This window comes from Mesorhizobium sp. M0140, assembly GCF_040322475.1.
Classification (GTDB): domain Bacteria; phylum Pseudomonadota; class Alphaproteobacteria; order Rhizobiales; family Rhizobiaceae; genus Mesorhizobium.
This window is the reverse complement of the sequence record NZ_JAMYTM010000032.1, coordinates 1-55,757: the sequence shown is the minus strand read 5'-3', so window position 1 is coordinate 55,757 and position 55,757 is coordinate 1. Positions and strand designations below refer to the sequence as shown.

Here is a 55,757-nt window from a genome sequence, read left to right as displayed (position 1 = left end):
TCGGTGCCGAAGATGACGCGGACCTGCTTTTGCGAGGCCGGTGAAATCGCGCGCGCGCCGCTGAGATGCGCCACAAGTGCCGCAAGGTCCTTTTCCGCGAGCGGACGCACCACCTGGTCGAGCCCGCCCGGTCCGCCGGGGCCGGCCGGACGGCCGGAGCGGACCACCAGTAGATTGCTGCCGAGCTTGGAGATGTCGGCCTTGACCTTTGCTGTGGTACCCGAGCCGATGGTAAGCATGGCAATGACGGCGGCAACACCGATGACGATGCCGAGCAAGGTCAGGAACGAGCGCAGCACGTTGCGGCGGATCGAGCGCAGCGAGAGGCGGACGGTTTCCCAGATCATGGTTATGCCGTCTCCAGCTTCATTGTGTCGGAGGCGACATGACCGTCGAGGAAGCGGATGGTTCGTTCGGCATAATCGGCGACGTCGGCCTCATGCGTAACCATGGCGACGGTCAGGCCAAGCCCGGTGTTGAGCCGGGTCAGCAGCTCCATGATCTCGTGCGTGCGGGCGGTGTCGAGATTGCCGGTCGGCTCGTCGGCGACGAGCAGTGTCGGGCGCGTGACGATGGCGCGCGCGATCGCCACGCGCTGCTGCTGGCCGCCGGACAGTTCGGCCGGCGTGTGGTGCTCGCGGCCGACAAGGCCGACCTGCGCCAAGGCCTGCATGGCCAGGTCGCGGCGCTCGCGGGCGGCGACGCCGCGATAGATCAGCGGCAGTTCGACATTTTCGGCCGCCGTGGTGCGGGCCAGCAGGTTGTAGCCCTGGAAGACGAAGCCGACATAGAGGTTGCGCAGCATGGCGCGGCGGTTACGGTCGAGGCGGCCGGCGTCGATGCCCATGAAGGAATAGGTTCCGGCCGTCGGCGTGTCGAGGCAGCCGATGATGTTCATCGCCGTCGACTTGCCGGAGCCGGACGGACCCATGATGGCGACGAATTCGCCACGCCGGATGGCAAGATCGACGCCGGCCAGCGCATGCACCTTGGCCTCGCCCTGGCCGTAGCTCTTCCAGACCTTGTCGAAGGTGATGAGGGTCGCGCCCGCAGCCACGGCATCAGCTCCGCTGCTGCGACGCGGTGATGATTTGAGCGCCTTCGTCCAGGCCCGAAATGATCTCGGTCAGTTCGCCGTCGGTCGAGCCGATCTTGACGTTGACCGGGTGCGGACGGCCGTTCTCCAGCACGTAGAGCGTGCGCGAGCCGTCGGTGGGCGCCGCTGCGGCCTGGCGCTGGCGGTTGCCGCCGGGGCGGCCCATGCGGCCGGTGAACAGGTCGCTCAGGCTCCAGCCGCGGGCGGCCTGCTGCGCGGGGCGATAGCGGAAGGCGGTGGCCGGCACGGTGAGCACGCCCTTGGCCTGCTTGGTGACGACCGAGACGGTGGCGGTCATGCCGGGCCGCAGCAACAGTTCGTTGTTGTCGACCTCGAGCCGCGCATTGTAGGTGACGACGCCGTCGGTGGTGACCGAGGCGTAGGAGATGTCGCGGATCTCGGCATCGAACGGCCGCTCGGGGAAGGCATCCACGGTGAAGTGGGCGTGCTGGCCTGACTTGACCGCGCCGATATCGGCCTCGTCGACCGCCGCCACCAGTTCCATGTTCCTGAGATCGGCGGCGATGATGAACAGCACAGGCGCCTGCAGAGAGGAGGCGACCGTCTGGCCGGGATCGACCGAGCGCGTCAGCACGATGCCGTCGATCGGCGCATAGATGGTGCTCTTGGCAAGGTCGGTCTGCTGCGCCTTGAGGTCGGCCTGGGCGATGGCGAGGTTGGCCTGCGCACTGTCGAGCGCTGCCTTGGAACGGTCGCGCGTGGCAGTTGCTGCTTCAAGCGACTGGTCGGTCGCCATGCCACGCCTGGTCAGTTCGGCGGCGCGCGCCAGCGCCTTCTCGTTTTCGGCCAGCGTAACCGTAGCGTCCTCGACATTGGCGGCGGCGGCCTTGGCCGAAGCTTCGGCGCGCTCGATCTGGACTTCGAGTTTCACCGTGTCGAGTGTCGCCAGCACGTCACCCTTCTTGACCTGCTGGTTCTCCTCGGCCGAGACCGAGCGGATGATGCCGGACAGTTCGCTTGAAATGTCGACCTGGGTCAGCGGCTGCAGCGTGCCGGTCGCCGACACCGCGACGGTGAGATCAGCCTTGGCGGCAGGCACTGTGGTGTAGTCAATCCTGGCCGGCGAGCCGGCATACCATTGATAAGCGCCAAACCCGGCGACGAGCACGATCAGCGCCAGCAGCGCATAGAGCCAGCCGCGACGGCGCGACTTGCGCAGACCTTGTCTGTCGAGCCCAAGCGCCGTCTCGATGGCGGAATCCGATTCCGTCTTTGGCAGATTGACAATCTGGTCCACGCTGGACCCCTATAATGCGCAATGTCCCTATCTGTGCACAGATCAGGGTTACTGGTTCAAATATCAAATTAAATTTCGCCCATGTTGGGATTGAGGCAGGAATGAAAACCCGGAATTACTTGCTTTACGATGTGTTTACGACCGAGCGACTGGCCGGCAATCCTTTGGCCGTCGTGCTGGACAGCAAGGGATTGGACACGGCCGCGATGCAGGCCATCGCGCGCGAGTTCAACCTGTCGGAATCGGTGTTCGTGCTGCCGCCGGACAATCCCAAGCACAGAAACCGCATTCGCATCTTCACGCCCGACTATGAAATGCCGTTCGCCGGCCATCCGACGGTCGGCGCCGCGATCGCGCTGGCCGAACTGGCGCAAGAGGGCGGCGCCGGCATCTTCGTGCTGGAGGAAAACATCGGCCCGGTGCGTTGCGCCGTCAGCAAGCACGACGGCAACACCTTCGCCGAGTTCGATCTCGCCAAGCTGCCGGAGCCGCTGAAGCTCGAGGCCGATCCGGAGGCGATCGGTGTGGCGCTTGGGTTGACGCCGCACGAGATCGGCTTCGAGAATCACCGCGTCGCGTTCTGGTCTGCGGGCGTGCCCTACGTCACCATCCCGGTTGCCAATCTCGAGGCGGCGGGCCGAATCCGGCTGGACAACCAGGCCTGGTCGGAACTGGCGCCGCGCAAGAGCGAGTGGGCCTTCGCCAGCCCCTATGTCTACTGCCGCGAGACGGTGAACCACGAAAGCGCGTTTCATGTGCGCATGATCGTGCCCGGCACGCCTTCCTATGAGGATCCGGCGACCGGCTCGGCGGCAGCGGCCTTTGCCGGCGCCATCATGCATTTCGACGCGCCGACCGACGGCATTTCGCAGCTGTGGATCGAGCAGGGGCTGGAGATGGGCCGGCCTTCGCGCATCCGCCTCGAATTGACCGTGCTAGGCGGAAAACTGGCCTCGGCGCGCATTGGCGGCAACGCGATCAAGGTGGCGGAGGGCAAGCTGTTCATCTGATTGAACGCATGCTCGGTCGATTTGTCGGGAAATGATTCCGGCAGGGCTGGACAGGACCGATGGTGGCGGCTATATGCCCGCCAACGCCGGTTTTTGCCGGCCGAGTGGGTGCGTAGCTCAGTTGGTAGAGCAGCTGACTCTTAATCAGCGGGTCCACAGTTCAATCCTGTGCGCACCCACCAAATTTCTAGAAGAGTTGGTGGAAAGACCCTGAAAACGAGACGCGTTTGACGCGTCTCGAGCAAGCGTCTGGCCGTGATTCTTCAACCGCTATCCGGATCTCGTGGCGATTCAGCCGCGTTGAAAAATGCGGCTCAGAAACCGGCCGAATCGAAAAGCAATGCTCTTTTCCCCGGTTGAGAATCGCCGATGCCGGAAGATGCTTCCTTTGTCGTAACAACGGCTTCTTTGTCGGTCGATACGGGGGTTGGATACCTACTTCTCCGAAACACCCGCTTCTGCAAAACTTGCCATGCGGGCATGGCATTCCAGCGCCGAGCGGACGATGTTGACGGCGAGGCACGCGCCGGAGCCTTCGCCGAGCCGCATGCCGAGATCGAGCAGCGGCGGCAGGCCGAGGGCTTCGAGCAGGCCACGGTGGCCGGATTCTGCCGAAACGTGCGCGGCAATTGTGTGGGCGAGCCCGGTCGGATGCAGCCTGGCCAGCGGAGCTACGGCGGCGGTGCAGACGAAGCCGTCGAGCAGCACGGGTATGCCGAGATGCCGGGCGGCCAGCGTCGCGCCGAAGATGGCGGCGAGTTCGCGGCCACCGAGCGCGGCAGCGATCCCTAGCGGATCGGCGAAGGCGGCAGCGTGGCGCTTCAGGCCGGCTTCGATGGCGACGACCTTGCGTTTCAGACCGGCGTCGTCGACACCGGTGCCGCGCCCGGTCCATTTTTCCGCGCCACCGCCGAACAGGGCGGCTGAAATGGCGGCCGCCGGCGTGGTGTTGCCGATGCCCATCTCGCCGAAGCAGATCAGATCGAGGTCTTTCGTCACTGCGTCGTAGCCGGCCGAAACTGCCGTCAGAAAGGCCTCCTCATCCATCGCTGGCCCTTGCGTGAAGTCGCCGGTCGGATGGTCGAGATCGAGCGGGATGACGTCGAGTTCGGCGCCGGCCATGCGGGCAAGCTGGTTAATGGCGGCACCGCCGCCGGCGAAGTTCGCCACCATCTGCACGGTGACTTCCGAGGGATAGGCCGACACGCCTTGCGCGGTGACGCCGTGGTTGCCGGCGAAGACGAAGACTTTTACGCGGTCGAGTTTCGGCATGTCGCGGCCCTGCCAGCGCGCCAGCCAGGCGGCGATCGTCTCCAGCCGGCCAAGGCTGCCTTGCGGCTTGGTCAGCGTGTCCTGGCGGCGGGCGACCGCATTGGCCGCGGCATCGCTGCCGGCCGGCAGGTCGAGGCAGGCGGCGCGCAATTCACTAAGCGATTTGAAGGGCATGGGGGCAAAGTCTCCGAAAAGGAATCAGGCCAAGAGAATCAGGCCAAGGGATCAGGAAAGCGCTACGGAAGCGACGAGCAGCACCGCGATCTCGCTCGCTTGCTGCAAGGCCCCGATCGTGTCGCCGGTCTGGCCATCGATCTGGTTGAGGCAAAGGGCGCGGAACGCGGCAAACAGCAGGCCAAGCAGGATGAGCGCGAAAATAGCGCCGCCCAGCCCGAGCAAGAGGAGCGGGATCGCGCCGAGCACGGCGCCGGCTATGGCGGTTTCCTGCGAAACCGTGCCGGCGTCGGCCGAGAGCCCGTCGATCCGCGCCGGGGGCAAGAGATGCATGAAGGCGCCAAGCAGGCCGCGCGAGGCCGCGTGCGCGGCCAGGAGGGCGAACAGGGCCTGTGTAGGGTCGACGAGTTCCGACAGCGCGCTCCAGCGGATCAGCAGCGACAGGCCCAGCGCCGCCGCACCATAGGCGCCGATGCGGCTGTCGCGCATGATCTCGAGTTTGCGGCCGCGTGATTTGCCGCCGCCAAAGCCGTCGGCGACGTCGGATAGCCCGTCCTCATGCAGGCAGCCGGTGGTGAGCACGGTTGCCACAAGCGCAAGTGCGGCCGCCGGCCCCATGGCCAGCCCAAACCGTTCCGCCGTGGCGAAGACGATGGCGCCGATCAGGCCGACGACAAGTCCGGCAATGGGGGCTGCCCAGATCGCGGCGGCAAGACTGCGGCCGCGAAAATCGAAGACGGGCAGCGGCAGACGGGTGAAGAAGACCAGGCAAAGCGCGATGTCGTCGACGACCTGCCGTGGTGAAAGAGCCAGATTCTTGAACTTCATGCTCTAGCCCCTCGCAATCGCATGGAAGAAGGTGCCGCTGACATGGCCGCGCCGATAGCCCGAGGCGCCGATCGGATTGCCCTGGCCGTCGGCAAGGTCGGCCAGCGGCTCGTCATTGCCTGTCGCCGTCATCTGAGCATAGTGGAATTCGTGGCCGCGGATCAGCGCACCTTGTGAGCCCAGCGGGCAGTCGACGCGCAACCGCGCCTCGCGGTAGCCGAGATTCATCTTGCGTTTGGCGAAGCTGGTGGAATGGCCGAGCAGGCCGAGCATCGCATGCGTTTCGCCCGACGCATCCTCCAGCGCTTCGCCCAACACCATGAAGCCACCGCACTCGCCATGGATGGGCTTTGTTGCTGCAAAACACGCCATCCCGGCGCGGAAATTCGCGGCGGCGGCGAGCTTGCCGGCGTGTAGCTCGGGATAGCCGCCGGGCAGCCAGCAGACATCGCAATCCTCGTCGGGTGCCTCGTCGGCGAGCGGCGAGAACGGGACGATTTCGGCACCCGCCTTGCGCCAGTACGCCGCGACATGCGGGTAGAGGAAGGTGAAGGCGGCATCCTCGGCCAGCGCAATGCGTTGACCGGGCGGTGCCAGCGCGTCATCGAAGCCGCCAGGCGCCGGGGCGAGGGGGGTCGCCAGGGCCATGATGGCATCAAGGTCGAGCGATTTTTCCGCCATGTCGGCCAGCCGGTCGAGATGCGCCATCAGGTCGTCATATTCGCCGGCCTGGACGAGGCCGAGATGGCGCTCGGGCAGGTTGAGCGTGGGATCGCGCAGGATGGCGCCGACGACGGGCAGGCCGATCGCCTCGATCGCATCGCCCGACAGCCGGCGATGACGCTCGCTGCCGAGCCGGTTGAGCACGATTCCGGCCATGCGCACATCCGGATCGTAGGTGGCAAAACCCTTGGCGACGGCCGCCGCCGTGGTCGACTGGCCGGACACGTCGAGCACCAGCAGCACCGGCAGGCCGTAAAGGCGGGCGAGATCAGCGGCCGAACCGGTACGGCCCGGCGAGGCCGGAATGCCGTCGAACAGGCCCATGGCGCTTTCGAGGATGACGAAATCGGTGTCGTCGGCGGCTTGCGCCGCGAGCGCGTTGAGCAGCGCCGGCGGCATCGCCCAGCTATCGAGATTGACACCGGAAAGGCCCGTGGCGGCGGTGTGGAAGCCGGGGTCGATATAGTCGGGGCCGGATTTGGCGCCGCGCACTTTCAGCCCGCGCCGGGTCAGCGCGCGCAGGATGCCGATGGTGACGCTGGTCTTGCCGGAGCCGGAGCGCGGCGCGCCAACGATGATGGCGCGAGCCGTCATGCCTTGCCTGCCAGTGCCGCGCGCATGGCGACGATGCCGCCGACGACGATCAGCGCCGGCGAGGTCAGTCCGGCTGCGGCCGCTTGCTCGGCAATGGTGGCCAGCGTGGCGACGACGGTTCGTTCCTGCGGCGTCGTCGCGGCAACGATCACAGCCGCCGGCGTCGACGGCGCCAGCCCGCCGTCGAGCAGCGCTGCTGATATCAGGGGCAAATTGGCCATGCCCATATAGACGACGACAGGCTGGCCGGTTCGGGCGATCGCCGCCCAGTCGAGATCGTCATCGGTGCCGGCGGCGTGGCCGGTCGCCAGGATCACCGCCTTGTTGATGCCGCGCATGGTGGCCGGGATGCCGGTGGCGGCCAGCGCGCTGAGCCCCGATGTCAGGCCGGGCAGGACGCGGAACGGAATGTTTTCGCGCACGAGCGCCAAGGCCTCTTCGCCGCCACGGCCGAAAATATAGGGATCGCCGCCCTTCAGCCTGACGACGCGGCGGCCTTCGCGTGCCAGCCGGACCAGCAAAGCGGTGATGTCGTCCTGTTTCATCGACGGTTTTCCGCCGCGCTTGCCGGCAAAGAACAGCTCGGCGCTTTCGGCAACGGCGACGACATTGGGGGAGACCAGCGCGTCGTAGACCAAGGCGTCCGCCTCGGCCAACGCAGCCAGCACTTCCAGGGTCAGGCAGCCGGGATCGCCGGGACCGGCGCCGGCCAGCCAGACATGGCCCGGTTCGAGCGGGCGCGACTTGAAATTCAGCCGGGACAAGGCTTTTTCGAGCGTGGCGTTTTCGCCGGTTTTTTTGGTGCTGCCGCTCACAATCCGTCCCGTCCGCGAAAACGCCGCTGGTAGTGGGCGTCGTACAATGAACTCTCCCCGAAATCCTGTGCCGCCAGCGAGCGGCCGACGAAGATGATCGCCGTGCGCTCCATCGGATCGGCGGCCAGTTGGGCCTCGATTGTGGCCAGCGTGCCTGTCACTACGCGCTCGTCCGGCCAGGAGGCGCGGAAGACGATCGCCACCGGGCAGTCGCCGCCATAATGCGGCGTCAGTTCGGCGACGACGCGATCGATGGCGTGGATGGCCAGATGAATCGCCAGCGTGGCGCCGGTGCGGCCGAAACCGGCCAGCGTTTCGCCCGGCGGCATTTTTGAGGCGCGGCCGGAAACGCGGGTCAGCACCAGGCTTTGCGCGACTTCGGGAATGGTCAGCTCGCGGCGCAATGCGGCGGCAGCAGCGGCGAAGGAGGGGACGCCCGGCGTCAGCGTGTAGGGAATGCCATGCTTTTCCAACCGGCGGATCTGCTCGGCCACGGCGCTCCACACCGACAGGTCGCCGGAATGCAGGCGGGCGACGTCATGGCCTGATTTGTGGGCGTCGAGATAGGCGGCCTCGATCTCGTCGAGCGACATCGGCGCGGTATCAATCAGTTTTGTCCCCGGCGCGCAGTGCTGCAAAAGCTCGGGCGCGACGATCGATCCGGCATGCAGGCAAACCGGGCAGCTCGCCAAGAGCCTCGCGCCGCGCAGCGTGATGAGGTCGGCGGCACCGGGACCGGCGCCGATGAAATGGACGGTCATGGCGCATCTCCGCTGATGGCGATGGCGCAGGTGACCGGACCGAGCACGGTGCGGGGGCCGAGCAGTCTGGCGCCTTTGCCGGCGACGGCAAGGGCGGATGCCTCGGAAACCGATGGCGTGCCGGCCAGATCCTGCGAGAGGTTGCGCGAGGCAGCCCCCTCATCCGGCCCTTCGGGCCACCTTCTCCCCGCTGGGGAGAAGAGACTGGCGCCGGCGCCGGTAGTCTCCTCTCCGCTCGGGGGTCCGAAGGACGGGCGAGACACGTGGCTCGCCCCGGAATGGTCAGCCGAGCGAAGCGGAGGCTGGGTGAGGGGGAGCGACGGTTCGGATCCAGCGACATCCACCACTATCACCGGGATGTTGAGTTCACGGCCGGCAGCGAAAATAGCCCCTTCGTTGCGTTTGAACTCGGTCGTCGCCAATGCCGAAAGCGCCGTCATCGCCAGTCCATGCGCTTCGAGTGCGGTTTCAATCGCGGCAAGCACGTCCTCGATGCTCACGCCTTTTCGGCTGCCGATGCCCGCGACCATCATGGCTTGACCCAGCTCCATTGGGTGACAGGCATGGCCGGTCGCCATGCCTGCATCGAGCCGACGGGCGAAGCGCGGGATATGGCGATCCGGGTAAGGTCGCCGCCGAGCTTTGTATGCTGGGCAAGAAGCAGGGCTTCCATCTCCAGCGTCACCGCATTGGCAATGAGGCGGCCGCCGGCGCGCAGGGCCTTGATGGCGGCGTTCAACACGCCGGCATCGCTGCCGCCGCCGCCGATGAAGATCGCGTCAGGCGCGTCCAGCCTGGCAAGTGCCTTGGGCGCGCTGCCTTCCACCACGACAAGACCGGGAACGCCACAGGCGGTGGCGTTGCGGCCGATGCGGGCGGCGCGAATCGGATCGGCTTCGATGGCGATGGCGCGCATCGAGGGGTGGGCCAGCATCCATTCGATGCCGATGGACCCGGAGCCGGCGCCGATGTCCCACAGCAACTCGCCGCGCTTGGGCGCCAGCGCCGACAGGGTGATGGCGCGGATTTCGCGCTTGGTGATCTGGCCGTCATGGTCGAACAGATGATCGGCAAGGCCTGATGTGAGCGGCAGGACGCGCGCATCCGGACCGGATTCAACTTCGATCGCCAGCACGTTGAGCGGATTGATGTTTTCGAGATCGAAGGCATCGGCGCGGGCGGTGCGCCGGTTTTCGCTTGGCCCGCCCAGCGCCTCCAGGATCGTCAGCCGCGAGGCGCCGAAGTCGAGTTCGGTGAGCAGGCGCGCTATTGCCGCCGGCGCATCGCTATCCGACGTCAGTGCCAAAATGCGCGCGCCTGGCTGCAGCAGCGGCCGGATCAGATCGAGCGGCCGGCCGTGCAGCGAGACGGTCTCGATGTCCTGCAGCGCCCAACCAAGGCGCGCGGCCGCCAGCGAAACGGCCGACGGTGCGGGGATGACATGCATCTCCTGTGGCTTGACCTTGCGCGCGAGGGTGGCGCCGACGCCGTGGAAGAACGGATCGCCGGAAGCGAGCACGCAGACGCGCCTGCCGGCCAGCGTCAGCACATCAGTCATCTCGGCATCGAAAGGAACCGGCCAGGGGCGGGCCTCGCCCTTGGCGAAGGACGCGACCAGCGCCAGGTGCCGCTTGCCGCCGAAGATGATCTCCGCCTGGGCAATCCGCTGCTTGGCCTCGTCGCCGAGACCCGCTAAACCGTCCTCGCCGATGCCGACGATTGTGAGCCATTTTGGGGTGAGCTTGGCACCGCGCGGACCTTCAGCAGGCATGATGACCCACCGTATTCTGATCCTCGGCGGCACCACCGAAGCCCGGCAACTGGCCGGAAAACTGGCGGCGCGCGCCTCGGTCACGCTGTCGCTGGCCGGCCGCACCGAAAGCCCTGTCGAACAGGGCGTGCCGGTGCGAAGCGGAGGTTATGGTGGCGCCGACGGGCTTGCTACCTATCTCCGAGAGACGGGCACCGACTTGCTGATTGACGCCACGCATCCCTATGCAGCGCGGATCTCCGCCAATGCGGCGCAAGCCGCCCGCGTGGCCGGTGTGCCGATCCTTGCGCTGCGACGCCCCGGCTGGGAGCCTGTCGAAGGCGACCGCTGGACTGAGGTCAATACATCCGGCGATGCCGCGCGAGCACTTGGACTGGCGCCGCGCCGTGTTTTCCTGGCGCTGGGCCGGCAAGAGGTCGCCGCTTTCGAAGCTGCGCCCCAGCATCATTATCTCGTCCGCAGCGTCGACGCGATCGAGCCCAAGCTTGCCGTGCCGGATGCGAGCTATCTTCTGGCCCGTGGCCCGTTTCGTGAGGCGGAGGAACGCGCGCTGCTCGAAAAGCAACGCATCGATGTCGTCGTGTCCAAGAACAGCGGCGGCGAAGCGACCTATGGCAAGATCGCCGCGGCGCGGGCGCTTGGCCTCCAGGTGGTCATGATCCAACGGCCAACCTTGCCGGATGTTCCCGCGGCTGAAAGCGTTGAAGCGCTGACCGTGATGGTCGATCATTTTGTCCGCCCCGTGGACGAGCGCGGCGTGTAAACCAGCGCCGACTTCTCAGCGCGCTTGATGATGCGGGTTTCCGGCGAGCCGATGATGATGCAGGTCGCCATATCGGCTTTTTCAGCCTCGACATCGGCGAGCAGGTAGACCTCGATGCGCTCGTCCGGGCGGCCGGCGGCGCGGCCGAAAATCACCGGCGTGGTGCCTGGCAGGATCGCGGTGAGGCATTCGAAGGCGCGACCGAGCTGCCAGGGGCGTGCCTTGCTGATCGGGTTGTAGAGCGCGATGACGAAGCCGGCGCCGGCTGCCGCCAGCAGGCGCAGTTCGATCAGCTCCCATGGCTTCAGATTGTCGGACAGCGAGATGGCGCAGAAATCATGGCCGAGGGGCGCGCCGATGCGGGCGGCAACCGCCAGCATGGCGGTGATGCCGGGCACGACGGCGATATCGACCGTGCGCCATTCGGCCGGGCCGGCCTCGATCGCCTCGCAGACGGCCGCCGCCATGGCGAACACGCCGGGATCCCCACCGGAAACCACCGCGACGTCGTGGCCCTCGGCGGCTTTGACCAGTGCGTCCTTGGAGCGGGCGAGTTCCTCGCGGTTGTCGGAAGCGACGCGGGTCTGATCCGGGCGCAATTCCAGCCGGTCGAGATACGGTTTGTAGCCGTAAAAGAATTTCGCCTCGGCGACGGCGCGGCTGGCTTCCGGAGTGACTTGATCGGCATTGCCGGGGCCAAGGCCGATGACAGTGAGGCGGCCGCTCATACTTGCGCTCCCACGGCGCCGGGGCGGCCGGACCAGCCGGCGACCAGCACGATGGCGAAATAGGGCGCCTTGTCGTCCCGCTTGTCGGCCAGCTTCATCGACACGCTGCCGGCCATGGTGCCGCGCTCGACATAGACGGCGCGCGACAGCTTGGCCGTAGCCTCCAGGGCCCGCCGGATCTTGGGCAGGTTGCGGCCGACCTTCATGATGACGGCGGCGTCGGTGTCGGCCAGCCGGCGGGTCAGCTCGAATTCGCTCATCGTGCCGGGCAGCACCGTCAGCACGTCGTCGCCCTGAACGATCGGCACACCGGTCTGCGACCAGCAGCCGGACATGGCGGTGACGCCGGGAATGACCTCGGTCGGGAAGCGATGGGCGAGCCGGACATGCAGATGCATGTAGGAGCCGTAGAAAAGCGGGTCGCCTTCCGACAGCACGGCAACCATTCGGCCTGCCTGAAGGTGTTCGGCGACCTTTTCGGCCGACTCTTCGTAGAAAGCCGTGATCTGCGAGCGGTAGTCGTCGTGATCCCTAGCGATTTCGGTGGTGACGGGATAGAGCAGCGGCAATTCCGTCATTTCGGGCCGGAACTGCGCTTCGACGATGGCACGCGCGTTGCTGTTGTTGCCGCGCTTGGCGAAATAGGCCACGACATCGGCTTCCGCCAAGGCGCGCGCGGCTTTCAGGGTCAGCAGTTCGGGGTCGCCGGGACCGGTGCCGACGCCGACGAGACGGCCTTTGAGAAGGGCGCTCACAGGCCGGGCCTCGCCAGTGAATTGAGCGCTGCGGCGGTCATGGCGCTGCCGCCGAGCCGTCCGCGCACGATGGCGTAGGGAACGCCATAGGAATTCTCGGCCAGCGCGTCCTTCGATTCGGCAGCGCCGACGAAGCCGACCGGCATGCCGATGATGGCCGCAGGCTTCGGCGCGCCGTCGCGCAGTTTTTCCAATAGATAGAACAGCGCGGTCGGCGCATTGCCGATGGCGACCACCGACCCCGCCAAGCGTTCGCCCCAAAGGTCGATCGCGGCGGCCGAACGGGTGTTGCCGATTTGCCCAGCGATGTCGTGCGTGCGCGGATCGCGCAAGGTGCAGATCACCTCGTTGCCGGCCGGCAGCCTGGCGCGAGTGACGCCATGCGAGACCATTTCCGCGTCGCAGAAAATCGGCGCGCCCGCCGCCAAAGCGGTGCGGGCAGCGGCAACCAAATCCGTGGAGAACACAAAATGACTTGAAGCTTCGACCTGGCCGCAGGCATGGATCATGCGGATGGCGACATCGGCCTCGGCCTCGGAGAAGCGCGACAGATCGGCCTCGGCGCGGATAATGGCGAAGGAGCGCTCGTAGATCGCCGTGCCGTCATGGATATAGTCGTAGGCGGCCATGCTCATTTCCGTTTTTCAGTTTGGGCCTGTCGGTAAGCCTCGGCGACACCGGCCGGTCCGAGCCTTGCCAGGCAAGCGGCGGCGGTTTCGCCTTGATATCGTGTGCTGCGGATCATTGCCGCGACGTGGCTGATGCCGCGCGCGGCGTCATAGCCCGGCCTGTAGCCCGCAGGAAGGGCCTTTGCCGTCGCGTTCACGACAAGTCCGGCTCCGTTTTCGCCGCCGACTATCGTCAGGGCCGCCGGGCCGGGGTGGGCGCAGCCCTTGGCGCATCCGGAAATGTGCAGGGTGAGGTCTGGGATGTCGGCAGTTTCAGCGGCAATCGTCTCGGCAATGTCGCGCGTGGCGATGCGGCCGGAGGCGCAGGCTGGTGTGCCGGGGCAAGCGGCGATGCGCGTGCGCGGGTCGGTGGGGGCGGTGACGAAGCCGAGGGTGGCGGCGGTGTGTTGGAGCGATGAGTTGGCGGCCGGTGGCTGACCTAGGAAAAGCAAGACGCGGCCTGGGGCTAGGCGGATTTCTGACGTGCCGAGGGTGAGGGCGTGTTGAGCGAGGGCGATGAGTTTGTCGGCCGGCATGCTGCCGTAGGGGAGGGCAATGCCGAGGGCGGTGGCATTGCCGCCCAAAGGGAAAAGACCGATGGGTCGGTGATCCTGCACACCCCCCTCTGTCCTGCCGGACATCTCCCCCGCAAGGGGGGAGATCGGCAGTTCCGGCGCCGGCTCTCGTCCTGCCACCTCGGCGGTGGGCGTGACGTCGGCAATTGGCGAAAGCGCCGATGACGGCTCAATCTCCCCCCTTGCGGGGGAGATGTCCGGCAGGACAGAGGGGGGTGTGACGGAGTGCCAACCTGCGAGAGAGGCCAATTGGCGGTCCGTCAAATCCCTCGCATGCGCCTCCCGACTCTTCTCGGCAATCATCCTGAGCACCGCAACGGCAATATCGCGCGCTACATCGTCATCGACCGTCGCAAGCGGCCTCGCGCTTTGGCCGTCACCTGAAACAGACACAGCCCACAGCACGCCAGCGCTGGCCCGCACCGCCTTCAGCCGCACATCGGCCGTCACCGCATCCATGGTCAACTGCCCACCGCCATCGACAATCACGGAAACCTTCGGCCCGAGCCGTTGCGTCAGCCCAGCCTCGCCAATCGCCGCCCTGATCCGCTCGGCCAGTGGCCGGGGATCGGCAATCTCTTGCGGATCGATGCCGGCCAGCGGCCCGGTCTCGACCGGCACGCCGGTGCGCACCGCGATATCAAGCGCATCGACCTCCGCCGCCAGCAACGCCGCGCTGTCCGCCGTCAGCCCGCGTATCTGCAGGCTGCCGCGCGCGGTCACTTCCATGATGCCGTTGCCATGCCGCAAAGCCGATTCGGCTAACCCGATCAAAAGCTTCGGCGACAATCCTCCAGAAGATGGGCCTCCAGCGACCGGGTTGAGCCGCACCAAAAGCCCGTCGCCGGTTTGCATTGGCGCCGACAAAGCCGGGCAGGCGCCGCGGCGCGAGAAGGCGTTCATGCAGCCACCCCAAGCGCCTCGGCCTCGGCAATCATGGCCGTCAAGTCGTCGTCGATGGAATTGCGCAGGGGATGCCAGAGGCCACGCCGTCGCGCCGACAGGAAGCGCTCGGCGATGACTTTGGCAGCGGCGGGGTTTTCGCGCAGGATGAAGGCGCGAACCTCGGGATCGCCGAGATAGGCATCATGCACCGCCTCGATCAGCGCTCCCGAAATGGCGTGTGTGGTTTCGGCAAAGCCGACCAGCCGGTCGACGGTTTCGGCAAATTCGGAGGCGCCGCGTGGGCCGTGGCGCATCTGGCCTGCAATGAAGCGTGGATTGACGGCGCGGGCGCGCACCACCCGCGATACCGCTTCGCCTACCGAGCGGAGCTTCGGCCTTTGCGGATCGGTGGTGTCGAGCACGATGACGTCGGCATGCCTGCCCAGGGTTGCCAAGGCAGCCGAAAACCCGCCAATGAAGGCGACGTCGGCGGAGCCCTCGAGGATATCGCGGCCGGGGTCGTCGCCGGTGTGGACGAGAAGATCGGCTTCGGCGATGCGGCCTTCGAAGGCGCCGGGCACCGAGATGCCTTCTCCTTCTGCGCCGCCATAGGCGTGCGAGGTGGCGTCGAGATAGGCGCGGCCGATTTCTTCGCGCGCGGCCCAGTTGCCGGAGGACAAGATATCCTCGACGCCGGCGCCATAGGTGCCGGGCGAGGTGCCGAAGATGCGCGGGCTGAGCTTGCCGTCGGCACGGGTTTTGGCCGCGAGCGGGTTTTCCGTATCGTCCTCGTCGCGGGCGGCTACCGCGTTGGCGGCGGCATCGATCAGTGCGATCTGGGTCGGGAACATATCGCGGAACAGGCCTGATATGCGCCAGGTGACATCGACGCGCGGGCGGCCGAGCGCGGCCGGCGGTAGCACCTCGATGCCGGTGATGCGGCCGGTCGCCGAATCCCATTGCGGTCGGCAGCCCATCAGCGCCAGGCCTTGCGCGATCTCCTCGCCGCCGGTGCGCAGTGAGGCCGAGCCCCAGAGATCGATGACCAGCGAGCGCGGCCAGTCGCCATGCGATTGCATGTAGCCGCGCACCACTTCCTCCGCCGCTGCCTTGCCCAGATCATAGGCGGTCGGCGTCGGCATGGTGCGCGGGTCCGAGGTGAACAAATTGCGGCCGGTGGGCAGAACGTCCGAGCGACCCCGCGCGGGCGCGCCGGCCGGGCCGGCCTTGACGTGGCGGCCATCGAGTGCGGCGAGCAGCGCCGCCTTCTCGGCTGCCGCACTCTGGCGCCGCATGGCGTCGGGCTCGTCCTCAGGGGCGCGGCCATAGATATGCAGCCCGTCCTTGATGGCAAAATCCTTGAGGTCGCAGAGCCAGGCGTCGATGCGGCGCAACGCTTCGTCGGGCGCGTCGGTCGTGGCGACGCCGGCTTCGGAAGCGAGGCCGGTCTTCTGCGCGGTGTCGACGATCAGCTTGGCCAGCCGGTCGCGGCGGCGGCGGTCGAGCCCGTCGGCCTGGGCATATTCGTCGACCAACCGTTCGAGCTTGTGCTGGTTCTCGTCGAGCCCGGCGCCGGTCAGCGGCGGTGGCAGATGGCCAAGGGTGACGGCGGCGATGCGGCGCTTGGCTTGCGCCGCTTCGCCTGGGTTGGAGACGATGAAGGGATAGATGACGGGCAAGGCGCCGGTGACGATCTCGGGAAAGCAGTTCTCCGAAAGCGCAACGGTCTTGCCCGGCAGCCACTCCAGCGTGCCATGCGCGCCGACATGGACGAGCGCATGGACGCCGAGCGATTTGCGCAGCCACAGGCCGAAGGCGATCAGCGCATGGCGCGGCGGGAGCGTCGGGTCGTGGTAGTCGGCGCGGCGGTCGACGGAGCGGCCGCGGTCTGGGGCGAGGGCGACCGTGATGTTGCCGAAAGTGGCTGCGCGGAAGGGGAAGTGGGCGGCGGTTGGCGCTTGAGCACCCCCCTCTGTCCTGCCGGACATCTCCCCCGCAAGGGGGGAGATTGAGCTCTCATTGCCGCTTTCGCCAGCTACGAACGTCGCAGAATGAGCGCCGATGGCGGAACTGCCGATCTCCCTCCTTGCGGGGGAGATGTCCGGCAGGACAGAGGGGGGTGCCTCGCACAAACCTATCTCATATTCAGCCTTCCAAGCTGCATCTACGGCAGCAATTGCTGCAGACGGCAGTGCCTTCGAGAACTCCACATAATCCCTCAAGGCCAAGCCATGCCCGCCCTGGCCCAGCCGCGCCAGCAACTCACGCGGCGTTTGCGGAATCCCCTCAACGACATAGCCCTGTTCGCTGAGGTCCTGCAGCATGGCCAGCACGCTGGACGGGACATCCAAACCCACGGCGTAGCCCGTGCGGCCGGGGGCACTGGGATAATCCGGCATCAGGATGGCCAGCTTGCGTTCGGCGCGGGCTGTCTCCTGCAGGCGGATAAAGGCCGCGACGCGGTCAGCCACTTGCGCCACACGATCCGGTTCCGGCCGGTTGGCAAAGGCGCGGTGGCCAAGTGCTGGATCGATCTCGCTCTCGCCCTTAAAGGAAATGGCGCCGGCCAGGATGCGGCCGTCGAGTTCGGGCAGCACGACATGCATGGCGAGGTCGGCGGGCGCCAGGCCGCGCTGGTTGGTCTCCCAGACGTCGCGGCGGGTGGTGGCGACGATGACCTGGAAGACCGGTACGCCGGCGCGGTCGAACAGGGTCTCATTTCCGGGCTCGGCGCCGGACGCGAAAGCGGTCGCGGTGATGATGGCGGCGGGTTTGAGCGTGGCGAGTGCTGTTTCCACGGAGGCCAGGGATGCGGGGTCCTTGAGGCTGGAGACGAAGATGGGGACCGGATTGATGCCGCGCTGGCGGAGCGCGTGGAAAAGCGCATCGATGGGCGCGACATCGGCGGCCAATAGCATCGAGCGATAGAACAGGATGGGGATGATAGGAGCGTTGACGTTGTCAGCGTCGAGTTCCTTCACACCCCCCTCTGTCCTGCCGGACATCTCCCCCGCAAGGGGGGAGATTGCGCTGTCATTGGAGATTTCGCCAATTGTCGAGGTTGCGGACGCGTCAGCTTCTAATGAAACGGGAAAAGAGCCGGCTTTGATGAAGTCCGATCTCCCCCCTTGCGGGGGAGATGTCCGGCAGGACAGAGGGGGGTGTGAAGGATCACCAACGACCCCAAGTCCTGGCTCATAAAACCCGGCTTTCGGCACTGGAACCGGCTCTGCTACGTCCGCATCCGATCCAGCCAGCCCCGCCAATCTCCGCACCAGCGCGCTCATATTCGCCGGGCCGCCCTCGCGGAAATAGTCGAGCAGGCCATCGAGCTCCTCGCGCGGCAGCGTCGAGGCTTCGATCAGGCGCAGATCCTCGTCGCGGCATTCGCCGGGCAGCAGCGCCAGTTTGATCCCGCGTTCGCGGGCGGTCGAGGCAAGCTGGTCGCAGCCGTAGCGCCACCAGTCGTAGCCGCCGAGGATGCGCACGAGGATGACCTTGGCGTGGCGGGCGACGCTGTCGACCCAGAGGTCGACGGACATGGGATGGCGCAGGTCACGCAGGGCAGCCAGCCGCATCGAGGGCAGGCGGCCGGCATCGGCCTTCCAGGCTGCCGCCAGTCCGGCGAGGTCGCTGTCGGTGAAGGACAGGGCCACGATATCCGCCGGCGTCTGCCGCAGATCGACCGGCTCGGCGAGGTCGTCGAGCGAGGCGGATGTCGTGGTGAGGATGTGCATCGCAACCCGTGTCCGAGATCAGCCGGCGAGTATACGCTCGATCGCCGGGCGGTTCAGCCCCTTCAGGCCGATGACGACGAGACGCGAGCGGCGGTCGTCCTGCGCGGTCCAGGCGCGGTCATAGTAATGATTGACGCGCGGCCCGACGGCCTGCAGCAAGAGCCGCATGGGCTTGCCGCCGACCTCGACGAAGCCTTTTACGCGCAGCACGTTCTCTTCTTCGGCGACGGTGGCGACGCGCTTTGCCAACTCGTCCGGATTGGCGATCGAGGCAATGTCGACGATGAAGGTGTCGAAGTCGTCATGCTCATGGTCGAATGCGCCGTCATGGTGGGACTTGCGGTTTTCGATGTCGTCCTCGACGGCGAGACCGAGACCGAGCAGCACGGAGGGATCGACCTTGCCATGCGACGTCGGCACGATCTTCACCGCGCGGGCGGAATGTTCGTTGATGATGGCGTTGGCGCGGGCGGTGCCGGCGGCGTCCATCAGGTCGCTCTTCGACAGGATGATCAGGTCGGCGCAGGCGATCTGATCCTCGAACACTTCTTCCACAGGATCGTCATGGTCGAGCGTCTCGTCCCCGGCGCGCTGCGCCTGCAAGGCGTCCATGTCGTTGGCGACGCGGCCTTCGGCCAGCGCCGGGCCGTCGACCACGGCGATGACGCCATCGACTGTGACGCGGCTCTTCACGCTCGGCCACTGGAAGGCCTGGACCAGCGGCTTGGGCAGCGCCAGGCCCGAGGTTTCGATCAGGATATGGTCGACCCTCGGCGTCAGCGACAGGATCTTGTCAAGCGCCGGCACGAAATCGTCGGCGACGGTGCAGCAGATGCAGCCATTGGCCAGTTCGACGATGTTTTCCTCCGGGCAGGTGTCGATGCCGCAGCCCTTCAAAATCTCTCCGTCGATGCCGATGTCGCCGAATTCGTTGACGATGATGGCAATGCGTTTGCCGCCGGCGTTTTCCAGGAGATGGCGGACCAGCGTCGTCTTGCCGGCGCCGAGGAAGCCGGTGACGACGGTGCAGGGAACGCGCGAGACGGAAGCAGTCATGATCAGTCCTTCAACAGGTCGAGGGGAGGGATGCGGGCAACGAGGCCACGCTTCAGGCTATCGGGGCGGCCGCGCCATGGAATCAGGCCGTCCTTCGAGGTGGCGAAGAGCTTGGCACCCGTGATGAGGTCGGCGCCGCTGGTCGTGGTCAGGTCGCCGAAGACATAGCTCCAGCAGCCGTCGCGCAGGATGGCGGCGCTGAGGCGCCGCTTGCAATTGCCGAGGCATTCGACGCTGCGGATGCGAATATCGTCGCCAGATGCGGCGCGGCGCGTGTCGTCCGCCAGCAATTCGCCGGCGCGGGGATGGGCGTCGGAGCCGGTCTCATTGCGGCAGGAGGCGCAGACGATGATGGTGACGCCGGCCAAGGCATCATTATGGCCGGACGAAATATCCGCTGTGCCAGCCGAAAAACTGCTGTCGTGGTCCAAAGATCGGGCTCCTTGCCCGGAAACCCGCCGGGCGATCGGATTCTAAAGTCGCAGACGGCAGGTCTCCTGGCTCGCGGGTCATCGCCTTGGGTAGCCGCCTTCCCGGGAACTCCCCAGTGGCTTTCGGCCTTGGCTCTTCGCTTACAGTTGCGGGGACAGCCGCGGATTTGGGATTTTGCCCCGCACCGCATTCCCTCTTAGCCCTTGCCGTTGCGGGCAAGGGACCATCTGGAACCGGATTTAGGCTTTTGCGGGCGGCGGTGTCAACGCAACGCAGGGGCAATCTGAAATCAGGGGCGGGGACGCTTCACTACCACTGACCGCTCTTCGCGAATGCCATCTTCGTTGTTGGGATCAGGAAAAGCTGTAACGAAAGCCGTCAGAAGGATATCTCCATCTTGCCGGTCCAGCCATCCGGCGCTGTCACCCACATCGAAGTAAATGCCATCAACTTTGAAGCCAAATGTGTCTCCAGCAGGTCTAGGGTAGCGTTTTCGGATTGCCTGCGCATGTACGTCCCATGAAAAGGACGAAATCCTATCGAGGCACTCCTGCACCTCTTGGGTCAGCCTGGCTTTGATATCCATTGTTTATCCGCTAGCCTGTGTACGTTGGCTCAATTGTTATCTCCCGGCAACGCAAGGATGACCTGACGCAGCGCCTGGTACCCGTCGCCGTGGTGCCAGTCCTGATCAACGAGGAGCTCTTGACCTTCCGGCCAAGTTTCGTTGTCCAGGAGAATTTCGTTGCCGACCAGTGCTCCGCCATAGCTCGCCAGGAATATCCGGATGAAATGACTGCCAGGGCGAACCTTAGCCGTGAACAGTTTTTCCAAGCGGGCATAAAACGCTGGATATGTCCGGTTGAGAGTGCATTCCACTGCAGCCTGTGTGATCACAGGTCCACCGTAGATCTTCCAGCCAGCATCATTCCGTTGCCAGAATGCAATCTCGGCTTGCATGTTCTCGCAAACATGCTCCGCAAGGCCCTCGATCAGCACATGAAATACACCGATCAGGAATTTTCCGAATGCTTGGAAAATCGCCTGTTCACGCGTGTCGCCCAGTCCAACAAAAGATTCGATGACCGGCTGAGTGCCTAGCAACGGTGAGAAGACGTAGATTTCGAGAACAAGCCTGCGACCCGAGCCTGACGGCTCCTTGTCGAAAACTTGGGCTTCAAAGCGCAGGTCTTCCAGTCCAATCCAGACATCGTTCTGTCCACGGATGGCGCTGATCCCATGCGCAATCAACGCTTCGTGGATCAGGTCGAGAACCTCTTGCGATGCCATCATTGAACCTAGGCCGACAAAACTCCCTCAAACGGCTGCAGCCGACGGCTGATGTCAAGAGCGCCCGTCGCTGATCACGCTCAGCAGCGCCGGACCCAAATCCCCGGCAGGCGTCACTTCGATGCGTTCGAGTCCGAGCCAGCCCTGCATCTGCTTCAATTCCTCGAACAGCTCTGCAGCGGTTTCAGGCGGTGCACCGGGCTCCGCATAGGCCGCATGGACGCGCAGTATGCTGGCCGGACGGTCGGCCTTGAGGTCGACGCGTGCCACGATCCTGTCGCCGAGCAGGAACGGCAGGACATAATAGCCATATTGCCGCTTGTCGGCCGGCGTGTAGATCTCGATGCGGTAGTGGAAATCGAACAGCCGCTCGGTGCGCGACCGCTCGAAGACGACCGGATCGAACGGCGCCAGCAGGGCGCGGGCCTCGACTTTGCGCGGCAGGCGGGCGTCTTTATGAAGATAGGCCGGCTTGTCCCAACCTTCGACACGCACCGGCAGCAGCTCGCCCGTTTCAACCAGTTCCTCCAGCCGGCCCTTCATGTCGGCCGGCGACAGGCGGAAATAGTCGCGCAGGTCGCCTGAAGTCGCCACGCCGTGGGCGCGGGCAGAAATGCGCAGCAATTCGCGGTGCGCGTCCTCGGCTGCCGGTACCGGCAGATCGAGGATCGCCTGCGGCAGCACGCGTTCGGGCAGGTCATAGAAGCGCTCGAAACCGCGGCGGTGCGCCGTGGTGATGCGCCCGGCCCAGAACAGCCATTCGAAGGCGTGCTTGGCATGGCTCCAGCCCCACCAGCCGCCCGAGCCTTTCTGGCCTTCGAGCGCGGAAGCGGCGATCGGGCCGCGCTCGGCGACCTGGCGGTAGATCTCTTCGATGTAGGCGGCGTGCTCGCGGCCCCATTTGGCGAGGCCCAGATACATTTCGTCGCCGCGCTCGGCGCGCTGCATGCGCCAGCGCATCAGCGGGTATGTCTCGACCGGCAGGAAGGAGGCCTCGTGCCCCCAGTATTCGAAAACCGTGCGCTTGCGCGTCACGGCCGCGTTGTCGAGCAGCGAGAACGGGTAGGGGCCAAGGCGCGAATAGAGCGGCATATAATGAGCGCGCACCACCGCGCTGACGGAATCGATCTGCAGCAGGCCGGTGCGGGAGAGGGTGCGGGCAAAATGTCGGCGGTCAGGCGTGCCGGTCGGGCGGGGATCGAGAAACCCCTGGGCGGCAAGCGCGATGCGACGGGCCGTGGGGAGCGAGATCTTTTCCTTCATGCAGGCATCACTTTGAAGTGTTTTGACCGAGGGTCGAATGGCTGATTCCAACCCATGCTAGCAGGGTTTTGGCGGCATCCATGTCAGGAGAGAAAAGTGGAGTAAAAAGCGAAGGAAATCAAACAGGAGCGGATCGGACCAGTTTGCCGCGATATGCCGTCCAGTCGGTGTTTTGAACAAGGTTTGACTTGCTTCGCTGGAAGTGCTGCGCTAACCCTCGCCGCGTTGCAGCATAAGCCCTTAAAACGGTTCAGCGGTTAAACTGTCACGCTTCCGCATTAGGGTCCGGTGCTGTAATCAAAGTGGATTGGCGCCAACGGAAAGCCGAGCATGAACGCACTCTTGAGCTCATACCTGCCCATCGTCCTGTTCATAGGCGTGGCGCTGGTTGTCGGCCTGGCGTTGCTGGCCGCACCCTTCCTGGTGGCCTATCGCAATCCCGATCCCGAAAAGCTTTCCGCCTACGAGTGCGGTTTCAACTCGTTCGACGACGCGCGCATGAAGTTCGACATCCGTTTCTACCTGGTGTCGATCCTGTTCATCATCTTCGACCTGGAAGTGGCCTTCCTGTTTCCGTGGGCGGTGTCGTTTTCGAAGATCGGCATGCTCGGTTTCTGGTCGATGATGGTGTTTTTGGCGGTGCTGACCATCGGCTTTGCCTATGAATGGAAAAAAGGAGCGCTGGAATGGGATTGAACGACAGTTCAGGCACCCTCGTCGCGCCGAAGCCCAAGGGTATTATCGATCCCAACACCGGCAGGCCGGTGGGGGAGGACGATCCCTTCTTCCTCGAGATCAACAATGAGTTGGCCGACAAGGGCTTTTTGGTCACTTCGACCGAGGCGCTCATCACCTGGGCGCGCAGCGGGTCGCTGATGTTCATGACGTTCGGCCTCGCTTGCTGCGCGGTCGAGATGATCCACACCTCGATGCCACGCTATGATTCGGAGCGGTTCGGCGTCGCGCCGCGTGCGTCCCCGCGCCAGTCCGACATCATGATCGTCGCCGGCACGCTGACCAACAAGATGGCGCCGGCGCTGCGCAAGGTCTACGACCAGATGCCGGAACCGCGCTACGTCATCTCGATGGGCTCCTGCGCCAATGGCGGCGGCTACTACCATTATTCCTATTCGGTGGTGCGCGGCTGCGACCGCATCGTGCCGGTCGACATCTATGTGCCCGGCTGTCCGCCGAGCGCCGAAGCGTTGCTGTACGGCATTCTTCTGCTGCAGAAGAAAATCCGCCGCACCGGCACGATCGAACGGTAAATCCATGACCGCATCCCTGAGCGAACTGTCGACCTATCTCGGCGAGAAGCTGCCTGGCCGCTTCAGTGACGGGGTGCTTGCCTATGGCGAGCTTACCGTTCACGTCGAGCCGCGCGATCTGGTCGAGGTGATGACCTTCCTGCGCGACGATGCGCGCTGCCAGTTCATCTCGATCATCGACGTCTGCGGCGCCGACTATCCGTCGCGGGCCAAGCGCTTCGACGTCGTCTATCATCTGTTGTCGCCGAAGCAGAATGTGCGCATCCGCGTCAAGGTGCAGGCCGACGAGGAAACCATGGTGCCGTCGATCACCGGCGTGTTCCCCGGCGCCGACTGGTTCGAGCGCGAGACCTACGATCTCTACGGCGTGCTGTTTTCGGGCCATCCCGATCTGCGTCGCCTGCTGACCGACTACGGTTTCGAAGGCCATCCGCTACGCAAGGATTTCCCGCTGACCGGATTCGTCGAGGTGCGGTACGACGACGAGGCCAAGCGCGTCATCTATGAGCCGGTCGAGCTCAAGCAGGAATTCCGCAATTTCGATTTTTTGTCCCCGTGGGAAGGTACGGATTACGTGCTGCCGGGTGACGAGAAGGCAAAGCAGTAAATGGCTGAAACCTCGGTCCGCAACTTCAACATCAATTTCGGCCCGCAACACCCTGCGGCGCACGGCGTTTTGCGCCTTGTGCTGGAGCTGGACGGCGAAGTCGTCGATCGCGTCGATCCGCATATCGGGCTCTTGCATCGCGGTACCGAAAAGCTGATCGAAGCCAAAACCTATTTGCAGGCGATCCCTTATCTCGATCGGCTCGACTATTGCGCGCCGATGAACCAAGAGCACGCCTTCGCGCTCGCCGCCGAGCGCCTGCTCGGCATCGAAGTGCCGAAGCGCGGGCAGCTGATCCGCGTGCTCTATTGCGAAATCGGCCGCATCATGTCGCACATCCTCAATGTGACGACGCAGGCTATGGACGTCGGCGCGCTGACGCCGCCGCTGTGGGGCTTCGTCGAGCGCGAAAAGCTGATGGTGTTCTATGAGCGCGCCTCCGGTTCGCGCATGCATGCCGCCTATTTCCGTCCCGGCGGCGTCCATCAGGACCTGCCGCAGAAGCTGGTCGAGGACATCGGCAAGTGGATCGACCCGTTCCTGAAGTCGATCGACGACCTCGATCAGTTGCTGACCGGCAACCGCATCTTCAAGCAGCGCAATGTCGATATCGGCATCGTCTCGCTGGCGGATGCCTGGGCCTGGGGTTTTTCGGGCGTGATGGTGCGTGGCTCGGGTGCAGCCTGGGACCTGCGCAAGTCGCAGCCCTATGAATGCTATTCGGAAATGGATTTCGACATTCCGATCGGCAAGAACGGCGACTGTTTCGACCGCTACCTCGTGCGCATGGAAGAAATGCGCCAGTCGGCGAAGATCATGCGCCAGTGCGTCGATCTCCTGCTCGGCAAGGAAAGCGCCGGCCCGGTGTCGAACCTCGACGGCAAGGTGGTGCCGCCCAAGCGCCAGGCGATGAAGCGCTCGATGGAAGCGCTGATCCATCACTTCAAGCTCTACACCGAGGGTTATCGCGTGCCAGCCGGCGAGGTTTACGCCGCGGTCGAGGCGCCGAAGGGCGAATTCGGCGTCTATCTCGTCTCCGACGGCTCCAACAAGCCCTACCGCTGCAAGCTGCGCGCGCCGGGTTTCGCGCATCTGCAGGCGATGGATTTCCTCTGCCGCGGCCACATGCTGGCCGACGTCACCGCCGTTCTCGGCTCCCTCGACATCGTGTTTGGTGAGGTCGATCGCTAAATGTCAGTCCGCCGTCTCGCAGAAGCCAGCGTCCAGCCAGCCTCCTTCGCCTTCAACCGGGCGAATGCCGCGGCTGCGAAGCAATGGATCAAGAAATATCCGAAGGGTCGCGAACAGTCGGCCATCATTCCCTTGCTGATGATAGCGCAGGAGCAGGAAGGCTGGGTGACGAAGGCGGCGATCGAGACGATCTCCGACATGCTCGGCATGCCGCGTATCCGCGGGCTCGAGGTCGCGACCTTCTACACGCAGTACCAGTTGAATCCGGTTGGCACGCGTGCGCACATCCAGGTCTGCGGCACCACGCCCTGCATGCTGCGCGGTTCGGAAGCGCTGATGGATGTCTGCCGCTCCAGGATCCATCACGACCAGTTCCACGCCAACGACAAAGGCACCTTGTCCTGGGAAGAGGTCGAATGCCTTGGCGCCTGCGTCAACGCGCCGATGGTCATGATCTTCAAGGACACGTTCGAGGATCTGACGCCGGAACGCCTGGCTGAAATCATCGATCTCTATGACGCCGGCAAGGGTGCTTCGGTGGAACCGGGGCCGCAGAACGGCCGTACCGGCTCGGAGCCGGCCTCCGGCCTCACCACGCTGAAGAGCGAAAAGGCGATCCTCAAGTCGACCCGTGAAAGGGAAGCCAGGGAAGCGGCCAGGGCCGCCAGGGCGGCGCCCGACGCGATCATCGCAGGGCCCGTGCCGGCACCGGCTGCGGCCCCTGTCGCGCCGTCCAACACCAGCAAGCCGAAGACCGACGCCCCTGAAACCAGCCCGGCATTGAAGACGCCTTCAAAAACCAAGGTCGCGCCGACGGTTGAAAAGGCGGCGAGCGTTGCCGCCCCACTGCATTCGGCCGCCAATGCCAACAAGGCAGACTCCAAGGTCGAGCAGGTTTCCAAGCAGCGCAACGGTCCAATAACCAAGGCCGAGCCGGCATCCGCCTTCAAGGCGCCGGAGGTCAAGGTACCGGCAGCCAAGCCGGCCAAACCGTCGCTCGAGGACAAGAACCGTCCGGCCGGCATCGATAAACCGGTACAGGTCGATGACCTAAAGCTGATCTCCGGCGTCGGCCCCAAGATCGAGGGCATCCTGCATACGCTGGGCATTTTTACCTTCGCGCAGGTCGCGTCGTGGAAGAAGGCCGAACGCGAGTGGGTGGATGGCTATCTCTCTTTCCAGGGCCGCATCGATCGCGACGACTGGGTCAAGCAGGCCAAGGCGCTCGCCAAGGGTGGCGTGGCCGAATACATCCGCGTCTTCGGCAAGAAGCCGGTCTGAGGGACGAAAAATGCTCGGGGATAAAGACCGCATCTTCACCAATATCTACGGCCTGTTCGACAAGTCGCTGGCCGGCGCGATGGCACGCGGCGCCTGGGACAACACGCCCGGCATCGTTGCCAAGGGGCGCGAGTGGATCGTCAACGAGATGAAGGCGTCGGGCCTGCGCGGTCGCGGCGGCGCAGGCTTCCCGACCGGGCTCAAATGGTCGTTCATGCCCAAGCAGAGCGACGGCCGGCCGAGCTATCTCGTCATCAACGCCGACGAATCCGAGCCCGGCACCTGCAAGGACCGCGACATCCTGCGCAACGACCCGCACACGCTGGTCGAGGGCGCGCTGCTTGCCGGTTTCGCCATGGGCGCGATTGCCGCCTACATCTATGTGCGCGGTGAGTTCATCCGCGAGCGCGAGGCGCTGCAGCGCGCGATCGAGGAGGCCTACGAGGCCAAGCTGATCGGCAAGAACAACACGTCCGGCTACGATTTCGACATCTACATGCACCACGGCGCCGGCGCCTATATCTGTGGCGAGGAGACAGCGCTCCTCGAAAGCCTCGAAGGCAAGAAGGGCCAGCCCCGGCTGAAGCCGCCATTCCCTGCCAATGTCGGCCTCTATGGCTGCCCGACCACGGTCAACAATGTCGAATCGATCGCGGTTGCGCCGACCATCCTGCGCCGCGGTGCGGCCTGGTTCTCGTCCTTCGGCCGGCCCAACAATGTCGGCACCAAGCTGTTTTGCATCTCCGGCCACGTCAACAATCCGTGCACGGTCGAGGAGGCGATGTCGATCCCGTTCCGCGAGCTCATCGAGACGCATTGCGGCGGCATTCGCGGCGGCTGGGACAATCTTTTGGCGGTCATACCGGGTGGCGCCTCGGTGCCGCTGGTGCCGGCCGAGCAGATCATCGACGCGCCGATGGATTTCGACGCCTTGCGCGACCTCAAATCCGGCCTTGGAACCGCGGCTGTCATCGTCATGGACAAGTCGACCGATGTCGTGAAAGCGATTGCGCGGCTTTCCTACTTCTACAAGCACGAGAGCTGCGGCCAGTGCACGCCATGCCGCGAAGGCACCGGCTGGATGTGGCGGGTGATGGAACGGCTGGTGCGCGGCGAGGCGCAGAAGCGCGAGATCGATATGCTGCTCGACGTCACCAAGCAGATCGAGGGCCACACGATCTGCGCGCTGGGCGACGCGGCGGCATGGCCGATCCAGGGCCTGATGCGGCATTTCCGCGGCGAAGTGGAGCGGCGCATCGACGAGTTTTCGCGCAATGCGCACCGGGCCGAGCCTGTGATGGTGGCGGCGGAATAGAAGAATGTTTACGCGGACGAAAGTCCGCAGCGAAGGGCGGGGCGAACGAAGAAACGACCAGGAGAACTCTATGGCGCCGTATTCGAACCCGCTGATGCCCAATTTGGACCAGATCGAGAAGATGAACCAAGACTTGACCAGGATGATGCCGAAGGAGATGGCCAGCGCCGTCAACCTTTTCGTGCATCCTGTGGCGGGTGCGGCGGCGATGTCGGCGCTTGGCCTCGGGCTCGCCAACCACGCTTTCGGCGTCTGGCTGGGCGCGCTTTCAGGTGCCGCAGAAGCCTCGCAGCGGCTGCTGCAGCCGATCGTCGATGATTTCGAGGCGCGCGTCGCGCAGTTCGAAGATCCAAGTCCTTCCTCCACCAAAGCACGGGCGACGGCGAAAACCATGATTGCCGAGGCGCAGTCCTTCGCCCGGGAGGTCACCGATATTGCCGCCAAGGAAGCCGCCACTGCTGTGCCGGCCGCAAATGCGGCTCCGGCTACGGGCGGCGCCGGCGATGCGCTGATGCCCGAGGATTTCAGGCAGCCCAACGCCATGGAGAAGCCGGCCATTCCGGCAGATCTCAAGGCCATCTCGGGCATCGGGCCGAAGCTGGAAAAGGTTCTCAACGGCCTCGGCATCTGGACGTATGCCCAGATCGCGGCATGGACGCCGCAAGAGGTTGCCTGGGTCGAGGACTATCTGTCGCTCGGCGGCCGCATCGGCCGCGACGATTGGACAGCCCAAGCGGCGGCGCTCGCCGTCAAGAAGTGAATGAAGTGCCCGACGTGGTCTCGACCGCGTCCGGAAAAAGAGATTGCGGGAACTCCGCAGGGGTTTGAGGCGAATGGCAAAGCTCAAGGTCGACGGGAAAGAGATCACTGTACCCGACCACTACACGCTGCTGCAGGCGGCTGAAGACGCTGGCGCGGAAGTGCCGCGCTTCTGCTTCCATGAGCGGCTGTCGATCGCCGGCAATTGCCGCATGTGCCTGATCGAGGTGAAGGGCGGGCCGCCCAAGCCGCAGGCCTCCTGCGCCATGAATGTGCGCGACCTGCGTCCCGGCCCGAATGGCGAGGCGCCGGAAATCTTCACCAACACGCCGATGGTCAAGAAGGCCCGGGAAGGCGTGATGGAGTTCCTGCTGATCAACCATCCGCTGGATTGCCCGATCTGCGACCAGGGCGGCGAATGCGACCTGCAGGACCAGGCGATGGCCTTCGGCGTCGATTCCTCGCGCTATCACGAGAACAAGCGCGCGGTCGAAGACAAATACATCGGACCGCTGGTCAAGACGGTGATGAATCGCTGCATCCACTGCACGCGCTGCGTCCGCTTCACCACCGAAGTCGCCGGCATTTCCGAACTGGGCCTGATCGGCCGTGGCGAGGATGCAGAGATCACCACCTATCTCGAACAGGCGATGACCTCGGAGCTGCAGGGCAATGTCATCGACCTTTGCCCGGTCGGCGCGCTGACCTCGAAGCCATTCGCCTTCCAGGCGCGACCGTGGGAGCTGACCAAGACCGAATCCATCGACGTGATGGATGCGGTCGGCTCGGCGATCCGCGTCGATAGCCGGGGCCGCGAAGTGATGCGCATCCTGCCGCGCGTCAATGAGGCGGTGAACGAGGAGTGGATCTCCGACAAGACCCGCTTCATCTGGGACGGCCTGCGCACGCAGCGTCTCGACCGCCCCTATGTGCGCAAGGACGGCAGGCTGGTTGCCGCCAGCTGGGCCGAGGCCTTCGCCGCGATCAAGGACACGGTGTCGAAGACGGCGCCCGAAAAGATCGGCGCTATCGCGGGCGATCTCGCCGCCGTCGAGGAAACCTATGCGCTCAAGCTGTTGATGGCTTCGCTCGGCTCCAAGAATACGGATTGCCGCCAGGATGGCGCCGCACTCGATCCGGCGCTCGGCCGTGCGAGCTACATCTTCAACCCGACCATCGAAGGCATCGAGCAGGCCGATGCGGTGCTGATCATCGGCGCCAATCCGCGCTATGAAGCTTCGGTGCTCAACGCCCGCATCCGCAAGCGCTGGCGGACCGGCAATCTGCCGGTTGGCGTCATCGGCGATGTCGGCGACACACGCTACGACTACGAACAGCTGGGCGCCGGACCGGATTCGCTGAAGGATTTGGCTGACGGCAATGGCAAGTTCTTCCAGGTGCTGAAGAAGGCGACGCATCCGCTGATCATCGTCGGCCAGGGCGCGCTGGCGCGCGCCGATGGCGCGGCCGTGCTCGGTCAGGCGGCCAAGCTCGCCGCCGCCGTCAACGCTGCCCGCGCGGATTGGAACGGCTTTGCCGTGCTGCACAATGCGGCCGGGCGCGTCGGCGGTCTCGATCTCGGCTTCGTGCCGGGCGAGGGCGGCAGAAACGTTGCCGGCATGCTGGGCGAAATGGAGCTCCTGTTCCTGCTCGGCGCCGACGAGATCGACATGGCCAAGACCGGCGGCGCCTTCGTCGTCTATATCGGCACGCATGGCGATCAGGGCGCGCACCGCGCCAATGTCATCCTGCCGGCGGCCGCCTACACGGAAAAGTCGGCCACCTATGTCAACACCGAAGGGCGTGTGCAGCAGACCAACCGCGCCGGCTTCGCGCCGGGCGAGGCGCGCGAGGACTGGGCGATCCTGCGGGCACTGTCGGATGTGCTGGGCAAGAAACTGCCGTTCGATTCGCTGCCGCAACTGCGCGCCAAGCTCTATGGCGAATACCCGCATCTGGCCCGTATCGACCAGGTCGCGGCCGGCAATGCCGAGGACATCGCTGGGGTGGCGAAGCTCGGCGGGCGGCTGAACAAGGGCACCTTTACGTCGCCGGTGACGGATTTCTACCTGACCAACCCGATCGCGCGGGCATCGGCCGTGATGGCGGAATGCTCGGCACTGGCCAAGAGCGGCTTCAAGCAGGCGGCGGAATAAGCATGGACACTTTCTTCTCCTTCTACGTGCTGCCGGCGCTGATCATTCTGCTGAAATCGGTCGTGCTGATCGTTATCCTGCTGATTTTCGTCGCCTATATCCTCTATGCCGACCGCAAGATCTGGGCGGCGGTGCAACTGCGCCGTGGCCCGAACGTCGTCGGCCCCTGGGGCACGCTGCAAGCCTTCGCCGATCTGCTGAAATTCGTCTTCAAGGAGCCGGTCATCCCGTCCGGCGCCAACAAGGGCGTGTTCCTGCTGGCGCCGCTGGTCTCGGCCGTGCTGGCGATCTCGGCCTGGGCGGTCATCCCGGTCAATCAGGGCTGGGCGATCGCCAACGTCAATGTCGGCATCCTCTATGTCTTCGCCATCTCCTCGCTCGAGGTCTACGGCGTGATCATGGGCGGCTGGGCCTCCAACTCGAAATATCCGTTCCTCGGCGCGCTGCGTTCGGCGGCTCAGATGGTGTCCTACGAAGTCTCGATAGGTTTCGTCATCGTCACCGTACTGCTCACCGCCGGCTCGCTGAACCTCACCGACATCGTGCTGTCGCAGCATGATGGAATTGGTACGCGGCTTGGCCTGCCCAACACCTTCCTCGACTGGAACTGGCTGGCGCTGTTCCCGATGTTCATCATCTTCTTCATCTCGGCGCTGGCCGAGACGAACCGGCCGCCTTTCGATCTGGTGGAAGCCGAATCGGAACTGGTCGCCGGCCACATGGTCGAATATTCGTCGACGCCGTTCCTGCTGTTCTTCCTCGGCGAGTATGTAGCCATCGTGCTGATGTGCGCGCTGGCCACCATCCTGTTCCTCGGCGGCTGGCTGCCTCCGTTCGACTTCGCGCCGTTCACCTGGGTGCCGGGCGTCATCTGGTTCGTGCTGAAAGTCTGCTTCGTGTTCTTCGGCATCTCCATGGTGAAAGCCTTCGTGCCGCGCTACCGCTACGACCAATTGATGCGGCTTGGCTGGAAAGTGTTCCTGCCGATCTCGCTGTTCATGGTGGTCGCCACCGCGGCCTTCCTCAAGATCACGGGGTTTGCGTGATGTCCGCTCTTTCCCAAGCCGCCAAATCGCTGCTGCTGCAGGATTTCGTCAGCGCTTTCTTCCTGTCGATGCGCCAGTTCTTCGCGCCGAAAGAGACGATCAATTATCCGCACGAGAAGGGGCCGACCAGTCCGCGCTTCCGCGGCGAGCATGCGCTGCGCCGCTATCCCAATGGCGAGGAACGCTGCATCGCCTGCAAATTGTGCGAGGCGATCTGCCCGGCGCAGGCCATCACCATCGAGGCCGGCCCGCGCCGCAATGACGGCACGCGCCGCACGGTTCGCTACGACATCGACATGGTGAAGTGCATTTATTGCGGCTTCTGCCAGGAAGCCTGCCCGGTCGACGCCATCGTCGAGGGGCCGAATTTCGAATTCGCGACGGAGACGCGCGAGGAACTCTACTACGACAAGGACAAGCTGTTGGCGAATGGCGACCGGTGGGAGCGCGAACTGGCGCGCAACATCTCGCTGGACTCGCCCTACCGCTGATATTTGACGCATGGACGGGGCAGGGGCCTCGTCCAGAGGATGATCCCGAAAAGTTGCGGACTTTTTCGGACCAGATCATGCTCCGGAATACAGAGTGGCCCATGTTTCTTTCGATCGGGCCTTTCAACCCGATCGGAACATGGGCTAGGACAACGCGGCTTTGGAACCGGAGGCGGAACCAGGCCAGAGACAACAAACAGGACGAGCGTCCTGTTCGTACAGGAACCCGGGGGATCCCCAATGTTGAGTGGACTAGAGGCGGCCTTTTTCTACCTCTTCGCCTTTGTCGCGGTGGCGTCGGCGTTCATGGTCATTTCGTCGCGCAACCCCGTGCATTCGGTGCTGTTCCTGATCCTGACCTTTTTCAACGCCGCCGGCCTGTTCATGCTGACCGGGGCCGAGTTCCTGGCGATGATCCTGCTCGTCGTCTATGTCGGCGCGGTGATGGTGCTGTTTCTGTTCGTCGTCATGATGCTCGACGTCGATTTCGCCGAGATGAAGGAAGGCGCCCTGCAATATGCGCCGATCGGCGCGCTGGTCGGGCTGATCCTGGCGGCGGAGCTGATCGTCGTTCTCGGCGGCTACACTTTCGCGCCGCAGCTCGCTTCGACGGTCTCCAAGCCCATTCCGGATCTCGCCACGCGGACCAACACCGCCGCGCTCGGCGACATCCTGTATACCGACTACCTCTACTACTTCCAGATTTCGGGCCTCATCCTGCTGGTCGCCATGATTGGCGCCATCGTGCTGACGCTGCGCCATAAGCCAGGCGTCAAGCGGCAGTCGATCGCGGCCCAGGTCGGCCGCACGCCGGCGACCGGCATGGAAATCCGCAAGGTCAAGACAGGCGAGGGACTCTGAGATGGTTGTCGGCATCGCACATTATCTGACCGTATCGGCTGTTCTGTTCACGCTCGGCGTGTTCGGCATCTTCCTGAACCGCAAGAACGTCATCGTCATCCTGATGTCGGTTGAACTGATCCTGCTGGCGGTCAACATCAATTTCGTCGCCTTTTCGGCGGCACTGGGCGATCTGGTCGGCCAGGTGTTCGCGCTGTTCGTGCTGACGGTAGCTGCCGCCGAGGCCGCCATCGGACTTGCCATTCTCGTCGTCTTCTTCCGCAACCGCGGCTCGATCGCGGTCGAAGACGTGAACATGATGAAGGGTTGACGGAACCACCATGTATCAGGCCATCGTCTTCCTTCCCCTGCTCGGCTTCCTGATCGTCGGCCTGTTCGGCACGTCGCTCGGCGCCAAGGCGTCCGAATACATCACCTCCGGTTTCCTGGTGATCGCGGCCGTGCTGTCGTGGGTCGCTTTCTTCACCGTCGGTTTCGGCCATGGCGAGGTGTTCACCGTGCCGGTGCTGCGCTGGATACAGTCGGGCGGACTGGAAGCGTCCTGGGCACTGCGGATCGACACGCTGACGGTGGTCATGCTGGTGGTGGTCAACACCGTCTCGGCGCTGGTCCACATCTATTCGATCGGCTACATGCACCACGATCCGAACCGGCCGCGCTTCTTCGCCTATCTGTCGCTGTTCACCTTCGCCATGCTGATGCTGGTGACGGCGGACAACCTCGTGCAGATGTTCTTTGGCTGGGAAGGCGTGGGGCTGGCGTCCTACCTGCTGATCGGCTTCTGGTACAAGAAGCCGTCGGCCAATGCCGCGGCAATCAAGGCCTTTGTCGTCAACCGCGTCGGCGATTTCGGCTTCGCACTCGGCATCTTCGGCGTGTTCGTGCTGTTCGGCTCGGTCAATCTGGGCACGATCTTCGCCAATGCGGCAACGTTCATTCCGGCCGAAGGCGCCCCGCACGGCGCCGCCGTGCTGACCTTCCTCGGCTATGCGCTGGACAAGCAGGCGGCCATGACGATCGTCTGCCTGCTGCTGTTCATGGGCGCCATGGGCAAGTCGGCGCAAGTGCCGCTGCACACCTGGCTGCCGGATGCCATGGAAGGCCCGACACCGGTTTCCGCGCTGATCCATGCCGCCACCATGGTGACGGCCGGCGTGTTCATGCTGGCACGGCTGTCGCCGCTGTTCGAACTCTCGCATTCGGCGCTGACTGTCGTGACCTTCATCGGTGCCTTCACGGCCTTCTTCGCGGCCACCGTCGGTCTCGTCCAGAACGACATCAAGCGCGTCATCGCCTACTCGACCTGCTCGCAGCTCGGCTACATGTTCGTGGCGCTCGGCGTCGGCGCCTATGGCGCGGCGATCTTCCACCTGTTCACGCATGCCTTCTTCAAGGCGCTGCTGTTCCTCGGCTCGGGCTCGGTCATCCATGCCGTGTCCGACGAGCAGGACATGCGCAAGATGGGCGGCCTCAGGAAACTGATCCCGACCACCTACTGGATGATGGTGATCGGCACGCTGGCGCTAACCGGCGTCGGCATTCCGGTGACGGTCATCGGCACCGCCGGCTTCTTCTCCAAGGACGCCATCATCGAGAGCGCCTTTGCCGGCCACAATTCGGTTGCCGGCATGGCCTTCGTGGCTCTGGTCGTCGCCGCTTGCTTCACCTCCTTCTACTCCTGGCGGCTGATCTTCATGACCTTCCACGGCAAGCCGCGGGCGAGCCATGAAGTGATGCACCACGTCCATGAATCGCCGCCTGTGATGCTGGTGCCGCTGTTCATCCTGGCCGCTGGCGCACTGTTTGCCGGCATCATCTTCCACCGCGCCTTCATCGGCGAGGGCTATGCCGAGTTCTGGAAGGCATCGCTGTTCACGCTGCCTGACAACCACATCCTGCACGACATCCACGAATTGCCGCTGTGGGTCGAACTGTCGCCCTTCATCGCCATGCTGATCGGCTTCGCGCTGGCCTGGAAATTCTACATCCGCTCGCCGGAAATGCCGGTCAACCTCGCCGCGCAGCATCGCGGGCTGTACGCCTTCCTGCTCAACAAGTGGTATTTCGACGAGCTCTACGACTTCCTGTTCGTGCGGCCCGCCAAGCGCCTCGGCCATTTCCTGTGGAAGACCGGCGACGGCACCATCATCGACGGCCTCGGCCCGGATGGCATTTCGGCGCGCGTCGTCGATGTCACCGATCGCGTCGTCAAGCTGCAGACCGGCTATCTCTACCACTACGCCTTCGCCATGCTGATCGGCGTTGCCGCACTCGTCACCTGGATGATGCTCTGATGACCGCCTGGCCAATCCTCTCGCTGGTCACCTTCCTGCCGCTGGTTGGTGTGCTGCTTATCCTGTTCATCAATGACGACAGCGAAAATGCACGCCGCAACATCCGCTCCATCGCGCTGTTGACGACGACGTTCACGTTCATCATCTCGCTGTTCATCTGGACCGGATTCGACAATTCGCAGTCCGGCTTCCAGTTCGTCGAGAAGGTCGCGTGGCTCGACTCCGGCATTTCCTACCATATGGGCGTCGACGGCATCTCGATGCTGTTCGTCATCCTGACGACGTTCCTGATGCCGCTGTGCATCCTGGCGTCGTGGGAATCGATCGAGAAGCGCGTGAAGGCCTACATGATTGCCTTCCTGCTGCTCGAAACGCTGATGATCGGCGTGTTCTGCGCGCTGGACATCGTGCTGTTCTACGTCTTCTTCGAAGCCGGCCTGATCCCGATGTTCATCATCATCGGCGTCTGGGGCGGCAAGCGGCGCGTCTACGCCTCGTTCAAGTTCTTCCTCTACACGCTCGCCGGCTCGGTGCTGATGCTGCTCGCCATCATGGCGATGTTCTTCCAGTCCGGCACAACCGACATCCCGACGCTGCTGACCCACAACTTCCCGGCCAACATGCAGACCTGGCTATGGCTTGCCTTCTTCGCCTCCTTCGCGGTGAAGATGCCAATGTGGCCGGTGCACACCTGGCTGCCCGATGCGCACGTCGAGGCGCCGACGGCGGGCTCCGTCATCCTGGCCGGCATCCTGTTGAAGATGGGGGGGTATGGCTTCCTGCGATTCTCCTTGCCGATGTTCCCGCTGGCGTCGGAAATGTTCGCGCCGCTGGTCTTCGCGCTGTCCGTCGTCGCCATCATCTACACCTCGCTGGTGGCGCTGATGCAGGAAGACATGAAGAAGCTGATCGCCTATTCGTCGGTTGCTCATATGGGCTTCGTCACCATGGGCATCTTCGCCATGAACCAGGAAGGCGTGCAGGGCGCGATTTTCCAGATGCTCAGCCACGGCCTCGTCTCCGGCGCGCTGTTCCTGTGCGTCGGCGTCATCTACGACCGCATGCACACACGTGAGATCGCCGCCTATGGCGGCCTGGTCAACAACATGCCGAAATACGCCACGGTGTTCCTGATCTTCACCATGGCCAATGTCGGCCTGCCCGGTACCAGCGGCTTCGTCGGCGAGTTCCTGACCATGCTGGGCGTGTTCCGGGTCAACACCTGGGTGGCGTTCTTCGCCGCCACCGGCGTCATCCTGTCGGCCGCCTACGCGCTCTGGCTCTACCGCCGGGTGATCTTCGGCGCACTGACCAAGGAGAGCCTGAAGGGCCTGCTCGATCTGTCGCCGCGCGAGAAGGTGATCATCTACCCGCTGGTCGTGCTGGTCATCTTCTTCGGCGTCTATCCCGCCCCGGTCTTCGACGCGACGGCCGAATCGGTCAAGTCGCTCGTCACCAATGTCACTGCATCCATCGGCGCCGCGCAGACCGCGGCGGCGAACTGACCAGAGGTTTTGCGAACCATGACGCCGGACCTTCTCTCCAGCCTGTCGCTCTCGACGCCAGAGCTGATCCTTGCCGTCGGCGCGCTGGCGCTGCTGATGGTCGGAGCCTATTCGCGCGCCAACACGGCCAACACGGTAACCGGCCTTGCGGTTGCCGTTCTGGCGATCGCGGGCGCCTGGCTGATCTTCCGGACCGGGCAGGGCAGCGCTTACGGCAATGCCTTCATCCAGGATTCCTTCGGCCGCTTCATGAAGGTGCTGGCGCTGATCGGTTCGGCGGTGACGCTGGTGATGTCGATGCGCTTCGCCAAGGCTGAACGCTTCGACAAGTTCGAATATCCGGTGCTGATCCTGCTCTGCACGCTCGGCATGATGCTGATGATCTCCGCCAATGGCATGATCGGCCTCTATCTCGGCCTCGAGCTGCAGTCGCTGGCGATCTACGTGCTGTGCGCGATCAACCGCGACAATCTGCGTTCGACTGAGGCTGGCCTCAAATATTTCGTCCTCGGCGCGCTGTCGTCGGGCATGCTGCTCTATGGCATCAGCCTGGTCTACGGCTACACCGGCAACACCGGCTTCCAGGAGATCGCTTCTGCGCTCGGCAGCGGCGAGCGCCAGCTCGGTCTCGTTTTCGGCCTCGTCTTCGTGCTGGCCGGCCTTGCCTTCAAGATCTCGGCGGTGCCGTTCCACATGTGGACGCCAGATGTCTATGAGGGCGCGCCGACACCGGTGACGGCCTTTTTGGCGGCAGCACCGAAGATGGCGGCGATGGCGCTGATGGTGCGCGTCACCATGGGTGCGTTCAAGCCGATCGCCTCCGACTGGCAGCAGATCATCGTCTTCATCTCGATCGCCTCGATGGCGCTTGGTGCTTTCGCCGCCATCGGCCAGACCAACATCAAACGGCTGATGGCCTATTCCTCGATCGGCCATATGGGCTATGCGCTGGTCGGCCTTGCCGCCAACAGCCAGGCCGGCGTGCGCGGCGTTGCCATCTACATGCTGATCTATCTGGTGATGACGCTCGGCACCTTCGCCTTCATCCTCGCCATGCGGCGCAAGGAAGGCAATGTCGAGCAGATCAGCGAGCTGGCCGGCCTGTCGTCGACCAATCCGATCATGGCGACGATCCTGACCATCCTGATGTTCTCGCTGGCCGGCATCCCGCCGCTCGCCGGCTTCTGGGGGAAATGGTACGTCTTCCTCGCCGCCATCAACGCCAATCTCTATGCGTTGGCGATCATCGGCGTGCTGGCCTCGGTGGTGGGCGCCTATTACTATTTGCGCATCATCAAGATCATGTGGTTCGACGAACCGGTCGGCGGCTTCGTGCCGATGGCGACGGAATTGCGTGTCGTGCTCGGCGTCTCCGGCGCCTTCGTGCTGTTCTACGTGCTGATCGGCGGGCCGATCGGCACCTATGCCGAAGCCGCCGCCAAGACGTTTTTCTAGTCGGCATGGCATTTCGGCTGGCTCCAACCTCGGCGTCGGATGGGTTCCGGCTCGAGGCGCATGAGAGCGTAGGCTCCACCAATGCGCTGGCACTGGACCACGCAAGGGCAGGCGACCCCGGCAAATTGTGGGTCGTTTCCAAGAAACAGGAAAGTGGGCGTGGCCGGCGCGGCCGCGTCTGGGCGACGCCAGAAGGCAACCTCGCGGCGACGCTACTGGTCATCACCAAGGCAGAGCTTCGCCTTGCCGCGACGCTGGGCTTCGTCGCCGGACTGGCGCTGGCCGATGCGCTCGACGCCGTGGTGCCGAAAGGCCGGATAGCCATCGGCCTCGACGGTGGCAGCGAAGGGAAAAACCGTTTCGAACTGAAATGGCCGAACGACGTGCTTGCCTCCGGCGCCAAGCTGGCCGGCATCCTGCTGGAATCGGCAATCCTGGAAGGCGGCCGTTTCGCGGTGGCGGTCGGAATCGGCGTCAATGTGGTGGCATACCCCGAGGATTTGCCCTATCCCGCAACATCACTCAGCGCGCTGGGCGCGGCATGCGATGCGGAAACACTGTTCCTGGCGCTGTCGGATGCCTGGAGCGAGAATGCCCGGTTGTGGGATGAGGGGCGCGGACTTGCCGCCGTCAGGCGTCGGTGGCTTGATCGTGCTGCGGGGCTTGGCAGCGAGGTTGCTGTCAGAATTGACGGTAATGTGGTGCGTGGGGTGTTTGAGACCATTGACGAGGACTGCCGTTTCGTGATCCGCGACGATGAAGGTTCGGTTCGGACGATCGCCGCCGGCGACGTGCATTTCGGCGCGGTCGCTTCGGCCAGGGCATAGGGCCGTTTATGCACCGTTCTAACTGTTTGTTTTTGCGCAACTCCGGTGGGAAAACCGTTACACACTTTTCCCGGAATTGCTTTTTGGGCTTGGCCTGAGGGCCAGGAAGGGAAAAATCATGGCGAAAGCGGAAACCGCCGAACTCGTCTTCGTGCCGCTCGGCGGCGTCGGCGAGATCGGCATGAACTTCGCTCTTTACGGCTACGGGCCGCCCAATGCGCGCGAATGGATCGTCATCGATGTCGGGGTGACCTTCCCCGATGCCAGCCTGCCGGGCGTCGACCTGGTGCTGCCCGACACGCGCTTCATCGAGGAGAACCTCGCCAATCTGCGCGGCATCATCATCACGCACGCGCATGAAGACCATTACGGCGCGCTGCTCGACACATGGCCGAAGCTGAAGGCGCCGGTCTGGATGACGCCGTTCAGCGCCGGCCTGCTGGAAGCCAAGCGGCAAGGCGAGCAGGGCGCGCCGAAAATACCGGTCACGATCTATCGGGCGGGCGAGAAATTCACCGTCGGCCCGTTCGAGATCGAAGCCATTCCGGTCGCGCACTCGATTCCCGAGCCGATGTCGCTGGCGATTACCTCGCCGGCCGGCACCGTCATCCATACCGGTGACTGGAAGATCGATCCGGAGCCGACGATTGGGCCGAAGACCGACGAGGCGCGTTTCCGGGCCTATGGCGACAAGGGCGTTCTGGCGCTGATCTGCGATTCGACCAATGCGCTGCGCGAAGGTGAGTCGCCTTCGGAAGTGGCTGTGGGCGAGGGCCTCAAAGGCGTCATCCAGGCTGCCAAGGGCCGTGTCGCCGTCACCACATTCTCCTCCAATGTCGGACGCATCGTCTCGATCGCCAAAGCGGCGCGCGATGCCGGACGCCAGTGTCTGGTGCTTGGCCGTTCGCTGAAGCGGGTCATCGATGTGGCCGGCGAACTCGGCTACATGGACGGTCTGCCGGAGTTCATCGCCGAGGAGGATTTTGGTTTCATCCCGCGCGAAAACCTGGTCATCATCTGCACCGGCAGCCAGGGCGAGCCGCTGGCCGCACTGGCCAAGCTGTCGCGCGAAGAGATGAAGTCGGTGTCACTGACGGCAGGCGACACGGTGGTGTTTTCCTCGCGTACCATTCCCGGCAACGAGAAGGCGATCCTCGAGATCAAGAACCGTCTCATCGACCTCGGCGTCAAGATCATAGAGGACGGCGATGCACTGGTGCATGTCTCCGGCCATCCGCGGCGCAGCGAATTGCGCAAGATGTATGAATGGGTGCGCCCGCAGATCGGCGTTCCCGTGCATGGCGAGGCGGCACATCTGGTGGCGCAGGGCTCGCTGATGTCGACATCGGGCATCGGCCAGGTGGCGCAGGTGCGCGACGGCGACATGCTCAGGCTTGCTCCCGGCCCAGCCACCATCATGGATCAGGTGCCGTTCGGCCGTATCTACAAGGATGGCAGACTGATCGGCACCGATCAGGCGATGGGCATCCGTGACCGGCGCAAGCTGTCCTTTGCCGGCCACGTGGCGGTCAATGTCGTGTTGGACGACAAATATGAGCTTGCCGGCGACCCCGACCTGGTCGCCATCGGCGTCGCCGAGGCCGATGGCCGTGGCGAGTCGCTGGAAGACTTGATGATCGATGCGGCAATCGGCGCGGTGGACTCGATCCCCCGTCAGCGCCGAAAAGACCTCGACCTGGTGCAAGAAGCAGTGCGGCGCGCCGTGCGCGGCGCCGCCAACGAAGCCTGGGGCAAGAAGCCGCTGGTGACTGTATTCGTCACAAGGTGACGAAAGGGAGTAGGGGAGTAGGGGAGTAGGGGAGTAGGAAGAGCAAACAGCTGACATACCTGTCTTTTCCCTTACTCCCGTATTCCCATACTCCCTACTTGGGAGTGCCAATGCTCGGACGACTGAACCATGTCGCGCTTGCCGTGCCGGATCTGGCTGCTGCCGTCGCTGCCTATCGCAACACGCTCGGCGCGGAAGTGACGGCGCCGCAGGCGCTGCCGGAGCATGGGGTGACGGTGGTGTTCGTCAATGTCGGCAACACCAAGATCGAACTTCTGGAGCCCTTGGGCGAGGGGTCGCCGATCGCCGCCTTCCTGGAGAAGAATCCTTCCGGCGGCATGCACCATCTTTGCTACGAGGTCGATGACATCCTGGCCGCGCGCGATCAGCTCAAGGCCGCCGGCGCCCGCGTGCTGGGCGACGGCAATCCGAAGATCGGCGCGCACGGCAAGCCGGTGCTGTTCCTGCATCCGAAGGATTTTTTCGGAACGCTGATCGAACTGGAGCAATCATGAGCTGGGTTTCGTTCACCGCCCTGTTTTTCGCGACCTGGTGGGTGGTGCTGTTCGCCGTGCTGCCGTTCAGCGTGAGGACGCAGGACGACGATCGTGACGTGACGCTCGGCACGGTTCCGAGCGCGCCGCGTGGGCCTCACATGCTGCGCGCCGTGATCCGCACCACCATCGCCACCGCGATCCTGATGGGCATTTTCTATGGCCTGACGCATGGGCTGGGATACAGCCTCAACGACATCCCGCACATCGTGCCGGAATTCAGCCAAACCCCAGCCAAATAGCCGGTCCCGGCCCAAGAAGATTTGTTCGGCGAAGACGTTTTCATCCGTCGGAACAGCTTGGTTCCAGACAGGAATGCTGTGTCGTTTTGCGGCCGGACGAGCGCTGACGCTAGGTAAGGTGGTTTGGCAACGCATTGCGCTAAGCAGATGATTGCACAAAAAAAATGCAAGGCACGAGGCCTTGCAATTTAAACGCGTCCGATCTGTTTCCGGTTTCCGGCGGCAGCGAGTAACCGCGCCTAGATCGCATCCTCCCAAGACTTTGACCGCGTAGGAGAGCAGATTTTTTTCTACCCTCTCGGTTATCGAGGTACATTAGCCTAAGGCGAATGACAATGTCACGAAGAATTTTGCCTTGAAACGGGCATTCTCGTGCTGCACTGCACAATAGTGTGGCAGGCGTTGCTTGGCGAACGATCATCAAGACGCGCGCGGTGACCGGGAGGCCTTGCGGCGCCGTGGGTCTTCTGGGCGGGCGAAGGACGGTGCGACGCTTCTGATCCCGGCTATCCCGTGCTTTTTGAAAATCGATTGCCGCTTTTCGGGCCGAAGCGTCCGGGTTCCCATTCCGCCTTGAAATGGCTATGAAGCCGGGTCAAGCAAGCCAAAGTCGCGCCGATTCTGACGCGACCCTCCTCACTCACGGACCAGTCCATGCGTTTGTCGCGCTATTTCCTGCCTATCCTCAAAGAAAACCCGCGCGAGGCCGAGATCGTCTCGCACCGGCTGATGCTGCGCGCCGGCATGATCCGCCAGCAGGGGCAGGGCAGTTTCTCGTGGCTGCCACTCGGCAAGCGGGTGCTGGACAAGGTCTGCCGCATCATCCGTGAGGAGCAGAATCGCGCCGGTGCGCTGGAAATCCTGATGCCGACCATCCAGTCGGCCGATCTGTGGCGCGAAAGCGGCCGCTATGACGACTACGGCAAGGAGATGCTGCGCATCAAGGACCGGCAGGACCGCGACATGCTCTACGGCCCGACCAATGAGGAAGTGGTCACCGAGATCGTCCGCGCCTATGTCAAATCCTACAAGGACCTGCCGCTCAATCTCTACCACATCCAGTGGAAGTTCCGCGACGAAGTGCGGCCGCGCTTCGGCGTCATGCGTTCGCGCGAATTCCTGATGAAGGACGCCTATTCTTTCGACCTCGACTTCGAGGGCGCCAGGGCGGCCTACAACAGGATGTTCGTGTCCTATCTCCGGACTTTTACGCGCATGGGGCTGCAGGCAATACCGATGCGGGCCGATACCGGGCCGATCGGCGGCGATCTCAGCCATGAATTCATCATCCTGGCCGACACCGGCGAGAGCCAGGTCTACTGCCACCGCGACTATCTTTCGCTCGATGTGCCCGGAGAGAAGACCGACTTCGCCAATGCCGCCGAGATCGGCGATATCGTCAAGACTTGGACGACACCCTACGCGGCCACCGACGAGATGCATGACGAGGCGGCGTGGGAGAAGATCGGCGAGAGCGACAAGGTTTCGGCGCGCGGCATCGAGGTCGGCCACATCTTCCATTTCGGCGATAAATATTCGAAGCCCATGGGCGCCAAGGTGACCGGGCCCGACGGCAAGGATCATTTCGTCTCCGGAGGCTCCTACGGCATCGGTCCGTCGCGGCTGGTCGCTGCGATCATCGAAGCCAGCCATGACGACAACGGCATCATCTGGCCGGAGGCGGTGGCGCCGTTCGACATCGGGCTGATCAACATGAAGGCGGGCGACGCCGAGTGCGACCGCGTCTGCGACGAACTGCATGCCGTTTTCGTCGCCGCCGGCAAGGACGTGCTCTACGACGACACCGATCAGCGGCCCGGCGGCAAGTTCGCCACCGCCGATCTGATCGGCCTTCCCTGGCAAGTGATCGTCGGCCCGCGCGGTGTCGCCGCCGGCGAGATCGAGATCAAGAATCGCAAGACCGGCGAGCGCGAGACGCTGCCGATCGCAGACGTGAAAAAGCGCTTCGGTGTCGCCGCATGAGCGAGGCGGTGGCGGCAAGACCGGTCGGCGCCGGACCCTTTTCCATCTTCGAGCGCATGGTTGCCTGGCGCTATCTGCGTTCGCGGCGCAAGGAGACGGTGATCTCCGTGATCGCCTCGATCTCCTTCCTCGGCATCATGCTGGGCGTCGCCACGCTGATCGTGGTCATGGCGGTGATGAACGGTTTCAGGGCGGAGCTTTTGACGCGCATCCTCGGCGTCAACGGCCACCTGATCGTGCAGCCGCTCGATTCGCCGTTGGAGGACTATGCGCAGGTCGCCAGCCGCATCAACGGTGTAGCAGGCGTCAAATACGCCATCCCGCTGATCGATGGCCAGGTGCTTGCGCAAGGCAATGTCGGCGGCGGAACCGGAGCGCTGGTGCGCGGCATACGCGGCGAGGATCTGAGCAAGATCGCCATCGTTGCCAGCAACATCAAGCAGGGTTCGATCGCCGATTTCGACTCTGGCGAGGGGGTTGCCATCGGCAAGCGCATGGCCGAGAATCTCGGCCTGACGCTTGGCGATACCATCACCTTGATTTCGCCCGACGGCGACGTGACGCCGATCGGCACCACGCCGCGCATGAAGGGCTACAAGATCGCGGCGATCTTCGAAGTCGGCATGTCCGAATATGACACCTCCATCGTCTACATGCCGTTTTCCGAAGCGCAGCTCTATTTCAACATGGATGGGCGGGCGCAGACGATCGAGATCTATGTCGACAATCCAGACGATGTCGATGCGCTGAAACCGAAGGTGGAGGCGGCGGCGCAGCGGCCGATCGACATGGTCGACTGGCGCCAGCGCAACGAGACCTTCTTCTCCGCCCTGCAGGTCGAGCGCAACGTCATGTTCATGATCCTGACGCTGATCGTGCTGGTGGCGGCGCTGAACATCATCTCCGGCCTGATCATGCTGGTGAAGGACAAGGGCCACGACATCGCCATCCTGCGCACCATGGGGGCTTCGCGCGGCGCCATCCTGCGCATCTTCCTGATGACGGGTGCGGCGATCGGCGTGACCGGCACGCTTGCCGGTGTGCTGCTCGGCGTGCTGATCTGCACCAACATCGAATCCATCCGCCAGTTCTTCTCATGGATGACCGGCAAGGTGCTGTTCAATCCTGAACTCTATTTCCTCAGCCAGTTGCCGGCGAAGATGGATCCACGCGAGACCACCTATGTCGTCCTGATGGCGCTCGGCCTGTCCTTCCTGGCAACGGTGTTTCCGGCATGGCGCGCCGCGCGTCTCGATCCGGTCGAAGCCTTGAGGTACGAGTAGTGGCCGAGGTCATTATCGAGCTGAAGAGCGTCGAGCGGCACTATGTCCAGGGGCCGCGCAAGCTCACCATCCTGAACGGCGCCGATTTCTCGCTGAACCGCGGTGAGATGGTGGCGCTGGTGGCGCCGTCGGGCACCGGCAAGTCGACGCTGCTGCACACCGCCGGCCTGCTGGAGCGTCCCGACGCCGGCGACGTCATCCTGGCCGGCCGTGCCTGCGGGCGGCTCTCCGACGACGAGCGCACGGCGATCCGCCGCAACGATGTCGGCTTCGTCTACCAGTTCCATCATCTGCTGCCGGAATTCTCGGCGCTGGAAAACATCATGATGCCGCAGCTCATCAAAGGGCTCAGCCGGAAGGACGCGGCCGAGCGCGCGGCGCAGCTGCTCGATTACATGCAGATCGGCAAACGCGCGTCGCACCGGCCGTCCGAACTCTCCGGCGGCGAGCAGCAGCGCGTCGCCATCGCGCGCGCGGTCGCCAATGCGCCGCTGGTGCTGCTGGCGGACGAGCCGACCGGCAATCTCGATCCGGTCACCGCGTCTTATGTGTTCGAGGCGCTGGCGGCGCTGGTCAAGCAATCGGGCCTTGCGGCGCTGATTGCCACCCACAATCACGAACTGGCATCGCGCATGGACCGGCGCGTCACCCTGGCCGACGGCAAAGTGGTGCCGCTTTAGTCTCCGATGTCGTCATCCTAGGGCGGAGCTCCGCGGAGCGGAGCGTAGACCCTAGGATCCATGCCGTTACTTTCGAGACAAATGCAGGGGTCGAGGATATGCGACCTTTATCAGAGCGATAATTCTGCACCGTAGCATCGCCCCAAGGTCACGGCATGGATCCTAGGGTCTGTGCGCGTCGCTCCGCTCCTTGCTCCGCCCTAGGATGACGAAGCAATGGGTGTATTGGCTAATCGCAAAGACTGCGATCTCACCACGTAGCACCGTCCGACGCCCATCAACCTTTTCTTAACCCTGCCGATCTGATCGCCGCAAAAATCCGGATGCGGGCGGATCGTGCCCGTTGACTTTGAGACAAAATTAGAACAAAATGCGAACATATCAACAACAGGAGAGAGTTATGACCGATCTGGTTCAGGATGTCATCTCACTGGTTTGCATGAGCACGTTCCTTGTTTCCATGGCGATCTGGATCGGAGCCATGTGATTTGGCGGCGTTCGCCGTCGCTGTTCCCGCACGGTCGAAGGCCGTTCCGCCGTTAAGCTTTTCTTGCCGTCGCGGCGTTAGGGTGCCCCGGCAAGACAGGGAGCAACGTCCAGGTGTCGCCCATCGTCACGGCCATTCTGGTGGCAAGCAATCTCGGGCTAATCTTTCTCTTGATGACCGTGCCGCTGGGTCTGCGCACGATCCGGTTGACTCGTCTGGTGGCGATGGACCGGCAGCGCCTCTGGCAGGCGCTGTGGCCGCTCGGCAGCGATGCCGGCTGGTCCGGTGAGATCCTTTCCGCCGAGGCGCCGGACGGCGAGGGCGTGGCCCGCATCACGCTGTCGTGGGAAGGTCGCGACGGCAAGCCGATCGAACGCAAGTCGCGGTTTGAGGACGTCGTCGAAGGTATCAGCTTCTCGATGCGCGTCATCGAGGACACCGCGCTCGACGCTTCATTCTGGAAGGATTTTCGCGAGACCACTGAGCTCGTTTCCGAGGGCAACGGCACGCGGGTGACGCTCAGCCAGACCGATCGCTATCGCGGCGTTGCCTTCCTGGTGTTCCGCTATTTCGCCATGCGCCGCGAGCTTGGCAAACTGCAGCGCTGGGCGCGGACCGGGCAGTATCGCAAGGGCGGCTGGTTCGAGCATCCGTTGAGCCAGGTCGGTTTCGCCGGGCTTTCGGCGCTGATCCTGTGGCCATTCTTCGGCCTTCACTTCGGCGGCCTGGCACTGGCCGCGATCCTCACATCAGTGGTCGCCCTGCATGAGCTTGGCCATATGGCGGCGTTTCGGCTTATGGGCCACAACCGGGCACGGATGATCTTCATTCCGCTGCTCGGCGGCATCGCCATTGGCGGGCGGCCCTATGACAGCCGTTTCGAAGTCGCCTTCGTGGCGCTGATGGGCGCCGGCTTCTCCGCATTCCTGGTGCCGATCGCTATCGCCGCCAGCACCTTTGCCGGCGCTGAAGGACATCGGCTGGCGGCGGCGCTGCTGGCGACACTGGCGGGCTTCGCCGCCCTGTTCAACATCGCCAATCTGGTGCCGGTGTGGAAGTTCGACGGCGGTCAGGTGCTGCGCCAGATCTGTCCGGGGCCGGTCGCGCTGGCGCTGGCTTCCTTCTTCCTGCTCTCGGCTTTCCTGGCCGTGGGTTGGCAGGCCGGCTTTTCCTCCAATTTCCTGCTCGCGACGGGAGCGGTGTTTTCGATCCTCAGCCTGTTGACGATGAGCAGCGGGGTCAAGCCGCGTTACGAGCTGAAGCCGATCCGCACCATCGACCGCCTCGCCATGGCCGCGGCGTTGCTGGCGGTGTTCGCCATCCATGGCTATGGCGTCCTGTGGGCCTCCGCCCAGCTCATCTGAGGTGTGTTGATATTCAGATGGATGCCGGCCTGTGAATCACACATAGCTTGAGCCGTACCGGATCAGGAAGAATCAGCCGGCCTTGCGCTCGGCTTCGACAGGCAAAGCCGTGGCGGGACCGAACACATCCTCGAAGGCGGATTTCAGCGCCAGGTCAAGATCGGCCATGGTCAGGGGAAGGCCGAGGTCGACGAGGCTGGTGACGCCGTGGTCCTGCACGCCGCAAGGCACGATGCCGCTGAAATGGTCGAGATCGGGCTCGACATTGATGGCGATGCCGTGGAAGCTCACCCAACGCCGCAGCCGAATGCCTATGGCCGCGATCTTGTCCTCGGCCGGCGAGCCGTCCGGCAGGGCAGGGCGGTTCGGCCGCACGACCCAGACGCCGACCCGGTCCTCGCGGCGCTCGCCCCGCACATTGAAGACGGCCAGCGTGCCGATGATCCACTGTTCGAGCGCCGCGACGAAGGCGCGGACGTCCTCGCGCCGCCGCTTCAGATCAAGCATGACATAGGCGACCCGCTGGCCCGGCCCATGATAGGTGTATTCGCCGCCGCGGCCGGCCGCGAACACCGGGAAGCGGTTGGCGTCGATCAGGTCCTCGCCGCGGGCGCTGGTGCCGGCCGTGTAGAGCGGCGGGTGTTCGACCAGCCAGACCATTTCGCCGGCGGCCCCGCTGCGGATCGCCTCGGCGCGCGCCTCCATGAAGGCAAGTGCTTCGGGATAGGCGGTAAGGCCGGGCTCGATCAGCCATTCGACCGGTGCTGAACCGGGGAGCGGCAGGAACGACGTGGCGATCTGGCTGCGTTCGGGCATGGCGTATCGTCTTTTCGCTTATGCATGTCGCGTCCCAAAACCGCCTCGCACCTTTGGGTGACATCAACTTGCCTTCCATATGGCGATATCAGGCGCAAACGTCCAGTTCCGACGCTGCGTTCGGACCCTGTGGAGCATTATGCCAATCGCCTGACATTATTGCTTGCCGTGCACTTGTTTCGCCGGAAACGATTTGCTACACGCCGCGAGCCGGTCGGTTCCGGCTCTACCACGTGCGGTCGTGGCGGAATTGGTAGACGCGCAGCGTTGAGGTCGCTGTGGGGCAACCCGTGGAAGTTCGAGTCTTCTCGACCGCACCATTCTCTTCCCAGAGTCCGATTTGTACCGGTCTCGCCCGCTGCGGGCCGGGCGCATTTCGTTTGATATTCCCGCACTTTACGCCACTTTCTTTCTGAGCGTCGGATTCTCCCAAAACCGGTTTCCCCTTTTGGGTCCGATGCTCTAGACCTGATTTGCACCTTTTCCGGGATTCTTGTGGCGGGAGGCGCTGGTGGAAGGCGAGCACGAACGGACGACCGGCGCCAGGGCCGCCGAGGACAACCACGCCGATATCTATGGCGAGGACGGCGCCGTGCTTTCGTCCTTCCTGGCGCGGATTGGCGCGGCGATCGCAGACCGCGACACGCTGACCCTCAAGCATGAAGTCGACGACCTGCACCAGTCGGAACTCGGCGACCTGCTCGAGGCGCTGCATCCCGAACAGCGCCGCGCGCTGGTCGAACTCCTGGGCGCCGATTTCGACTTCTCCTCGCTGACGGAGGTCGACGAGGCGATCCGTATGGAGATCGTCGACAATCTGCCCAATGCGCAGATCGCGCAGGCGGTGCAGGAGCTCGATTCCGACGACGCCGTCTACATTCTCGAGGATCTCGACCAGGAAGACCAGGACGAGATCCTGTCGCAACTGCCGTTCACCGAGCGGATCAGGCTGCGCCGCTCGCTTGATTATCCCGAAGAGACGGCCGGCCGCCGCATGCAGACCGAGTTCGTCGCGGTTCCGCCGTTCTGGACGATCGGCCAGACCATCGACTACATGCGCGAGGACAACAACCTTCCCGAGCGCTTCAGCCAGATCTTCGTCATCGATCCGACCTTCAAGCTGCTCGGCGCCATCGACCTCGACCAGATCCTGAGGACCAAGCGTTCGGTCAAGGTCGAGGAAGTGATGCACGAGACGCGGCACGCCATTCCGGCCACCATGGACCAGGAAGAGGCTGCGCGGGAATTCGAGCAGTACGATCTTTTGTCGGCCGCGGTCGTCGACGAGAACGAACGGCTGGTTGGCGTTCTGACCATCGACGATGTCGTCGACGTCATCCAGCAGGAGGCCGAGGAAGATTTGATGCGCATGGGCGGCGTCGGCGACGAAGAGCTTTCCGACAGCATCTTTTCGACCTCGCGATCACGCGTTCCGTGGTTGCTTATCAACCTTCTGACCGCGTTCCTGGCGGCGTCGGTGATCAGCCTGTTCGACCGCACGATCGAACATATCGTCGCACTGGCGGTGCTGATGCCGATCGTCGCAGGCATGGGCGGCAATGCCGGCTCGCAAACCATGACCGTCACCGTGCGGGCGTTGGCGACCAGGGATCTCGACATCTACAATGCCGGCCGCATCATTCGCCGCGAGATGGGTGTCGGCTTCATCAACGGCATCGTCTTCGCCATCCTGATCGGCATCGTTGCGGCAGCCTGGTTCCGTGACCCCAATCTGGGCGGCATCATCGCGGCGGCGATGATCATCAACATGTTCGTGGCCGCCCTGGCCGGCATCCTGATTCCGCTGCTGCTCGATCGTTTCAAGATCGATCCGGCGGTCGCTTCGGCGGTCTTCGTCACCACGGTTACCGACGTCGTCGGTTTCTTTGCATTTCTCGGCATCGCCACGTGGTGGTTCGGTGTGCCCTGAAGGCACGCCTTTTGGCTTAATTGACTTTTACGTAAATGCCGTGCGAGGCTTGCGCGGGGCGCCATGTCGATTCCGGCATGGCATGGGTTTTGGTTCGGGACATAAGGGTGACGCCGGCATGGCGATCGCCCCTTGGTTTCGGCGTGCGGGAGTGGCAATGCGAGAATATTATTCGATCACCGAGTTGACCCGTGAGTTCGATGTGTCGACGCGGACGCTGCGCTTTTACGAGGACGAAGGGCTGGTGCAGCCGGTGCGGCGTGGCCGCACGCGGCTGTTTCGCCCCTCCGACCGCCACCTCATCCGTCAGATCATGCGCGGCAAGAGGCTTGGTTTCTCGATCAACGAAATCCGCGAAATCATCCAGATGTACAGGGAGCCGCCCGGCGAAGTCGGCCAGCTCAACCTGATGATCAAGCGCATCGAGGAAAAGCGCGAGGATCTCCGGCAGAAGCGCCGCGACCTCGAGGAGACGCTGGCTGAACTCGACCAGGCCGAGGAGTCTTGTGTGGAGCGGCTGGTCGAGCTTGGCGTGAATACCTGAGCGGACTGGATTCTATCGCGCGTTAGCGTTCGGAATGAGCGGAAACGTCTATTCCTTCTGCAATGCACCGCGACGGCGCAGAACTTTGCTCCGCTGCACTCCTAGACCGAGGTCACGGCATGGATCCTAGGGTCTCCGCGACGGAGCTGCGCTCCTGCTTCGCCCTAGGATGACGAAGTTCGCAAGACTTAGGCTAATCGCCGAAGTGTGCACCTGTCAAAACCTCTCCGCGATGGAAACCGGAGCGCCAGCTCAAATCCAGCGGCGCACGCGTTTCGCGTAGTCGCGGTATTTCTTGCCGAATTTTGCCGCCAGCATCTTTTCCTCGCCTTCGATCGCCATTTTTTGCGTGGCATAGGCGGCGATGAAGGCGAGCGGCAGGAACCACACGATGCCCGAGACAAAGGCGACGCCGATCAACAGCAGGGTGTTGGCCAGATACATCGGATTGCGGGTGATGCCGAAGGGACCCGTGGTGACCAGGTGATCGGGCACAGCGTTCGGGTTCAGCGTGGTCTTGGCGCGGACCATGGTGCGGATCGCGGTGACCCAGAGCGCTGCAACGGCAAGCAGCACCACCCAGCCGGCGGCGAAAAGAATGTCGCCCAGGAGGTCACCGATCCAGGGCAGGGGATAGAGCAGGCCCAGCGCGATGCTGATGGCGATGGCGGCGGTGTAGATCAGCGGCGGCCACGGTATGAGCCCCGGCTTCGGCTGGTTCTCGGTCATTTGACCCCTTCCTCCATCAACTTGCTGTCCGTCTTGGCGGTACACATGCCGGCGAGATCGGACAGATGCGTCTTCCATTCCGCAGTCTGGTCGTTGTTGTAGAGCCGATCAAGCGTCGCCTCGCCCTCGAGCGTATCGAGCATGCAGACACAGTAGCTCGTACAGAACTCGGTGTCGCGCGACTGCTCGCAGGACAGCTGGCAGGTTTTGAGGAAATTCACCTGCGGGGTTTCGACCTGCGCCGGCATGATCTGCGAGAACAGCCAGACGCAGCCGATCAGCAATGGCTGGTGGATCAGGTAGAACGCCAGGCTGTGCCGGCCGATAAAGACCAGCGGGTTGGCCCAGCGACCGGGCGCCAATTCGGCAAGCCGGGTAAGCACGCCTGAACCGGCGGCGAGTTTCGTCACCGCGATGCCCGCAAGCACGGCGCCGAACCATGGAAACAACGGAACGTAGTCGTTGGAGCGTGGATTGTTCGCCGACAGGCCTACCCACCACAGCCATGGGTGATCGAACGCCTCGAGGCGCAGATAGACAGGCGCCGCAATGACGAGCGCGGCGACGACAAGCGTCAGCAGTGCCGGCAGCCGCAGAAAGGCGAGGCCGAGCAGGCTGGCCAGCGCGATCTCGTGCAAAATGCCGAAGAAGATGAATCCATCCGGCGTGGCGATACGGGTGACGACCGATATCGCGATCGCGGCTCCGGCGACCATGGCGAACCGCTTCCAGAAGCCGTTCCAGCGGATTTGTCGGCCATGGGCGAGATACAGGCTGACGCCGACCAGGAACAGGAAGGTCGAAGCGATGCCGCGCGCGTAGATCTTCCACCAGCCGAAGGCGGTCAGGCCGGGATCGGTGTAGCCGAAGAACTCCAGGTCCCAGGTGAAATGGTAGCTTGCCATGGCGATCAGCGCGATGCCGCGCACGATGTCGATGGCGACGATGCGCTTTGGTCGATCCTGAACGGGTGCGGTCGGCGTTTGGATGCTCATGGTCTCGCATTCTGATTCAGCCCCGCTGGAGGACTATCACGGTTGCCCCGCACAAAAGAAGACCGGCAATCCTGCCGATAACGCCGGATCGGCCGCGGCATTGGGCCAGTGCCGGGAAGCCTTTGGCCGGCTTCGCTTTTGCCGGATGCACGTCGGTTTCCTCTTATTGGCACTGGGGTCGCCACGTCAGATTTCACCCGGTGAATCTGCTTCGGGGAAAGCAATGTCCACCCATGTGCGCCATCCGATCTGGCTGCCGGCTCTCAAGGCCGCGGACGCGCGCACCTTCGCGTCGCTCTATGCGGTTGAATCCTTCGCCCGCGCCACGGTGTCGAGCGTCATCCCGATCCAGGCCTACGAGATACTGCACAACGAGCAGATCGTGTCGATGCTCTACACAGTCGTGGCGATGCTCGGCCTGTCGGTGACATTGTTCATGCCGATGCTGATCCGCCGTTTTGCCCGCCGCTGGGTCTACACATCAGGCGCCTGCCTGCTGGCCGTCGGCTCGCTGTTCTTCGTCACCGACACGCTCGCCGGGCAACTGGCCGGCATGCTGTGCCGGGTGATGGGCGCCAGCGCGCTGTCGATCACGCTCAACCTCTACATCATGGACCACATCCGCAAGACCGACTTCATGCAGGCCGAATCGCTGCGCATGGCGTGGTCGATGCTGGCCTGGACCGGTGGGCCGACGCTCGGCATCTTCCTCTACACGCGCTTCGGCATCTATGCCGCGCATGGTGCGGTCGCGGTGTTCGCGTTTGCCCTGCTGGCGCTGTTCTGGACCTACCGCCTCGGCGACAACCAGTCCATCCGTCCGGGCAAGACGCGCCCTGTCAATCCGCTCGCCAATATCGGCCGTTTCGTCGCGCAGCCCAGGCTCAGACTGGCCTGGCTGATTGCCTTCGGCCGCTCCTGCTTCTGGACGACGTTCTTCGTCTATGGGCCGCTGTTCATGGTCATCACGGGCGAGGGCAAGCTGGCCGGTGGCCTGCTGGTTTCGGCCGGCAACGCGCTGTTGTTCATGGCGATTTTCTGGGGCAAGGCAGGAAAGCGCTTTGGTGGCCGCGGAACCATGACATTTGCCTATTTCGCCATGTCAGCCGCGCTGCTGGCGGCGGGCTTCGTCGGCGAAACCGTGCCGTTGCTTACCGGCGCCTTCCTGCTCTGTGGTGCCTTCTTCACCATTGCGCTCGACGCCCTCGGCTCGACCGCCTTCATGCGCTCGGTGCGCTCCTATGAAAGATCTCAGATGGCAGCGGTCTACCGCACCTATCTCGACTTTTCCGAGTTGACGCCGCCGCTGGTCTATTCGGTGGCGCTGGCCTTCTTCGGCCTGGGCTCGGTGTTCGTCACGCTCGGCCTGCTGGCGGCGGTCTGCGGCTTTGTGACGTGGCGCTATCTGCCGAAATCACTTTGACCTTCATGGCGCATTCGCAATGGTCACCGGCGGAATTTGGTTTGCCGGAAGCGAGGATTCTGCCTATAGTCACCGGTGTCGCCGGTTCCATTTTGGAGCCAAGAGGGAATGCGGTGAGGGCGAATTTCGCCCAATGCCGTGGCTGCCCCCGCAACTGTGTGCGGTAGTCCTCTCCATAAACCACTGAGGATTTTTTCTTCGGGAAGGTGGGGAAGGACGCTGATCCGTGAGCCAGGAGACCTGCCGGCGACAGGAAACTGACTTCGATGCCCTCGGGTGGAGGGCGAAAGGACAAGACATGACTACCGCTTCCGTCTCCCTCGGCGCCTCCGTCTCCTCGCAGTCGCGCTTCATGCAGCTCGCGCTTGCCGCGCTGCTCGGCATTTTCGTGATGGGCTTTGTCGGCTTCTCGCATATCGATGCCGTCCATAATGCGGCTCACGACTATCGCCATTCGATGGCGTTTCCCTGCCACTGACGAGGGGCTGACATCATGAATCTGTTTCGCAACGTCGTGTTCATCGCGGCGATCGCAGGGCTCGTGGCCGGCGTCGTCCTCGCCTGCCTGCAGGCCTATGCCACCGTGCCGCTGATCCTGAAGGCGGAAGTTTACGAACAGGCGGGCGGCGGGCATCACCATGACCATGGCGCTCCGGCCGCAACGGATAGCAATGCCATGAGCACAACTGCTCCGGCGGGAGATGCGATGAGCTCTGCTGCCCCGGCTGCGGCGGAAGCCGCTCCGGCAGACGAAGGTTGGGCGCCGGCAGACGGTTTCGAGCGTTTCGCCTTCAGCGTGCTTGCCAATATCGTCACCGGCATCGGCTTCGCCTTGATCCTGGTCGCGGTCTCCGAATTCGCCGGCGGCATCGGTGGCTGGCGCCAGGGCGTGTTCTGGGGCCTTGCCGGCTTTGCCGTGTTCACGCTGGCACCGGGCCTCGGCCTGCCGCCGGAATTGCCTGCCATGCCGGCCGCCGATCTCACCCAGCGGCAGATCTGGTGGTGGGCAACGGTGGCGGCAACCGCTGCCGGTCTCGGCCTGATCGCGTTCCGCAAGTCGCTGCCGCTGGCGATCCTTGCCGTCTTTTTGATCGTCGCACCGCATGTTGTCGGTGCACCGCAGCCCGACAGTTACGAGACGGCGATTCCGGAAGGGCTGCATCACCAGTTCGTGGTGGCGGTGACCGTGACCAACCTCGTGTTCTGGCTGGTGCTCGGCGCGGTCGTCGGTGTGGTGCGTGGCCGCTTCACCGGCACCGCGACCAGCCTGCGCGACAGCTTTGCCTGATCGCAAGACACTGACCTTCCTCATCGGCGGTGGGGGGCCGCGGCGGCAGGGCCACGCCGGCAGGATGGATTGGCCGCAGGCGGCGCCGCCGGCGCCAGTGGCCGCCGGGGCGCCGGAAAAATATCCAGATGGTCGGAGCC

52 protein-coding genes, 2 tRNA genes, 2 pseudogenes and 2 riboswitches (1 of these 58 running past the window's edge) are annotated in these 55,757 nt (G+C 64.0%); of the genes and pseudogenes, 32 read left to right on the top strand and 24 right to left on the bottom strand.

All coding sequences use genetic code 11. The features are described from left to right. The 3 genes in view from NKJ37_RS25995 to NKJ37_RS25985 are tightly spaced (at most 4 nt apart) and all read right to left on the bottom strand, a layout consistent with a single transcriptional unit that may run on beyond the window. Nucleotides 1–347, bottom strand: the 5' end (the start) of a protein-coding gene (locus NKJ37_RS25995) for an ABC transporter permease (protein WP_023812410.1). Its footprint begins 871 nt before the window's first position; 347 of the gene's 1,218 nt are visible here — the first part of the coding sequence; it begins with the start codon at nt 345–347; its stop codon lies beyond the left edge, outside the window. A 2-nt stretch (nt 348–349) separates the two neighbouring features. Further along, the gene (locus tag NKJ37_RS25990) at nt 350–1,057 is read right to left on the bottom strand and encodes an ABC transporter ATP-binding protein (protein WP_023812409.1); all 708 of its coding nucleotides are present in this window, start codon (nt 1,055–1,057) and stop codon (nt 350–352) included. 4 nt (nt 1,058–1,061) lie between these two features. Next, nucleotides 1,062–2,354, bottom strand: coding sequence for an efflux RND transporter periplasmic adaptor subunit (locus NKJ37_RS25985; protein ID WP_352775588.1), 1,293 nt, complete (start codon nt 2,352–2,354; stop codon nt 1,062–1,064). A 101-nt stretch (nt 2,355–2,455) separates the two neighbouring features. Here NKJ37_RS25985 and NKJ37_RS25980 point away from each other — a divergent pair, with 101 nt between their 5' ends. Both NKJ37_RS25980 and NKJ37_RS25975 read left to right on the top strand, forming a co-directional pair. Then, nucleotides 2,456–3,364 carry a PhzF family phenazine biosynthesis protein gene (locus NKJ37_RS25980; protein WP_352775585.1) on the top strand — a complete coding sequence of 303 codons (909 nt, stop codon included), beginning with the start codon at nt 2,456–2,458 and terminating at the stop codon, nt 3,362–3,364. Nucleotides 3,365–3,470: 106 nt separating this feature from the next. Then, a tRNA-Lys gene (locus tag NKJ37_RS25975) sits at nt 3,471–3,546 on the top strand. A 253-nt stretch (nt 3,547–3,799) separates the two neighbouring features. Here NKJ37_RS25975 and cobT read toward each other — a convergent pair. The 8 genes and pseudogenes from cobT to cbiE form a co-directional block, all read right to left on the bottom strand. Next, entirely contained in the window at nt 3,800–4,810 is a 1,011-nt protein-coding gene (cobT, locus tag NKJ37_RS25970; RefSeq protein WP_352775582.1) for a nicotinate-nucleotide--dimethylbenzimidazole phosphoribosyltransferase, read from the bottom strand. A 51-nt stretch (nt 4,811–4,861) separates the two neighbouring features. After that, nucleotides 4,862–5,638, bottom strand: coding sequence for an adenosylcobinamide-GDP ribazoletransferase (gene cobS, locus NKJ37_RS25965; protein WP_352775579.1), 777 nt, complete (start codon nt 5,636–5,638; stop codon nt 4,862–4,864). Between the two features lie 3 nt (nt 5,639–5,641). Next, the gene (locus NKJ37_RS25960) at nt 5,642–6,955 is read right to left on the bottom strand and encodes a cobyrinic acid a,c-diamide synthase CobB (RefSeq protein ID WP_352775576.1); all 1,314 of its coding nucleotides are present in this window, start codon (nt 6,953–6,955) and stop codon (nt 5,642–5,644) included. Continuing rightward, nucleotides 6,952–7,770 (bottom strand): uroporphyrinogen-III C-methyltransferase, encoded by an 819-nt coding sequence (gene cobA, locus NKJ37_RS25955; protein WP_352775573.1) that lies wholly within the window; start codon nt 7,768–7,770, stop codon nt 6,952–6,954. Before cobA ends, NKJ37_RS25960 begins: the two co-directional genes overlap by 4 nt. After that, entirely contained in the window at nt 7,767–8,531 is a 765-nt protein-coding gene (gene cobM / locus NKJ37_RS25950) for a precorrin-4 C(11)-methyltransferase (RefSeq protein ID WP_352775570.1), read from the bottom strand. Before cobM ends, cobA begins: the two co-directional genes overlap by 4 nt. Then, nucleotides 8,528–8,677 (bottom strand): annotated as a pseudogene (locus NKJ37_RS25945) (cobalamin biosynthesis protein); the annotation flags it as partial. The pseudogene NKJ37_RS25945 and the gene cobM, both read right to left, overlap by 4 nt. 171 nt (nt 8,678–8,848) lie before the next feature. Then, a pseudogene (locus NKJ37_RS25940) lies at nt 8,849–9,061 on the bottom strand (cobalamin biosynthesis protein); the annotation flags it as partial. Continuing rightward, on the bottom strand, nt 9,061–10,302 hold the full coding sequence (gene cbiE, locus NKJ37_RS25935; protein WP_352775567.1) for a precorrin-6y C5,15-methyltransferase (decarboxylating) subunit CbiE: 1,242 nt from the start codon (nt 10,300–10,302) through the stop codon (nt 9,061–9,063). The pseudogene NKJ37_RS25940 and the gene cbiE, both read right to left, overlap by 1 nt. A 1-nt stretch (nt 10,303) precedes the next feature. Here cbiE and NKJ37_RS25930 point away from each other — a divergent pair, with 1 nt between their 5' ends. Next, the gene (locus NKJ37_RS25930; RefSeq protein ID WP_352775565.1) at nt 10,304–11,065 is read left to right on the top strand and encodes a cobalt-precorrin-6A reductase; all 762 of its coding nucleotides are present in this window, start codon (nt 10,304–10,306) and stop codon (nt 11,063–11,065) included. Here NKJ37_RS25930 and NKJ37_RS25925 read toward each other — a convergent pair. From NKJ37_RS25925 to NKJ37_RS25880, 10 genes are all read right to left on the bottom strand, one after another. Next, nucleotides 11,029–11,793 (bottom strand): precorrin-3B C(17)-methyltransferase, encoded by a 765-nt coding sequence (locus tag NKJ37_RS25925; protein WP_352775563.1) that lies wholly within the window; start codon nt 11,791–11,793, stop codon nt 11,029–11,031. The genes NKJ37_RS25930 and NKJ37_RS25925 overlap by 37 nt on opposite strands. Then, on the bottom strand, nt 11,790–12,548 hold the full coding sequence (locus tag NKJ37_RS25920) for a precorrin-2 C(20)-methyltransferase (RefSeq protein ID WP_352775560.1): 759 nt from the start codon (nt 12,546–12,548) through the stop codon (nt 11,790–11,792). The genes NKJ37_RS25925 and NKJ37_RS25920 overlap by 4 nt, the downstream gene beginning before the upstream one ends. Beyond that, complete coding sequence (locus tag NKJ37_RS25915) at nt 12,545–13,177, bottom strand: precorrin-8X methylmutase (RefSeq protein WP_352674371.1); 633 nt, start codon at nt 13,175–13,177, stop codon at nt 12,545–12,547. Before NKJ37_RS25915 ends, NKJ37_RS25920 begins: the two co-directional genes overlap by 4 nt. Before the next feature lie 2 nt (nt 13,178–13,179). Further along, on the bottom strand, nt 13,180–14,694 hold the full coding sequence (gene cobG / locus NKJ37_RS25910) for a precorrin-3B synthase (protein ID WP_352775558.1): 1,515 nt from the start codon (nt 14,692–14,694) through the stop codon (nt 13,180–13,182). Continuing rightward, nucleotides 14,691–18,413: a cobaltochelatase subunit CobN gene (locus tag NKJ37_RS25905; protein WP_352775556.1), complete on the bottom strand. Its 3,723-nt coding sequence runs from the start codon at nt 18,411–18,413 to the stop codon at nt 14,691–14,693. Before NKJ37_RS25905 ends, cobG begins: the two co-directional genes overlap by 4 nt. 18 nt (nt 18,414–18,431) lie before the next feature. Then, nucleotides 18,432–19,469: a cobalamin biosynthesis protein CobW gene (gene cobW / locus NKJ37_RS25900; RefSeq protein ID WP_023812393.1), complete on the bottom strand. Its 1,038-nt coding sequence runs from the start codon at nt 19,467–19,469 to the stop codon at nt 18,432–18,434. Nucleotides 19,470–19,471: 2 nt separating this feature from the next. Further along, a complete protein-coding gene (locus tag NKJ37_RS25895) occupies nt 19,472–19,900 on the bottom strand; it encodes a DUF1636 family protein (protein ID WP_352775554.1) in 429 nt (142 codons plus the stop codon). A gap of 39 nt (nt 19,901–19,939) precedes the next feature. Further along, a riboswitch (cobalamin riboswitch) is annotated at nt 19,940–20,144 on the bottom strand. A gap of 46 nt (nt 20,145–20,190) precedes the next feature. Beyond that, nucleotides 20,191–20,487: a hypothetical protein gene (locus NKJ37_RS25890; RefSeq protein WP_352612427.1), complete on the bottom strand. Its 297-nt coding sequence runs from the start codon at nt 20,485–20,487 to the stop codon at nt 20,191–20,193. A 29-nt stretch (nt 20,488–20,516) separates the two neighbouring features. Next, on the bottom strand, nt 20,517–21,194 hold the full coding sequence (locus tag NKJ37_RS25885) for a DUF6348 family protein (RefSeq protein ID WP_352612428.1): 678 nt from the start codon (nt 21,192–21,194) through the stop codon (nt 20,517–20,519). Nucleotides 21,195–21,245: 51 nt separating this feature from the next. Further along, nucleotides 21,246–22,454: a winged helix-turn-helix domain-containing protein gene (locus NKJ37_RS25880; RefSeq protein ID WP_352612430.1), complete on the bottom strand. Its 1,209-nt coding sequence runs from the start codon at nt 22,452–22,454 to the stop codon at nt 21,246–21,248. Nucleotides 22,455–22,784: 330 nt separating this feature from the next. Here NKJ37_RS25880 and NKJ37_RS25875 point away from each other — a divergent pair, with 330 nt between their 5' ends. The 23 genes from NKJ37_RS25875 (at nt 22,785) to NKJ37_RS25765 (ending at nt 47,892) form a co-directional block, all read left to right on the top strand. Beyond that, nucleotides 22,785–23,150, top strand: coding sequence for an NADH-quinone oxidoreductase subunit A (locus NKJ37_RS25875; RefSeq protein ID WP_010910112.1), 366 nt, complete (start codon nt 22,785–22,787; stop codon nt 23,148–23,150). Next, nucleotides 23,141–23,722 (top strand): NuoB/complex I 20 kDa subunit family protein, encoded by a 582-nt coding sequence (locus NKJ37_RS25870; RefSeq protein ID WP_013531090.1) that lies wholly within the window; start codon nt 23,141–23,143, stop codon nt 23,720–23,722. The genes NKJ37_RS25875 and NKJ37_RS25870 overlap by 10 nt, the downstream gene beginning before the upstream one ends. 4 nt (nt 23,723–23,726) lie before the next feature. Next, nucleotides 23,727–24,329 carry an NADH-quinone oxidoreductase subunit C gene (locus NKJ37_RS25865; RefSeq protein WP_127293230.1) on the top strand — a complete coding sequence of 201 codons (603 nt, stop codon included), beginning with the start codon at nt 23,727–23,729 and terminating at the stop codon, nt 24,327–24,329. Then, on the top strand, nt 24,330–25,520 hold the full coding sequence (locus tag NKJ37_RS25860; RefSeq protein WP_352632380.1) for an NADH-quinone oxidoreductase subunit D: 1,191 nt from the start codon (nt 24,330–24,332) through the stop codon (nt 25,518–25,520). Beyond that, nucleotides 25,521–26,801 (top strand): NADH-quinone oxidoreductase subunit E, encoded by a 1,281-nt coding sequence (locus NKJ37_RS25855; protein WP_023812386.1) that lies wholly within the window; start codon nt 25,521–25,523, stop codon nt 26,799–26,801. It begins immediately after the preceding gene. 10 nt (nt 26,802–26,811) lie between these two features. Beyond that, nucleotides 26,812–28,116: an NADH-quinone oxidoreductase subunit NuoF gene (nuoF, locus tag NKJ37_RS25850; RefSeq protein ID WP_023812385.1), complete on the top strand. Its 1,305-nt coding sequence runs from the start codon at nt 26,812–26,814 to the stop codon at nt 28,114–28,116. A gap of 70 nt (nt 28,117–28,186) precedes the next feature. Further along, the gene (locus tag NKJ37_RS25845) at nt 28,187–28,876 is read left to right on the top strand and encodes a helix-hairpin-helix domain-containing protein (RefSeq protein ID WP_352723147.1); all 690 of its coding nucleotides are present in this window, start codon (nt 28,187–28,189) and stop codon (nt 28,874–28,876) included. A 73-nt stretch (nt 28,877–28,949) separates the two neighbouring features. After that, the gene (gene nuoG / locus NKJ37_RS25840) at nt 28,950–31,031 is read left to right on the top strand and encodes an NADH-quinone oxidoreductase subunit NuoG (protein WP_352775550.1); all 2,082 of its coding nucleotides are present in this window, start codon (nt 28,950–28,952) and stop codon (nt 31,029–31,031) included. Between the two features lie 2 nt (nt 31,032–31,033). Then, nucleotides 31,034–32,077, top strand: coding sequence for an NADH-quinone oxidoreductase subunit NuoH (gene nuoH / locus NKJ37_RS25835; protein ID WP_027034808.1), 1,044 nt, complete (start codon nt 31,034–31,036; stop codon nt 32,075–32,077). Continuing rightward, nucleotides 32,077–32,568, top strand: coding sequence for an NADH-quinone oxidoreductase subunit NuoI (nuoI, locus tag NKJ37_RS25830; protein ID WP_023812382.1), 492 nt, complete (start codon nt 32,077–32,079; stop codon nt 32,566–32,568). The genes nuoH and nuoI overlap by 1 nt, the downstream gene beginning before the upstream one ends. Before the next feature lie 240 nt (nt 32,569–32,808). Next, nucleotides 32,809–33,429, top strand: a complete 621-nt coding sequence (locus NKJ37_RS25825) for an NADH-quinone oxidoreductase subunit J (RefSeq protein ID WP_023812381.1) — start codon at nt 32,809–32,811, stop codon at nt 33,427–33,429. Between the two features lies 1 nt (nt 33,430). Next, nucleotides 33,431–33,739, top strand: a complete 309-nt coding sequence (nuoK, locus tag NKJ37_RS25820; protein ID WP_010910101.1) for an NADH-quinone oxidoreductase subunit NuoK — start codon at nt 33,431–33,433, stop codon at nt 33,737–33,739. 10 nt (nt 33,740–33,749) lie between these two features. Beyond that, a complete protein-coding gene (gene nuoL, locus NKJ37_RS25815) occupies nt 33,750–35,723 on the top strand; it encodes an NADH-quinone oxidoreductase subunit L (protein WP_023812380.1) in 1,974 nt (657 codons plus the stop codon). Then, nucleotides 35,723–37,228, top strand: a complete 1,506-nt coding sequence (locus NKJ37_RS25810; RefSeq protein ID WP_023812379.1) for an NADH-quinone oxidoreductase subunit M — start codon at nt 35,723–35,725, stop codon at nt 37,226–37,228. The genes nuoL and NKJ37_RS25810 overlap by 1 nt, the downstream gene beginning before the upstream one ends. Nucleotides 37,229–37,246: 18 nt before the next feature. After that, complete coding sequence (gene nuoN / locus NKJ37_RS25805; RefSeq protein ID WP_352751314.1) at nt 37,247–38,683, top strand: NADH-quinone oxidoreductase subunit NuoN; 1,437 nt, start codon at nt 37,247–37,249, stop codon at nt 38,681–38,683. Between the two features lie 5 nt (nt 38,684–38,688). Further along, entirely contained in the window at nt 38,689–39,510 is an 822-nt protein-coding gene (locus NKJ37_RS25800; protein WP_352751316.1) for a biotin--[acetyl-CoA-carboxylase] ligase, read from the top strand. A 118-nt stretch (nt 39,511–39,628) separates the two neighbouring features. Further along, complete coding sequence (locus NKJ37_RS25795) at nt 39,629–41,299, top strand: ribonuclease J (protein ID WP_127267199.1); 1,671 nt, start codon at nt 39,629–39,631, stop codon at nt 41,297–41,299. A gap of 110 nt (nt 41,300–41,409) precedes the next feature. Next, nucleotides 41,410–41,814, top strand: coding sequence for a methylmalonyl-CoA epimerase (mce, locus tag NKJ37_RS25790; protein ID WP_128304418.1), 405 nt, complete (start codon nt 41,410–41,412; stop codon nt 41,812–41,814). Continuing rightward, nucleotides 41,811–42,095 (top strand): DUF1467 family protein, encoded by a 285-nt coding sequence (locus tag NKJ37_RS25785; protein ID WP_023812375.1) that lies wholly within the window; start codon nt 41,811–41,813, stop codon nt 42,093–42,095. Before mce ends, NKJ37_RS25785 begins: the two co-directional genes overlap by 4 nt. A gap of 654 nt (nt 42,096–42,749) precedes the next feature. Then, nucleotides 42,750–44,078 carry a proline--tRNA ligase gene (gene proS, locus NKJ37_RS25780; protein WP_352439834.1) on the top strand — a complete coding sequence of 443 codons (1,329 nt, stop codon included), beginning with the start codon at nt 42,750–42,752 and terminating at the stop codon, nt 44,076–44,078. Further along, nucleotides 44,075–45,361 carry a lipoprotein-releasing ABC transporter permease subunit gene (locus NKJ37_RS25775; protein ID WP_127293254.1) on the top strand — a complete coding sequence of 429 codons (1,287 nt, stop codon included), beginning with the start codon at nt 44,075–44,077 and terminating at the stop codon, nt 45,359–45,361. The genes proS and NKJ37_RS25775 overlap by 4 nt, the downstream gene beginning before the upstream one ends. Beyond that, nucleotides 45,313–46,041 carry an ABC transporter ATP-binding protein gene (locus NKJ37_RS25770; RefSeq protein ID WP_352775547.1) on the top strand — a complete coding sequence of 243 codons (729 nt, stop codon included), beginning with the start codon at nt 45,313–45,315 and terminating at the stop codon, nt 46,039–46,041. The genes NKJ37_RS25775 and NKJ37_RS25770 overlap by 49 nt, the downstream gene beginning before the upstream one ends. Nucleotides 46,042–46,641: 600 nt before the next feature. Continuing rightward, a complete protein-coding gene (locus tag NKJ37_RS25765) occupies nt 46,642–47,892 on the top strand; it encodes a site-2 protease family protein (protein WP_352439835.1) in 1,251 nt (416 codons plus the stop codon). A 72-nt stretch (nt 47,893–47,964) separates the two neighbouring features. On the opposite strand, the gene lipB is transcribed toward NKJ37_RS25765, so the two are convergent. After that, complete coding sequence (lipB, locus tag NKJ37_RS25760) at nt 47,965–48,708, bottom strand: lipoyl(octanoyl) transferase LipB (protein WP_352775544.1); 744 nt, start codon at nt 48,706–48,708, stop codon at nt 47,965–47,967. 235 nt (nt 48,709–48,943) lie between these two features. On the opposite strand from lipB, the gene NKJ37_RS25755 reads away from it, so the two are divergent. The 3 genes from NKJ37_RS25755 to NKJ37_RS25745 all read left to right on the top strand — a co-directional run bounded on the left by NKJ37_RS25755 (nt 48,944) and on the right by NKJ37_RS25745 (nt 51,182). Further along, a tRNA-Leu gene (locus NKJ37_RS25755) sits at nt 48,944–49,028 on the top strand. 191 nt (nt 49,029–49,219) lie between these two features. Next, entirely contained in the window at nt 49,220–50,638 is a 1,419-nt protein-coding gene (mgtE, locus tag NKJ37_RS25750) for a magnesium transporter (RefSeq protein WP_352439837.1), read from the top strand. 157 nt (nt 50,639–50,795) lie between these two features. Next, nucleotides 50,796–51,182 (top strand): MerR family transcriptional regulator, encoded by a 387-nt coding sequence (locus NKJ37_RS25745; RefSeq protein ID WP_027034793.1) that lies wholly within the window; start codon nt 50,796–50,798, stop codon nt 51,180–51,182. A 252-nt stretch (nt 51,183–51,434) separates the two neighbouring features. Here NKJ37_RS25745 and NKJ37_RS25740 read toward each other — a convergent pair whose 3' ends face one another. After that, the gene (locus tag NKJ37_RS25740) at nt 51,435–51,911 is read right to left on the bottom strand and encodes a methyltransferase family protein (RefSeq protein ID WP_023812367.1); all 477 of its coding nucleotides are present in this window, start codon (nt 51,909–51,911) and stop codon (nt 51,435–51,437) included. Continuing rightward, nucleotides 51,908–52,906 carry a heparan-alpha-glucosaminide N-acetyltransferase gene (locus NKJ37_RS25735; protein ID WP_352439838.1) on the bottom strand — a complete coding sequence of 333 codons (999 nt, stop codon included), beginning with the start codon at nt 52,904–52,906 and terminating at the stop codon, nt 51,908–51,910. The genes NKJ37_RS25740 and NKJ37_RS25735 overlap by 4 nt, the downstream gene beginning before the upstream one ends. Nucleotides 52,907–53,129: 223 nt before the next feature. On the opposite strand from NKJ37_RS25735, the gene NKJ37_RS25730 reads away from it, so the two are divergent. The 3 genes from NKJ37_RS25730 to NKJ37_RS25720 all read left to right on the top strand — a co-directional run bounded on the left by NKJ37_RS25730 (nt 53,130) and on the right by NKJ37_RS25720 (nt 55,617). Next, nucleotides 53,130–54,329, top strand: a complete 1,200-nt coding sequence (locus NKJ37_RS25730) for an MFS transporter (protein ID WP_127297842.1) — start codon at nt 53,130–53,132, stop codon at nt 54,327–54,329. 65 nt (nt 54,330–54,394) lie between these two features. Next, a riboswitch (cobalamin riboswitch) is annotated at nt 54,395–54,591 on the top strand. Between the two features lie 36 nt (nt 54,592–54,627). Then, complete coding sequence (locus NKJ37_RS25725; protein WP_013531117.1) at nt 54,628–54,807, top strand: CbtB domain-containing protein; 180 nt, start codon at nt 54,628–54,630, stop codon at nt 54,805–54,807. 15 nt (nt 54,808–54,822) lie between these two features. After that, on the top strand, nt 54,823–55,617 hold the full coding sequence (locus NKJ37_RS25720; RefSeq protein ID WP_352439839.1) for a CbtA family protein: 795 nt from the start codon (nt 54,823–54,825) through the stop codon (nt 55,615–55,617). Nucleotides 55,618–55,757 lie beyond the last annotated feature (140 nt).

What these genes read in the sequence shown, in the direction of transcription:
- NKJ37_RS25885 (WP_352612428.1), bottom strand. Translation starts at nt 21,194, where the DNA reads ATGATGGCATCGCAAGAGGTTCTCGACCTGATCCACGAAGCGTTGATT.
- NKJ37_RS25980 (WP_352775585.1), top strand. Translation starts at nt 2,456, where the DNA reads ATGAAAACCCGGAATTACTTGCTTTACGATGTGTTTACGACCGAGCGA.
- NKJ37_RS25890 (WP_352612427.1), bottom strand. Translation starts at nt 20,487, where the DNA reads ATGGATATCAAAGCCAGGCTGACCCAAGAGGTGCAGGAGTGCCTCGAT.
- NKJ37_RS25915 (WP_352674371.1), bottom strand. Translation starts at nt 13,177, where the DNA reads ATGGCCGCCTACGACTATATCCATGACGGCACGGCGATCTACGAGCGC.
- NKJ37_RS25730 (WP_127297842.1), top strand. Translation starts at nt 53,130, where the DNA reads ATGTCCACCCATGTGCGCCATCCGATCTGGCTGCCGGCTCTCAAGGCC.
- nuoH (WP_027034808.1), top strand. Translation starts at nt 31,034, where the DNA reads ATGGACACTTTCTTCTCCTTCTACGTGCTGCCGGCGCTGATCATTCTG.
- NKJ37_RS25775 (WP_127293254.1), top strand. Translation starts at nt 44,075, where the DNA reads ATGAGCGAGGCGGTGGCGGCAAGACCGGTCGGCGCCGGACCCTTTTCC.
- NKJ37_RS25845 (WP_352723147.1), top strand. Translation starts at nt 28,187, where the DNA reads ATGGCGCCGTATTCGAACCCGCTGATGCCCAATTTGGACCAGATCGAG.
- nuoF (WP_023812385.1), top strand. Translation starts at nt 26,812, where the DNA reads ATGCTCGGGGATAAAGACCGCATCTTCACCAATATCTACGGCCTGTTC.
- NKJ37_RS25925 (WP_352775563.1), bottom strand. Translation starts at nt 11,793, where the DNA reads ATGAGCGGCCGCCTCACTGTCATCGGCCTTGGCCCCGGCAATGCCGAT.
- NKJ37_RS25800 (WP_352751316.1), top strand. Translation starts at nt 38,689, where the DNA reads ATGGCATTTCGGCTGGCTCCAACCTCGGCGTCGGATGGGTTCCGGCTC.
- NKJ37_RS25810 (WP_023812379.1), top strand. Translation starts at nt 35,723, where the DNA reads ATGACCGCCTGGCCAATCCTCTCGCTGGTCACCTTCCTGCCGCTGGTT.
- NKJ37_RS25960 (WP_352775576.1), bottom strand. Translation starts at nt 6,955, where the DNA reads ATGACGGCTCGCGCCATCATCGTTGGCGCGCCGCGCTCCGGCTCCGGC.
- proS (WP_352439834.1), top strand. Translation starts at nt 42,750, where the DNA reads ATGCGTTTGTCGCGCTATTTCCTGCCTATCCTCAAAGAAAACCCGCGC.
- cbiE (WP_352775567.1), bottom strand. Translation starts at nt 10,302, where the DNA reads ATGCCTGCTGAAGGTCCGCGCGGTGCCAAGCTCACCCCAAAATGGCTC.
- NKJ37_RS25735 (WP_352439838.1), bottom strand. Translation starts at nt 52,906, where the DNA reads ATGAGCATCCAAACGCCGACCGCACCCGTTCAGGATCGACCAAAGCGC.
- nuoN (WP_352751314.1), top strand. Translation starts at nt 37,247, where the DNA reads ATGACGCCGGACCTTCTCTCCAGCCTGTCGCTCTCGACGCCAGAGCTG.
- NKJ37_RS25725 (WP_013531117.1), top strand. Translation starts at nt 54,628, where the DNA reads ATGACTACCGCTTCCGTCTCCCTCGGCGCCTCCGTCTCCTCGCAGTCG.
- NKJ37_RS25870 (WP_013531090.1), top strand. Translation starts at nt 23,141, where the DNA reads ATGGGATTGAACGACAGTTCAGGCACCCTCGTCGCGCCGAAGCCCAAG.
- NKJ37_RS25785 (WP_023812375.1), top strand. Translation starts at nt 41,811, where the DNA reads ATGAGCTGGGTTTCGTTCACCGCCCTGTTTTTCGCGACCTGGTGGGTG.
- NKJ37_RS25880 (WP_352612430.1), bottom strand. Translation starts at nt 22,454, where the DNA reads ATGAAGGAAAAGATCTCGCTCCCCACGGCCCGTCGCATCGCGCTTGCC.
- NKJ37_RS25855 (WP_023812386.1), top strand. Translation starts at nt 25,521, where the DNA reads ATGTCAGTCCGCCGTCTCGCAGAAGCCAGCGTCCAGCCAGCCTCCTTC.
- cobT (WP_352775582.1), bottom strand. Translation starts at nt 4,810, where the DNA reads ATGCCCTTCAAATCGCTTAGTGAATTGCGCGCCGCCTGCCTCGACCTG.
- nuoK (WP_010910101.1), top strand. Translation starts at nt 33,431, where the DNA reads ATGGTTGTCGGCATCGCACATTATCTGACCGTATCGGCTGTTCTGTTC.
- NKJ37_RS25865 (WP_127293230.1), top strand. Translation starts at nt 23,727, where the DNA reads ATGACCGCATCCCTGAGCGAACTGTCGACCTATCTCGGCGAGAAGCTG.
- cobW (WP_023812393.1), bottom strand. Translation starts at nt 19,469, where the DNA reads ATGACTGCTTCCGTCTCGCGCGTTCCCTGCACCGTCGTCACCGGCTTC.
- NKJ37_RS25720 (WP_352439839.1), top strand. Translation starts at nt 54,823, where the DNA reads ATGAATCTGTTTCGCAACGTCGTGTTCATCGCGGCGATCGCAGGGCTC.
- cobM (WP_352775570.1), bottom strand. Translation starts at nt 8,531, where the DNA reads ATGACCGTCCATTTCATCGGCGCCGGTCCCGGTGCCGCCGACCTCATC.
- nuoL (WP_023812380.1), top strand. Translation starts at nt 33,750, where the DNA reads ATGTATCAGGCCATCGTCTTCCTTCCCCTGCTCGGCTTCCTGATCGTC.
- NKJ37_RS25745 (WP_027034793.1), top strand. Translation starts at nt 50,796, where the DNA reads ATGCGAGAATATTATTCGATCACCGAGTTGACCCGTGAGTTCGATGTG.
- NKJ37_RS25770 (WP_352775547.1), top strand. Translation starts at nt 45,313, where the DNA reads ATGGCGCGCCGCGCGTCTCGATCCGGTCGAAGCCTTGAGGTACGAGTA.
- cobG (WP_352775558.1), bottom strand. Translation starts at nt 14,694, where the DNA reads ATGAACGCCTTCTCGCGCCGCGGCGCCTGCCCGGCTTTGTCGGCGCCA.
- NKJ37_RS25860 (WP_352632380.1), top strand. Translation starts at nt 24,330, where the DNA reads ATGGCTGAAACCTCGGTCCGCAACTTCAACATCAATTTCGGCCCGCAA.
- NKJ37_RS25875 (WP_010910112.1), top strand. Translation starts at nt 22,785, where the DNA reads ATGAACGCACTCTTGAGCTCATACCTGCCCATCGTCCTGTTCATAGGC.
- NKJ37_RS25740 (WP_023812367.1), bottom strand. Translation starts at nt 51,911, where the DNA reads ATGACCGAGAACCAGCCGAAGCCGGGGCTCATACCGTGGCCGCCGCTG.
- cobS (WP_352775579.1), bottom strand. Translation starts at nt 5,638, where the DNA reads ATGAAGTTCAAGAATCTGGCTCTTTCACCACGGCAGGTCGTCGACGAC.
- nuoI (WP_023812382.1), top strand. Translation starts at nt 32,077, where the DNA reads ATGTCCGCTCTTTCCCAAGCCGCCAAATCGCTGCTGCTGCAGGATTTC.
- NKJ37_RS25905 (WP_352775556.1), bottom strand. Translation starts at nt 18,413, where the DNA reads ATGCACATCCTCACCACGACATCCGCCTCGCTCGACGACCTCGCCGAG.
- lipB (WP_352775544.1), bottom strand. Translation starts at nt 48,708, where the DNA reads ATGCCCGAACGCAGCCAGATCGCCACGTCGTTCCTGCCGCTCCCCGGT.
- NKJ37_RS25930 (WP_352775565.1), top strand. Translation starts at nt 10,304, where the DNA reads ATGACCCACCGTATTCTGATCCTCGGCGGCACCACCGAAGCCCGGCAA.
- mce (WP_128304418.1), top strand. Translation starts at nt 41,410, where the DNA reads ATGCTCGGACGACTGAACCATGTCGCGCTTGCCGTGCCGGATCTGGCT.
- NKJ37_RS25795 (WP_127267199.1), top strand. Translation starts at nt 39,629, where the DNA reads ATGGCGAAAGCGGAAACCGCCGAACTCGTCTTCGTGCCGCTCGGCGGC.
- NKJ37_RS25825 (WP_023812381.1), top strand. Translation starts at nt 32,809, where the DNA reads ATGTTGAGTGGACTAGAGGCGGCCTTTTTCTACCTCTTCGCCTTTGTC.
- nuoG (WP_352775550.1), top strand. Translation starts at nt 28,950, where the DNA reads ATGGCAAAGCTCAAGGTCGACGGGAAAGAGATCACTGTACCCGACCAC.